Raw genomic sequence first — 57671 nt, 5'->3', positions numbered from 1 at the left:
TCGGCGAACTCGTCGTCCGCACCGGCGCCCCGTGGACCCTCAACGGCGGCTACCACGGCCGGCCGGCCGCCACCGCGCACGCGTGGCGCAACGGCTGGTTCCACACCGGAGACGCGTTCCGGCAGGACGACCAGGGCCGGTTCTACTACGTCGACCGCGTCAAGGACGCCATCCGCCGCCGCGGCGAGAACATCTCCTCCTACGAGGTCGAGTCGTTCGTGCTCGACCATCCCGCCGTCGCCGAGTGCGCGGCCTTCGCCGTGCCCGGCGCGCACGGTGGCGACGAGGTGATGATCGCCGTCGTCCCCGCCACGCGGAACGACGGCGAGGGGCCGCTCGACCCAGAGGCGCTCGACGCGTTCCTGGCCGCCGAGATGCCGCGCTACATGCTGCCCCGCTACATCGAGGTCGTCACCGAGCTGCCCAGGAACACCACATCGTTGCGCGTTCAGAAGCACCTCCTTCGCGAACGCGGGGTCACCGCCGCCACCTGGGACCGCGAGGCGAAAGGCACGTCATGGTGAGCGCATCCGGATCCGTTCCCACACCGGACCCGTCACACCCGGCCGCTCCGGCACCCCCGGCCCCGCAGACCGCACCCGTCCCCGCCGAGCGCCTGCGCAAGGTCGCCGCCGGGATCCTCCACGCCCTCGGCGCCCCCGCCCCGTACGCCGACCAGACCGCCGCCCTCCTCGTCGAGGCCGACCTGCGCGGCGTCGACTCCCACGGCACCCACCTCCTCGGCCTGTACGCCTCCCGCATCCGCGCCGGCCACCTGCACCCCGCCGCCGCGCCGCGCGTCGTCCGCGACGGCGGCGCCACACTGCTACTGGACGGCGGCCTGGGCCTCGGCCAGGTCGCCGGCCTGGAAGCCGTCCGCCTGCTCGTCGACCGCACCCGCCGCCACGGCGTCGCGGCCGTCGCGGTCCGCGAGGGCACCCACCTGGGCGCGCTCGCCGCGTACACGGAACGCGCTGCCCGCGCAGGTGTCGTCTGCCTGTGCTTCCAGAACGGCCCGACGCTCGTGCCGCCGCACGGCGGCCTCACCCCGCTGTTCTCCACCAACCCGCTCTCGTACGCCGTCCCCGCGCACGAGGAACCGCCGGTCGTCTACGACGTGGCGACCACGGCCGTCGCAGGCAACAAGCTGTTGCTCGCCCGCAAACGCGGCGACGCGACGATCCCCGACGGCTGGGCCAACGACACTCGCGGCCGCCCCACCACCGACCCCGCCGCCGCGTCCGTCGACCACCTGCGCTGGTTCGGCGGCCACAAGGGCTTCGGCCTCGCCGTCCTCGTCGAGTTGCTCGCGGGCGCGCTGACCGGCAGCTGCTTCGGCGCCACCGAGGACACCGCCTCGCCCGCGCACGGCCGCGAACGCGTCGCCAAGGGCTTCGTGTTCCTCGGCCTGGACCCGGAACGGTTCCTGCCCGGCGGCGGCTTCGCGGCCCGCGTCGACACGCTCGTGCGGGAGATCCGCGCGAGCGAGCCCGCCGACGGCGTCGACCGCGTCCTGGTGCCCGGACAGCTCGAACACGAACGGCGAGCCGTCCGCGAGGCCGAGGGCATTCCGCTGCCGGACGCGCTGCGCGAGGAGATCAACCAGTACGCCGCCGAGCTGGGCGCGCCCGGACTCGACTGACCGCAGCAGGCCGACGCCGACCCACGCCGAGGAGGCCGCACCGCCATGACCGACACCCGCCCGCAGGCTCGCGAACGGACGTCGACCGACGACCCGTTCCGCGTCGAACGCCTCGCGTCCGCCCTCGGCGCCCTCGTCACGGGCGTCGACCTGGCGGCCGGCGTCGACGACGGCGTCCTGGCCCGGCTCCAGGGCCTGTTCCTCGAGCACCAGGTGCTGTGCCTGCGCGGCCAACAGGCCATGTCACCCCGTCAGCAGCTCCAGTTCGCGGCCCGCTGGGGCGAGGTGTCGGTGCACCCGTACGTGCCGAGCATCGAGGGGCACCCCGGCGTCATGAAGATCCACGACCCCACCCCGGTCACCCAGCGCTGGCACGCCGACACCACGCACGCCCCCCGACCGCCCGCGCTCACCCTGCTGCTCGCCCGCGTCATCCCGCCGCTCGGCGGCGACACGATGTGGGCCGACGCATACGGCGCCTACGAGCAGCTCTCGCCCGGCCTGCGCGCGACCCTCGACACGCTGCGCGCCGTCCACCGCGGCACCGAACTCGCGGGCGCCGCAGGGCTCGACCGCGACGCCGTCACCACCACGCACCCCGTCGTCCGCACCCACCCCGACACCGGCCGCAAGGCGCTGTTCGTCAACGGCGACTACACCTCGCACTTCGAGGGCTGGACGACCGAGGAGAGCGCACCGCTGCTGGCCTACCTCTATGCCCAGGTCGCCCGGCCCGAACTGGTCTACCGGCACCGCTGGCAGGTCGGCGACCTGGTGATCTGGGACAACCGCTGCACCCAGCACGCGGTCGTCGGCGACACCGGGGGAGCGGAACGCGTCCTGCACCGGGTCACCATCGCGGGGGACCGGCCGTACTGACGCGCCCGGCCGCAGGCCCGGCACCTCTGGGCACAGCGGCACGCCGACGGTCGCCGTCTCACGCCTCGCCCAACCGCCGCGCCGGTCGAAGATCGTCGGTACGGTGGCGGCCTGCGGTGGAGGCACGAGGCAAGGGGGTGCGCGATGCCGCGCGTACTGCTGGCTGAGGACATGCACATGGTGCGCGGCGCGCTCGTCGCGCTGCTCTCCGACGAACCGGACATCACCGTCGTCGCGGACGTCTGCGACGGCGACGCGGCCGTGCCCGCCGCCCTCGAACACCGGCCCGACGTCGCCGTCCTCGACTTCGACCTGCCCGGCCGCGACGGCCTCGACGTCGCCGGCGAACTCCTCGAACGGCTGCCCGGCTGCCGGGTGATGATCCTCACCGGCATCGGCCGCCCCGGCATCCTGCGCCGCGCCCTCGCCGCCGGGGTCGCCGGGTTCCTGCTGAAGGACGCCCCGCCCGACCGGCTCGCCGAGTCCATACGCCGGGTGCACGCGGGTGAACGCGTGATCGACCCGGCGCTCGCCGCCGCCGCGCTCAACCTGCCGCCGTGCCCGCTCACCGCGCGCGAGACCGACGTCGTGCGGCTGCTCGCGGAAGGCCTCGAAGCCCGCCAGATCGCCAAACGGCTGCACCTGGCCACCGGGACCGTCCGCAACTACCTGACGTCCGCCCTCCTCAAGCTCGGCGCGCGCAACCAGGTGGACGCGGTCCGCATCGCGCAGGCAGCCGACTGGGTGTGAGCCGCGCCGTTCCTCCCGCCGCGGCCCCGGTTCCGGTCCAGGCCCCGGTCGCCCGGGCCCGCGCCGCCGCTCCGGCGGCCCTGACGACCGTGCGCCGCCACGCGTGGCCTGCCCTTCGGCCGGGTGAGGGCCTCGTCCTGGCGAACCTCGGGCTTCTGTTCGCCATGACGCTGTTCAACAACCTCGTGATGCCGTACCGCGTCGTCGACCTGGACTCCGCGCCCTTCGTCATCTGGCTCGGATCCTCGTGCCTCGGGCTGGTCCTCACGGTTCCGCTCTCGCTGCCGCGCTTCGCGGCGGTGCGCGAACGGTACGGAGGGCGCCTGCTCCTCCTCGGCCTCGCCGTCGCCTATGCGCCCGTCCTCACACCCTTGCGCCTGCACGGAAACATCGGCTGCGTCCTCGCCGGGACCCTGCTGGTCGTCGCCGGACGCCTCCGCTGGCTGCTCGCCGCGGCGCAGGTGGCCGCGGCCGCGGTCCTGGACTGGTACGTGTGGCCCGCCGACAGCATGGGCCTGCCCGACGCCGAGCGGTTCACCTGGGTCACCCTCGCCCTCGGCATGGCGCTCAGCGTCTACGCGGTCAGCCGCCTCGGCGACGTCCTCGACGCGCTGCACGGCACCCGCGCCGAACTGGCCGCCACCACAGCCGCCATCGAGCGCCTGCGCGCCGGCCGCGACGCCCACGACATCCTCGGGCTGAGCCTCACCGCGGTGATCCTGCGCCTGGAACTCGCGCGGAGGGGGCTGCGCGCGGGCCGCGACGTGACAGCCGACATCGACGACGTCGCCGCGCTCACCGCACAGGTCCTCGTCGACGCCCGCACCGTCGCCGTCGGCGAACACGCGCACACGCTGCCCGACGAGGCGGCCCGCACCCGCGAGATGCTCGCGTGGGCCGGCGTCGAGGCCTCGTTCCCAACGGAGTTCCCGCCGCTGCCTCCGGACGTGGACGCGACCTTGGCGCTGGTGCTCCGCGAGGCCATCACCAACGTGCTGCGCCACAGCGGCGCGACGTGGTGCACGGTGACGGCGTGTCAAGAGGCCGGGGAGATCCGCCTGACGGTCGAGAACGACGGCGCAGGAGCACCGCGCCCGGCCGACACCCACGGCCCGCGCACACCGGCGGTGCTGGGCGGAGTGACGGGCAGCCCCGACACGGACCGACCGGCGCCCTGCTCCACGACGCCCGGCACGGGAACCGTCAGCGCAGCGGCCAGGCTCGCCGCGCACGGCGGCCACCTGGACGCGGGCCCCGTCGGTGACCGTTACCGGCTCACCGCGCGCATACCCGTGCGCGGAAACCGCATCAAGAGCGGGGCGGCCTCGACAGGATCCCCGCGACAGGTCCTCGGCCTCGCCGTGGTCTTCGCCGCCCACCTCGCGCTCACCACCGTCAGTCCGACCTACTGGCAGATCTTCGGCGGCGATTGGGTGCTGGACACGTCCTCCTACATGGCGGTCGGCTACCTGCTCCTCCTCCACATCGGCCGGCCCCGCCCACCCGGCCGACGCGCCCGCGGCGGCGGCATCACGCTGGTGCTGCTGCTCGCCGTCCCCGCGGTAGCCGTCCACGACCTGCGATGGTTCCCGTACAACTACCTCATACCTTTCGGCGCCGCGGTCCTCCTCCGGTACCCGGGTACGGTCGGACGCGTCGGCTTCGGCGCTACGGCCGTCGTCGGCGGGGCGGTCGCGGGCGGGGCGCTGCCGCAGTCCGTGGTGGCGTCCATCGGCGGTTTCCAGCCCAAGACGTTCGTCTCGTACACGATGGCCGCCTTCTACTTCCAGTTCCTCCTCTACGCGGTCTGCCGGCTCACCACCCTGCGCGAGGAACTCGACCGCGCCCGCGCCGAGTTGGCGGCCTCCGTCAGCACCCGCGAGCGCCTGCGGTTCGGCCGCGACCTGCGCGACCGGCTCGGCTCGGGGCTGTTCACCGTCGGCCGTTCGACCCGCCGGGCCCGCGCGGCACTCGACGACGGCCGGCCCGACACCGCCGGGGCCGCACTGGACGCGGCCCTGGCCGCCGCGCGCCGCGCCGCCGAGGACGTCCGGACCGCCGCGCGCGGGGCACCGGCGCCCCCGCCCGCCGACCGTGAAAATCTCATACCCGGGTCGTGATCGCGGGCACTGCCGGGCCCACCCCGCGTGGATGAAGACTCATGGACGTCACCCCGAACAACCCACGGAAAGCGGGAACACCATGAGCACCGACACCGTCGTCCAGCGCTACCTCGGCGTCTGGAACGAGACCGACCCCGCGATCCGCCGCGCCGCCATCGACGACGTGTTCGCCGCCGAGGTCACCTACACCGACCCGCTCGCCGCCGTCGCCGGGCGCGACGCGCTCGACGCGCTCGTCGGGCAGGTCCACGAGCAGTTCCCCGGCTTCGTGTTCCGCCCGCACGGCCGCGTCGACGCGCACCACGACCTCGTGCGGTTCCAGTGGGGCCTCGGCCCCGCCGGCACCGAGGAGGGCGAGCCCCCGGTCATCGGCTTCGACGTCGTGGCGCTGGACGCCGACGGGCGCGTGCGCTCGGTGCACGGGTTCCTCGACAAGGTCCCGGCCTGACCCGTCCTCGACGTGACCCACCGGAGCGCGGACGTGCTCCCGGCGTCGGCCGGCGCGCGGTACGGCGCGGTCTGGGACGAGACCGAACCGGCCGCGCGGCGGGCGCTGATCGTCGAGGCGTTCACCGAAGACGCGGTGTACACCGACCAGTTCGCGTCGGTTGTCGGGCACGACGAACTCGACGCGCTCGTGGCCACCGTGCAGGCGGAGTTCCCCGACCACACCTGCGTGACCGCCGGAGTCGCGGGCCACCAAAGGCTCTTGCGGATCGCCGTCCGGCTCACCCGGCCGAACAGCCGGGCGCGGCTGGATGGTGACGGGATCGTCGAGCTGGCGGACGACGGGCGGATCCGCAGTGTGTACGTTTTCCTCAGCTGACCCGGCCCGCCGCCCCCCGGCGGGCCCACCCGGCACGGGGAAGGGACACGTATGCCCGACGAGCCCGACGAGCCCGACGAGGAGATCACCGACAGTCCTGTCGGCTGGGTCCACGACCAAATCCGCCGCTACGTCGAGACCGACGGCGAGGACGGCCACCACACCTACGGTATCCCGATGCTGCTGCTCACCACCCGCGGGCGGCGCACCGGCAGACTGCGGCGCACGGCGCTCGTCTACGGCCGCGACCCGGCCGGCGGCGGCGTCGACGACGCGCCGTACCTGGTCGTCGGTTCGAACGGCGGCAAACCGCCGATCCCGGCCTGGTGCCTCAACCTGGCCACCGAGCCGGCCGCCGAGATCCAGGTCGGCGCCGACCGGGTCCCGGTCCTGGCCCGCGTGGCCACGCCGGAGGAGAAGACCCGGCTGTGGCCGGTGATGCTGGCCGTGCACGCGCCGTACGAGGAGATGCAGAACAAGGCGGGTCGGGACCTGCCGGTGCTGATCCTGACACCGGTGCGGTAGCCCGGAAGGCCGCGGCCAGGCACCGGCATCGGCCCGGTCCAGGGCTCGGCCCGGCATCGGCCCCGGTGCGGGCTCGGCCTGGCATCGGCCCGGGCTCGGCATCGGCCTCGGTTCGGGCCCGGCCTCGGCATCGGCCCGGTCCCGGCCATGGCCCGGCCTCGGCCCTGGTGCCGCCCCGGCCCGGCACGGACGCATCGTGCCGGGCCCTCCGGCCGGCACGGGGCGGGACCGCCGTCCCGCCCCGCTGCCCGGCCTGTCGCGTCCCGCGCGGCGGCATCGCCCCGGGTGATCGAATCCGGTCCCACCGGGGTAGTCACCCGGGGCGGGCGGCGCGCCCGTCGGTCGAACGACACTGGAGGCGGGCGTGACACACGACGACTTCGACGCCGTCATCGTCGGCGGCGGGCACAACGGCCTGGTGGCCGCCGCCTACCTCGCGCGGGCCGGGCGCTCGGTGCTCGTCCTGGAGCGGCGGGGCGAGGTCGGCGGGGCGGCGGTGTCCAGCCGGCCCTTCGCGGGGGTCGATGTGCGGCTGTCGCGCTACTCGTACCTGGTCAGCCTGATGCCGCGGTCGATCGTCGCGGAGCTCGGGCTGGACATCGAGCTGCGTCGGCGGCCGATCGGCGCGTACACGCCGTCCGGCGACAACGGTTTCCTCGTCGACGCCGACCCCGCGCGCACCCGTGCCGAGCTGACGCGGTTCGCGGGCGCGCGCGAGGCCGCGGCCTGGGAGCGGTTCCAGGAGCGGCTCGGCGGCCTGGCCGAGCGGGTGTTCCCGACGCTCACCGAACCGCTGCGCTCCCCGGCCGGGTTCCGCGCGGTGGTCGGCGACCCGTGGCTGTGGGAGGCGGTGTTCACGCAGCCGCTGGCCGGCGTGCTGGAGTCCGAGTTCGCCGACGACATGGTGCGCGGCACGGTCGCCACCGACGCGCTGATCGGGACGTTCGCGTCGACCGACGACCCGACGCTGCGTCAGAACCGGTGCTTCCTCTACCACGTGATCGGCGGCGGGACCGGGCACTGGGACGTCCCCGTCGGCGGCATGGGCGCGGTCACCGGCGCCCTCGCCGCCGCGGCGCGGGCGGCCGGCGCGGAGCTGCGCACCGGGGCCGAGGTGACGGCGCTCAGCCCCGACGGCGAAGTGCGGTACGTCCAGGGCGAGCACGAGCACCGCGTGACCGGCGCACACGTCCTCGCCGGTGTGGCGCCCCGCACGCTCGACGCCCTGCTCGGCGCCGAACCGCGCGGCACCGCGCCGGAAGGCGCCCAGCTCAAGGTCAACATGGTGCTTTCCCGGCTGCCGCGCCTGCGCGAGCCCGGGCGGGACCCGCGCGACGCGTTCGCCGGGACGTTCCACATCAACGAGGGTTACGCGCAACTGGCCGCCGCCTACCGCGAGGCGGACGCGGGGACGATCCCGAGCCTGCCGCCCGGCGAGGTCTACTGCCACACGCTGACCGACCCGTCGATCCTCGGCCCGGACCTGCGCGCGGCCGGCGCGCACACGCTGACGCTCTTCGGACTCCACATGCCCGCCCGGCTGTTCGCCGACGAGGCGGCCCGGGCGAAGGCGCTGCGGCTGACCCTCGACTCCGTGAACACCGTGCTGGCCGAGCCGATCGAGGACTGCCTGCTCCGGGACGCCGACGGCGAGCCGTGCCTCGAGGTCCGTACACCGATCGACCTGGAGAGCGAACTCGGCCTGCCCGCCGGGCACATCTTCCATCGCGACCTGTCGTGGCCGTACGCCGAGGACCCGGCGGAGGAGGGCGCGTGGGGCGTCGAGACCGAGCACGAGCGCATCCTGCTGTGCGGTGCGGGCGCCCGGCGCGGCGGCGGTGTCAGCGGCGTCCCGGGCCGCAACGCGGCGATGGCGGTGCTGCGGGGGAGCCGTAAGTCCTGACCACACACGCGAAACGCCGGAACGGCCCGCGAACACGCCCTTGGCAGAGGGCGGTTCGTGGGCCGTTCCGTTCGTGCGCCTACCTCCTACGTCAGAACTGCGTCGTGACCGTCACTCCGCTGTAGGCGGCGTAGCCGTAGAGGCTGACGTAGCGCCAGCCGGCCGTGGCATTGGGGACGGTGATCTGGTCGATGTTGCCGTTGCGCTGCGCGGTCACCGTGTAGTCGGTGTTGGTCGCCCACCGGTCGGGGTTGTAGTACAGGTCGGCGTCACCGGTGCCGCCGGAGAGCGTGACGGTCAGGGTCGCCCCCGCCGGCACGTACACCGTCAGGTAGTTGAGGTTGCCCTGCGCGCCGGACAGGCCGGTGCGCTGGCAGTTCTGCCCCATGATGTACGAACTGCCCTCGCAGGTCGGCAGCGTGGGGGTGGTCGACGCCCGGCACGCGCCCGCCGCGCAGGCGTCGAGCCACGTGTTGAAGTCGGCGTCGTACCGGTTGCCGATGCCGTTGCTGTAGTACGCGTACGCGCCCTTGTAGTCGCCGGCGCGGAACTTGGCGAGGATCGCGGTGATGTCCGAAGGGTGCCGCTCGAACATGTACCGCACCGCGAGGTTGCCCCAGGGGTAGGTGCGGGTGGTGTTCGTGTTCTCGTACGTGGTCTCCCACAGCGTGCTCAGGTTGTACGTGTGCTTGCCGGCCTCGGTGATCATCGACTCGTCGGTGACCTTCCGGTAGCCGTAGGACACGTACTCGGCGACGCCCTCGACCCACCAGATGTCCGGGACGGTCATCTGGAGGTTGAAGTCGCCCTTCATGTCGTAGCGCGAGTCGAGCCAGTGCGTGTACTCGTGGTTGAGGTTGCGGACGTCGCCCGCCCACGGCCCGTCGGCCTGGTTGAGCTCCTGGAAGCTGACGAAGCGCGGCTGGTTGTTCGGGTCGGTGATCGTGCCGTCGAGGAACTCGCCGCCGTTGTCGGTGCCGTTGCCGTACAGCCACGACGAGTAGATCTTGTACTCGTTGCGGGTGCCGAAGATGTCGAGCTCGATGCGGCCCTTGTACTCGTTGGGCAGCGCGCCGTTGTCCTTGACCAGGGCGTGGAAGTAGGCGTCCTGGTTGAGCACGCTGCTGCACACCGCGGCGTTCTCGGCGGCGGTCATCTTCTGCGAGACGACCTTGTGGGTCGCGTCGCAGTCGTACGTGACCGACTGGCTCGCGGCCTTGAGCTTGGTCTGGAAGTCGCAGGTGTTGTAGTAGGAGCAGTTGGCCTTGTCGTGGGTGTCGGTCATGGCGGCCGCGCCGACCCACACCGCGGCGGTCGGGCCGGGGATCGACGAGCGGCCGACCAGGTCGCGCACCAGCGGCCGGACCTTGGCCTGCACGCCCGGGTACTGGACGAGGCGGCCCAGTTCGAGCGCGGCGTTGCCGGGCAGGAAGAACAGGTCGCCGGACGCCAGCCCGATGTGGGCGACCGCGAAGTCGTGCAGCGCGTCGGCGAGCGACGGGTCGGCGGCCAGCGCGGCGGCCCACCCGGGGTCGTTGTCCGCGTAGTACAGGGCGTTGAACACCGAGTTGGTGAAGTCGCGCATGTTCCAGGAGGCTTCCCAGGCGCTGTTGTACGCCCTGAGCACGCGGGCGAAGGCGCCGACGTAGCGGTGCGCGAGCTTGTACTCGGTGAACCACATGGTCTCGTGGCCGATCTGGCCGTTCTCGTCGTTCACGTCGAGGAAGTGCGGGCTCGCGACGACGGCGTCGAGCGCGGAGGAGACCGACGCGACCACGGTGGCGCTCCAGTCCGGCATCGGGTCGCTGCTGCGGCTCTGGACGAAGAAGCCGGCCCGCCCGAACAGCAGCAGCTGCAGCAGCCCGGTCGAGTCGTTGCCCGGGTAGGTGGCCGCGGTGCTCCGGATCGCGTCGGCGACGGTGACCATGTGCGCCTCGCTGAAGACGTTCCGGCCGTCCGCGCTGCCGAGGCTGAACAGGTTGTAGAGGCAGTTCGAGGTGTCCGAGGCCTTCACGAACGCCACCAGGGCCGCGCCGGACCGGGACGCGAAGTCGGCGGTGGTGCACGACTGCGCGGCGGGCGCCGCGGCGATTCTCGGGGCGGCCGCGGTGGCCGGCTTCGGCGGGGAGTTCTGGGGCCGGACGTCCTTGACCGGCGTTCTGCGCTCGCTCGCGCGGTCGGAGCCGGTGGCGGGTAGGCCGTCCGGCTGTTTGTCGTGCGAGGGGGCGGACACGGCGGCCGGCGCGGCCCGGTCGGTCGCCGGCGCGGCGACGCTGGGCAGCGCGGTCACCCCGGTGACGGCGGCGAAGGCGACCACCGCCACGGCGAGGGACCGGGAGAAGAGACGAGGCATTCCGCTGCACTCCTATGTGAAATGTCACATGCCAAATGTGGCGTTCCATGAAGGTGCCACTCCGGTTCGGACCGTGGCAACGGAGCGGGACATAACATCATCGGCGCGTCAGCCATCACATCCGGAAGCCGGTCGACCGCCTCTTCTCCGCGGTGCCGTCCGGAAGTTGACGGTGGCTCAGGTCTCTGCAGGGTCGTACGCGCGGCCCGCCGCGGGTCAGGGCGAGGTGTAGGTGCGCGCCATCCACGACTGGAAGTGCGGCGCACGCGCGATCAGTTCGCGGTACGTGTCGGCCGCCGCGCGGTACAGCGTCTCGGCGATGCCGTCCGCCGGCCCCTCCCGCCGCCACACCAGCAGGTACCGCGCCCACAACGGCGCCCCGGCCAGCGGCTTCACGACCACACCGGGGACCACCTGCGTCGTCGCCTGCACGACGGACACGCCCATGCCCTCGGCGATCATGTTCTGCAACTGCAGCCGGTCGCCCAGGAACTCGTGCACCACGGCGGGCGCGAAACCCGCCGCCCGGCACGCGGTGTGGAACACGCCCGGCCAGCCGGCCCCGTCGTCCGGCGTCACGAACCAGGCCTCGCCGGACAGTTCGGCGAGCGAGACGTCGGCATGGTGCCGGAGCCGGTGCTCGGCGGGCAGCGCGATGAAGGACGGCTCGGTGACGATGCCCCGGTGCTCCAGCGCGTCGGAGTGCGCGAGTTCCGAACCCGGGTAGTCCACGGCGAGCGCGGCGTCGATCTCGTCCCGCTCCAGCAGGTCGACGATGTCGGATGAGGCGTACACGCTGCTCACCGTCAGCCCGAGCGTAGGCAGCAGACTGCGCAGCCGTCTGGCCAGCCCGGGCAGGATGGGGGTGTTCGTCGCCGCCAGCCGCAACGCGCGGGCGGGCTCGGCGCCGTCGGCGCGGCCCGTCCACCGCCCGATCCGCTCGGCGGCGGACAGCGCCTCCCGGGCCTGCGCCAGCACCTGCGCGCCGTACGGCGTCGGCTTGACCCCGGACGCCGTGCGCTGATAGAGACTGCGCCCGAAGTAACGTTCCAACCGGGCCAGTTGCGTGCTCACGGCGGGCTGGCTCTGGCCGAGCATCGTCGCCGCCCGGCCCAGGCTCCCTGCCTCGGCTATCGCGCAGAGGGTGCGCAGGTGGCGGAGTTCCAGTTCCATACGCACCCCTCGACCTCGGCAAGTCGACCGCCCGTCACGAATCGTTCACACGGCCGACCGAGTCCGGAGAGTATGGGAGATCCGCCGCCCCGCCAAGAGCCGTGACCTGGCCGGTCACGCCAGGCGGTTGGCCGGATCACGAGCCTGCCCCAACAGGTCGTTTTCCTGTTATCGGCCGCTCCCGTGGCGGTCCGCGCGACGGCGGATCCACGGCGCCGACCCGCACGATGCGGAACCTGAGGTAACTCTTCCGGGCGACGCTCGTTGCGCAGCGTGCGAGCGGGCCCGCCGTGTGTCCTGCGGGCCGCCGACGGTGGCGGTGAGGGGACGAAAGCGTGCTGCGCGAGTACTCGACGGAATGGGGAGCCCGCACGGCCGCGCGGGCCCGGGCGCTCAGCGGACGGCTGCCCGGCTACCACGAGGTGCGCGCCGGCGAGGCGGTCCTCGTCCGGCGCTACCCCGAACTCGTGCGCGCGGCCTACTTCATCCTGCCCGCGGCCGACGAGCGGCACGACCGGGTGCTTGCCGCCCACTCGGTCGTCCAGGACGCGCTGCCGCGCCGGTGGCGCGGCTCGGCGCCGCCCGACGAGGACACGGTGCGCGCCCGCGTCGTCAAACTCGCCCTGCGCCGCCTCGAACGCTCTTGGCGGGTGCGGTCGTTGCCGCAGGTGTGGGGACTGCGGTTCGTCACCCTCGCGTCCGGCCCCGAGGCGGTCGCCGTCGAAAAGGCCGTCGACGCGCTCGGCCCCGAGGCCCGCGCGGCGTACGTGCTGCGGTTCCTCGCCGGGCTGCCCGTCGAGGCGGCGCACGCGGTGCTCGCCGCGGCCGGCGTCGCCGAACCCGGGCCCGCGCTCGCGGACGCCGCACGCGTCGACGCCGAACTCGTGCGGGCCGGCCACAGCGCGCGCGAGCTGCTCGACAGCGGGCCGCTGGACCCGTGCACGGTACGCGTCCGCCCGTCCGACCTGCTGCGCCGTCGGCGCCGCCGCTGGTCGGCGGGCCTCGCCGCCGGCCTACTCGTGGCAACGGCGCTGGTGGGCCTGCCCGGTGACGGGCCGTCCGCCAGCGGCACGGGCGACCGGGTCCGGCCCGCCGCGGCAGCCCGGCCCGGAGCGCCGATCCACGTCGCCGCCGACGCCTGGGCCACCACCACCCGCCTGGACTTCGCCGTGTGGAACACCCGCGGACCGCTCGCCGACGACACGGCGCTCGTCGAACGCGCTGTGCGGGCCTGGTCGTTCAGCGACCCGACCGTCCAGGTCTCCGCCGCCGCGCGCACCCAGGCCGGACCGCCGGTCGGGACGCAACACCTGCTGTACGCGGGCGAGTTCCCCGGTGGGCTGAAGGTCGTGATCCTGGCCGACGCGACACGGATCGCCCGCTACGCCGAGATCGGTTCGGCACGCGGCCTCGACCTCTCCGCGGCCGACGACTCCGACGAGCGCTCGGCATCCGCCATCGTGCTCACCCGGGGCGCGGACGGCACGCGGCTGCTGCTCGCCCCGTGGGTGACCGAGGCCAGGGTCCGCGACCTGCGGCGGCCCGCCGAGGCCCCGCGGCCGGTGGCGGTGACCGGCGGAGTGACCGCGCCGGTGGTGCTCGGCGGCGCCGAGTGCACCCGTGTGCCGGTCCTCGAACTGCGGGCCAAGCGCGCCGCCGACGGCAACCCGTACCTGCTCGCCGACCTCGGCGAACTGACCGCGACGCACCTGACCTACATGCCGCCGCCGGAGTTCCCGCACACCGGTCGCCCCGCCGAGGCACCGTCCAGCGACCGCGCGCTCGCGGCGTGGGCGCGCACCGCGTGCGTGCTGCCCGACCTGCGCGGCAAGGGCCTGCGGCTGGTGAACAACTGGGAGTACGCGCACTTCGCCCTGCCGGAGACGCAGGGCGAGGCGACCTGGTCGTGCCTGCACGGCTTCGACCGCACCGGCGGGGGCCAGGTCGTCATCGAGTTCAACCCGCCGGGCGCGGACGCGGCGGGCGCGCGGACGGTGGCGTCCCTACGGGACTCGCCGCTGTGCAGCCGCTCGGCGAACGACGTTCTGGCGTACACGTGGTGGCAGTCGGGCTCGGGCGCGTGGTACCTGGTCGCGGCGGGCAGCCGCGACGTCGCCAAGGTGACGGCGACGGGGCCGGTCACCGGGAACGCGGACGCGCGCCAGCTGGTCGTGAAGTCCACTGCGGCGGCCGCGCGGGGCCCGGCGCCGAACCTGACGGCGACGGTCAAGGGCGGCACGGTGATCAAGCCGGCGAACTAGGGCGTGTACGGGGATCTCTTCGGGCTCGCGCCGCGTGGCACGCGCGCTCGCGGCGTCGCGGGACCTCGCGAGTACGAGCGCCGGGCCGCCTGGCCCGGCGCGCACGCGCCCCACGACGCGGGCTGATCCGAGGAGATTCGTCAGACACGCCCTGGTGCAGGTTCGGCGTCTTCGGGACGGCCGGGTGGTGGTCGTGCGCCACCCGGCCCGGACCCCGGAGGTTCCGGACACGTCCTCGGGGCGGGCGCTCGGGTGCGGCCCAAGCCGCTTCTCGCATCCTCCGACAATGTGACTTTCCCGATCCGGTGAAGCTTTGCCTGTGCGGGGGGTTTCCGATCCGCCGCCGCGTCGTTGAACACAGCATGATCAAGTCAACTCGCGTCGCCGCCATCGTCGTGGCCGCCGCTGCCGGTGTGGCCATCGCCGCCCCGGCCGCGTCCGCCGCCGCCCCGCTCGCCGGCTCCGACCTCCCCCTCGGCTCCGCCGCCGGGCTCACGCCGGTCGACGCCGCGCTGCCCGCCGCGGCCGGCATCCTCCCCGCCGTCCCCGGTGCCCTGGGTGGTCTGAGCGGTCTGGGTGTCGCCGGTCTGCTGTAGCGGCCCGCCTGGAAGCACCAGCGCGCCGTCCGGGAACCGTCCCGGGCGGCGCGTCGCCGTGTCCGCTCAGTGCCCGATGTCCAGCAGGCACACCGCCGTCGCCGGTATGTGCCGGGCGTGGTCCGCCGCCGCGAGCGCCGCCACCAGGCGTTCCGTGGTGGCCGCGAACTCGCCTTGCAGCAGATCGGGGAGCCGCAGTCGCAGGTCGGAGAGCACCTCGTCGGGTGCCGTGGGTGTGCCCGCCGCGCCGGTGTGGAACAGGATCCGGTCGCCGGGGAACGCCCCCGCCGTCAGCACCGGGGGGTGAACGCTGCCGGGCGCCAGGACACCCACCGGCGGCATCGGCAACGGCGGTGTCAGCGGTCGTAGTTGCCGCCCCGAGACGAGGATCGGCGCGGGGTAGCCGCGGTTGATGATCGACAGTGTCGCGTCGTCGCCGTGCTGGACGACGAAGATCCTCGCCAGGTTGGCGCCGTGCCTGTAGGCGCCCTGCCGGTAGCCGCCGAGCAGCGCGGCCGCCGAGCGGTTCGCGACCTCGGCCAGGTCGTCCGCGACCGGCGCCGAGCGGCGGAACGCGCCGAGCATCAGCGAGGCCGACTCGCCGGCCGTCTTGGGGTCGCCGTCGATCTCGCCGAACAGCAGCCGCATGCCGTGCGGTGTACGCAGCGTCTCGTGGAAGTAGCGGCCCTCGGCCTCCGCGGGAACGTGCACGAAGGCGGTCACCCGGCCGGCTATCGCGTACGCGCTGTACGCGGCCCGCGGCGCACCGCTTTCGGGCTGGGCGAGGGTACCGGGGATTTTCATGAGGTCCTCCAGGTCTCGGGTACGCCGGTGTGCCGTCCCGAGACATGGACCCGGAGCGGTGCGCGTTTTGTCCACGCACCTTCAGCATTCCCCATCTGGGTAAACACCTAATAAGGGACTATCTGTGGCATCCCGTATGCGGAGTGTGCCCACCCGCCGGGTCCCGTCGGTACGCGGCCGTTCCCCCGATCGGCCGCGCACGTCGTCCGGGACGGATCCTGCTCAGTGGCCGTAGACCGCGCGCTCGCGCTCGGCGAACGCCTTGAGGTGCGGGGCCAGTTCCGCGGCGACCTCGGGCGGCGGGGCGGGCCGGGAGGCGCGCTCCTCGTCCGTCAGCGATGAGACGAACCACGGCACGAGCTCCAGCGCGCCGGCCCGCATGATGCGCGACTCCGCCGCCGCGTACACCTCGCCCGGCATGTGCGCGGTGATCAGCGGAAACAGCTCGGCCTCCTCGCGGTCCAGGTGCGCGGCGAGCAGGTCGCGCAGCTCGGCCAGGTCGGTCGCCAGCTGCATCGCGTACGCGCGCGGCGCCGACCCGAAGCGGGCCGCGATCGCGCCCGCCCGCTCCTGCGCGCCGTCCAGCTCGCGGTGCTCGGCGACGAGAGCGGCCAGGTCCGCCGCGTCGCCGACGTGCTCGGCGACGACCGGCCACAGGATCTCGTCCTCGTTGTGGTGGTGCTCGGACAGCGCCGCCAGGAAGCCCTCGACGTGCTCGGCGATCGCCTCCGCCTGCGGAGCGGGGATCGGGTCGAGGGACGGGCCGAGCTCGGCCAGCAGCGCGGTGAGCCGCTCGGCGTGGTCGCGGAGGGAACGGTGGACGACCGTGAACGATGACAGGTTCGGGGGAGTGGCCTCGGCTGCGGTGCGGGGCGCCGGGGTCTTGGTGGTTGCCATGTGAACACGGTCGCCCCCGTTGATCATCAACCGCTAAACACTGGATCAACGGGAGGCGGCGACAGGGCGAATGCAAGACCGGTGCTGTCCGGAATGCGCGGCCAACGCCTTTGTGGCGCACGGGTGTTCGGCGAAGCGGTCAGCTCGGCGGGGGTGGTTCGGCGGCCGCCACCATGTCGCGCAGCACGGTCACAGCGGTCGCCAACGCCTCGGCGAACTCCTCGGGCTCGACCGCGAATTGGGCCGCGAGCGCGTCGGCGCGGGCCGAAGCCGAATGCAGGCGCGCATTGCGGCGGGTGTACGCGTCGATGTCCGGCCCGGCGCGGTCGGGCAGGCACGCACGCTCGGCCTCGTAGGCCTGCCGGGTCGCCGCCGTACACGCGCGCACCGCGTCCGCGATCAGCCCGGCCCGTAGATGCGACATCGGGACCGGGCGCTCCCCGGCCTCCCGGATCAGCACGGCCAGCCGGTGCGCCCGCAGCATCACCATGCCGCGGGCCTCCATGACGTAGGACGCCCGGTCGAGGCCGCCCTGCGTCCAACGCCTCTCCCGCGACGCGGCCGCGCCGGGAGCCTGGTGTCGTCGTTCTCGGTGTGTCGAGTGCATCGCCGCAGCGTGCCGGGCAGGCGTCAGCGATCGATGAACAACGGATCAACGCACGGGGCGGCGAACGGGCCGACGCGTAGGCGGGAGCGGTGCCGTGCCGCCGACGGGAAGGCGGCCGTCAGACCGCCGCCCGGACGGCTATCGCCGTCACCGCGATCCCGTCCGCGATGCGCCAGCGCCCCTCGAAGCCGTCGAGGCCCCGGGGGCGGTCGTCGGGGAGCAGGCGCGCGCGGAAGGTGCCCCCGAGCGGGTCGAAGGCCACGTCCGCGTCCTCGAAGCCGAGCCAGCGGCGGGTCAGCGGGAACCACGCCTTGTAGACGGCCTCCTTCGCGCTGAACAGGAGCCGGTCCCACGGCACGTCGGGGTGCTCCGCCGCGTGGGCGGCGATGCGGGCGCGTTCGTCCTCGGACGAGACGGCCTCGAACACGCCGTCGGGCAGCGGCAGCGCCGGCTCGGCGTCGATGCCCACCGTGCGGACCTCGCCGACGCGGGCGACCGCCGCCGCGCGGTAGCCGGCGCAGTGCGTCATGCTGCCCACCACGCCCGTCGGCCACCCGGGCGCGCCGCGCTCGCCGGGGAGCAGCGGCACGGGCGCGATGTCCAGGCGCGCGAGCGCACGGCGCGCACACCGGCGCACGGTCGTGAACTCACGCCGGCGCTTGTCGACCGCACGCGCCAGGCGGGCCTCCTCCTCGGGGAAGAGCCAGGTGTCCGGCGGATCGTCGAAGCACTCCTCGGCGGCCACCTCGGCGGGCAGGATGGCCGCGAGCAGGCCGAGGGCGGCGTCCCCCGGGGTCTCCTCCGCGCTCATCCGGCGACAGCCTGTACAGCGGCCGCGGAGCTCTCCTCCGCCGGGAAGATCCGGCGCGGCACGGGCCGCCGCAGCCCCGACTTGCGTTCGCGCGGGTAGCCCAACGAGACCTCCTCGAACCGGACGCCGTCGTACCAGGTCGTGCGCGGGATGTGCAGGTGGCCGTACACGACGGCGGTGGTCGGGAAGCGGGTGTGCCAGTCGGCCGTCCGCACGGTGCCGCACCACTGCGCGAACTCCGGGTACCAGAGCACGTCCGTCGGCGTCCGCACCAGCGGGAAGTGGTTGACCAGCACATACGGCGCCGCCGGATCCGCCGACTCGGCCAGCCGCGCCTCGGTGTACGCGACGCGGGCCTCGCACCACGCCTGGCGGCTCGGGTACGGGGTGGGGTCGAGCACATACTCGTCCGTGCACACCACGCCCGCCTCCCGGGCGATGGCCAGGCCCTCCTCGCGCGTCGCGGCGCCGGGCGGCATGAACGTGTAGTCGTACAGCACGAACAACGGCGCCACCGTCAGCGGGCCGTCCGCGCCGTGCCACACCGGGAACGGGTCCTCGGGGGTCAGCACGCCGAGCTCCCGGCACCGCTCGACGAGCAGCCGGTAGCGGGCCTCGCCGCGGCGCTCGGGGCCGTCCTCGGCGTCGGCCCAGAGCTCGTGGTTGCCGGGCGTCCACACGACGGTGTCGAACCGTTCGGCGAACACGGCGAGGGTCTTGGCGACCTGTTCCGGCGACTCGGCGACGTCGCCGGCCACCAGCAGCCAGTCGCCCGGGTGGGTCGGGCGGATCCGCTCGACGGTCAGCGCGTAGTTGGCGGGGATCGCGGTGTGGACGTCACTGACGGCGTACAGCGCGGGCGCGTCGGCGTCACGGGGCTGCGGAGCTGCGGTCGTCACCCACCGACCATAGAGGCGCGGGGCCGCACCCCGGCAGAGCCGCGCCTTGGGGCGCCCCAAGCATCGCTGATACGGCGGCGCCGACGGGCCGCGAAGGGACAGCGTGGGCCCGTCGGTACAGTGCAGCCCACCCGCCCAGAAGCCGGGTCCCCGACGACACCGCGTCCCGACGCCCGGGACCACCCCGGCACACACCCCGCGGCCGACGACAACCCCGCCGCCCAGGCACCACCCGCACCACCGCACGACTGGCAAGGAGCACGCGATGGCCACCCCCGCCAAGGGCGGATCCCCGGCGAACCCGCTGTGGCCGCGGATCGCCTTCGACGACCTGATAGCCGCGTACGCCCTGGCATCGGACGGCCCCGACGACCAGGCGGAGCCGGGCGGCACGCAGGAGCGGGCGGGGTGGAACGTGGGAACGGGGCCGAGTCCCTGCAGTGCGTCTGCGGCGTCCGTTGACTCCGCCGCGCCCGCCACGTCCGTCGGCCTGGACGGCCCCGACGACCAGGCCGAGCCGGGCGGCGCGCAGACGCCGACCGGGTGGAACGTGGGGACGGGGCCGAGCCCCTCAAGTGGCTCCTCCGCGGGCGACGGCCCCGGCCGTCAGGTGGGGCCGGGCGGCACGCAGGAGCGGGCGAGGTGGAAGACGACGACGGGGCTGGGCTCCTCCAACGCGTCCGCGGCGTTCGCTGACTCCAACGGTCAGGCGGAGCCGGGCGGCACACCGGCGCCGGCGGGGTGGGGCGCGGCGACGCGGCTGAGCCCTTCCAACGGGTCCGCGACGTCCGTTGAGTCCGAGGAGGGCCAGGCGGCGACGCGGCTGAGCTCCTCCGGTGGCCCTGCTGCGTCCGTCGGCTCCGCCGCGCCTGATATGTATGCCGGCGCTGACCCGTCGATCGGCCGCCCTGACCCGTCGGGCGGCCGATGCGCCCCGTCCGGCCTGGTCTCGCCCGTCAGTGCGGCCACCCCCGTCGTGCGGTTTCGGGCGCGCAATGTGCTGTCGCCGAACCGCTTCACGCTCGGCTCGCAGCTGCTCGGGCAGGCTGTCGCGGCCGCCGAGCGGGCCTTTCCCGGCATGGCGGTCCAGTCGATGCATGCGGTCTTCCCTCGTGCGGGTGACGTCGAGGCGCCGATCGACATCAGCGTCGAGACCGTCCACTCCGGGCGGGCGCTGGCCACCGCGCAGGTGAGCTTCCGCCAGTCGGGCGGCGAGCATGCCCGTGCGCTCGTCATGCTCAGCCGCGACGAGCCCGACTTCCTGCGGCACGGCGCGACCCTGCCCGACGATGTGGCAGGCCCCGACGCGTGCGAGCCGTTCGACTGCCCGCTGGTCCCGTGGGAGACCCGGACCGAGGGCGGCGACGCGGCCTGGGACTCGACGGTTGCCCGGCCCGGGCCCGTCGACGTCTGGCTGCGTGCGAAGGACGCCCCCGGCGACCCGGGCGCGTCCCGCGCGCTGCTCGCACACGCGAGCGAGGCCTTCGTCATTCCGGTCGCGCTACGCGGCTACCCGGCCGCCGCGCTGGAGCGCCGCGGCGGTCGCGGAGTCTCCGTCGTGCTCGCCCAGACCGTGACCTTCCACGAGCCGTTCTCGCTGCGCGACTGGATCCTGCTGCGCGCCGAGAGCAGCTACGCCGGGCGGGGCCGCATGCACGGCCGGTTCCAGGCGTACGGTCCCGACGGCCGCCTGGTCGCGTCGATCACCGCCGAGGCGCTCATGCGCCCCGCCCACCCCCACGCCGCCGCCGCGTCCTAGCCTGAAGGAGCGTCATGTCCGCCACCCCGCCGCGCCGTTCGCCCGACCCGGCACGGCTGCGCCTCGACAGCTACCCGTTCGTCCGCGAGGTCCCGGCGCGGTTCGCGGACATGGACCTGCAGCGGCACATCAACAACGTCGCCATCGCGACGTTCTACGAGGACGGCCGCGCCAACCTCAACATGGCGATGTTCGGGTCGGACCTGTTCACCCGCGTGCGGGAGTTCCGGCTCGTCGTGCTCGAGACCACGACCCGCTACCTCAGCGAGGCGCCGTTCCCCGCCACTTACCAGGTCGGGGTCGGCATCACCCGGTTCGGCGCCTCGTCGTTCGACTACGGGATGGGGCTGTTCCATGACGGCACGTGCGTCGGGGTGTGCGACACGGTGATGGTGCACATGACCGAGTCGGGGCCGACCCCGATCCCAGCGCAGCGGCGCGCGCTGATGGACCGGTACGCGTTCCCGGCGGTCGCGGCACCGCTCGCCTGACGCCGAACGGCGTTCAGCAGACCGCGAACTGGTGGCCCGACTTGCCGGTCGGCGTGACCTCGCGGTCGCGCAGCACGATCGACAGCTTGGCCGACCAGCCCGCGCAGGCCTTGTCGAAGTCGGACTTGGTGTACTCGACGACGAACACCCGGTTCGCATAGGCGTTCGCGTACGTGCCGCACTCGTCGTACTTGCCGCACTCCTCGGCGACGGCGAAGTCGAAGCCGATCGCGCCGTGTTGGCCGGTCATCTCGGCGGCGTTCTTCTGACCGATCGCCAAGCCGACGGCGTGCGCGCGGGCGGCGAGGAGTTTCGCGAACTCGACGTCGTGCGCCATCGTCAGCTTGCCCTGCGAACGGGTGTACGAGTCGAGGTTGTCGGGCTCGACCGCCTGGAAGCCCTTGCGCGCGCAGTCGTCGATCCACGGGCCGACGACGCCCATGAGGGCCTTGCGCTTCGCGTCCGTCGAGACGTCGAGGACGGCCTCGTTCCACGCCTCGTCGATGACCAGCGAACTGCCGTTGCGAAGCAGCAGGTCCGGATGCTCCTTTTCCCACCAGCCAGTCGCATCGGGCTGCGCCTGAAACGCGTTGACGTAGCAGATGTTGTACGCGCCGGGCAGCGGCGGCGCGGCGTGGTCCCGCGACACGACCTGCACGCCCGCGGCGGGCTGGTACGGGCCGCCGATCTGGTAGTCGAACCCGGCGTTCGCGGTAGGCGGCACCACCTTGCCGCCGGAACCGGCAGGCGGCGGAGGCGCGTTCGGCGCGGGCGCGGCGGGACCGCCCGGCGGCACGGGAGCGGGCGATGCCGGCGCGGGCGGCGCGGACGACGCCGACGCGGCCGCACTCGGCGACGCGGAGCCCGAAGCGTCCGCAACCGACGGCGGCGCAGGCTCCGCGGCAGCGGGCGCGCCCGACGAAGGCACTCCCGCACCCTGGTCCTTCGTCTCCCCGCCGTCATCCGACCCACACCCCGCCAACACGGCGAGCACCAGCCCGCCGGCACACAGAGAGACGGCCAAGCGGCGGACCCGGTGCTTGATCACAATCGTCGACACAGCCGCCACGGTACAGCGTGCGGGAAAGGTCCCTCACCCCAGCCGCGTGGACGCGAAATGCGGTACCGGATAAGGATGTTCGCGGCCCTCTGGCGCGATGGACGGGCTAAGCTCGCGGGCTCGGCGCGACGCGGGCTCGGCGCGACGCGGGCTCGGCGCGACGCGGGCTCTCGGTCAATCCCCACCGCAGGGAGCCCTACTCCGGTGGAGCCAGCGGCTGTTCCGCCCAGATCGTCTTTCCGTCCGCCGTGTACCGGGTTCCCCAGCGCTGGGCGAACTGCGATACCAGGAACAGGCCGCGGCCGCCCTCGTCGGTCGTCCTCGCGTGGCGGAGGCGGGGCGACGTGGCTGTTCCGTCGGAGACCTCGCAGATCAGGTTGGTGTCGCGGATCAGGCGCAGGGTGATCGGGCCGGCCGCGTACCGGATCGCGTTCGTGACGAGTTCGCTCACCACCAGCTCCGTCGTGAACGCCGCGTCGTCCAGGTCCCATTCGCTGAGCTGGCGGTCGACCAGGGCACGGGCGTCGGAGACGACGGCGGGGTCGGCGGGGAGGTCCCAGGTCACGACGTGTGTCGCGTCCAGCGCGTGGGTCCGGGCGACCAGCAGTGCGATGTCGTCCGTCGGCGGGCGGTCGGCCAGGGTCGCGAGGATCGCGTGGCTGATCTCGTCGAGGGGTCGGTCCGCGTCGGCGAGGGCGCCGCGGAGGCGGTCGAGGCCCTGGTCGATGTCGGCGCCGCGCGAGCCGCCGACCAGGCCGTCGGTGTACAGGACGATCAGCGTCCCCTCCGGCAGCTCGAACTCCGCCGACTCAAAGGGGAGTCCGCCGAGCCCCAGAGGCGGCCCGGCGGGCAGGTCGGGGAACTCCACGCTGCCGTCCGGGTGCACGATCGCGGGCGGCGGGTGCCCGGCCCGCGCCATCGTGCAGCGCCGGGTGACGGGGTCGTACGCCGCGTAGAGGCAACTCGCGCCGAGCGCCGCCGTGCTCACCTCGCCGGCGTCGGCGTCCGGGTCGGTGCCCCGTGCCTCCTCGTCGACGAAGCGCATCACGATGTCGTCGAGGTGGGCGAGGAGTTCGTCCGGTGGCATGTCGAGGTCGGCGAGCGTGTGCACGGACGCCCGCAACCGGCCCATGGTTGCCGCCGCGTGCGCGCCGTGCCCGACGACGTCGCCGACCACGAGGGCGACCCGCGCGCCGGACAGCGGGATGACGTCGAACCAGTCGCCACCCACGCCCGCCCGGTCGTTGGCGGGCAGGTACCGGCTGGTGACCTCGACGGCGGACTGCACCGGCAGTCCGTGTGGAAGCAGGCTGCGCTGGAGGGCGAGCGCGGCGGCGTGTTCCTTGGTGAAGCGCCGCGCGTTGTCGATCGACACGGCGGCCCGGGACACGAACTCCTCGGCGAGGATGAGGTCGTCGGGCTCGAACGGGTTGGGGGTGTGGCGCCGGAAGAAGTGCGCGACGCCGAGCATGGTCCCCCGGGCGCGGATCGGCACGACCATCATCGTGTGCAGCCCGATCTCGCGGACGCGCTCGCTCGCCGTCTTGTCGGAGGCCAGCCACGGCAGGGCGTCCGGGTCGAGTACGGCCTCCAGCATCGCCTTGCCGTCGACGATGGCGTGCGCGGCCGGCGAGTTGGGGAACACCCGGGCGTGCTCGCCGATCTGGGCGATCGTCTCGCGCATGTCGTCCTGCGTGGAGCGCTGGCCCACCCGCCGCAGCAGCGGGTCCTCTTGCATCGGCCCGGGGGCGGGCTCGATGCCGTGGAGCACGTCCTCGAGGAGGTCGACGGCGACGAAGTCGGCGAGCGCGGGCACGGCGGCGTCGGCCAGCTCCTGCGCGGTGGTGGCCACGTCCAGCGTCGTGCCGATGTGCCGCGCCGCGTCGCTGAGCAGCCCCAGCCGCTGCTGGGCGCGCCACCGGTCCGTCACGTCGACGACGATGTACGACACGCCGAGCGGCGTCCCGTCCGGCCCGTCGACGCGGAAGAACGACGTCGAGTAGGCCCGCAGGGTGCCCGGGGCGGCATGCGTGCTGCCCTGATACTCGCGGTCGATCTCCGGGACGCCGGTCGCCAGGACGCGCCGCATCACCCCCTCTATTTCGGCGGTCGGCAGGTCGGGGAAGAGCTCGGTCAGGCGCTTGCCGAGCCGCTCCTCGCGCGGCACGCCGCCGCTGCGCACCAGCGCCTCGTTCACCCACACGCACCGCAGCTCGGTGTCGGTCATACAGATGCCGATGGGCGCCTGGTCGAGCAGGTGGTGAAGGAGCGAAGCGGTGGTCGGCGGCGGCCATTCGGGCAGGCCGGGAGCGGACGGGCCGCCGAAGCCCTCAGGCGCGGCGGTGTCGTCCGCGCGCGGATCAGGTGTCTCGCGCGGGTCGCGGTCGTCGTCCGGCGGGTGCATGGCGGGTCCTCCTCTCCGTGCCTCGTCTCACGGTGTGGTCGTGGTCTCCGGACCGGGTTCGGATGCCGGCGCGTCGCCTCCCTTCCACAGCGTCAGCAGAAGCGCCACGTCGTCGGCGCGTTCCACCAAACGCCCCGCGTCATGCACCATGCGGTCGGCGAGCTCGGCGATGGTGGCCGCGGGGCGGCTGCCGCGCGCCAGTGAACCGCGCAGGCGTTCGACTCCCTGGTCGATGTCGATGCCGACGTCCTCCACGAGGCCGTCCGTGTACAGCGCCAGCACCGAGCCGGGCGAGAGGGTCACCTCTGTGACGGGGTACGCCGCTTCGCGGTCCACACCCAGCAGGGTGCCCCCGGCGACCTCGAGCACACGGGCGGTCCCGTCGGGGTCGCGCAGCATCGGCTGCGGATGCCCGGCGCGCGCCGCGCGGGCGATCCCGGTGGCCGGGTCGAGCACGATGTAGCAGCAGCTCGCGAACAGGCCGGAGTCCAGGTCGGCGAGGAGCTGGTTGGTGGCGCGCAACACCTGTTCGGGGGAGTTCCCGGCGGTGGCGAAGGCCCGGACCGCGCTGCGCAGTTGCCCCATCGTCGCGGCGGCCGCGACGCTGTGGCCCTCGACGTCGCCGATCACCAGGGCCACGTCGTGGCCGGTGTCGATCACGTCGTACCAGTCGCCGCCGATCTCCATGCCCTGTGTGCCGGGCAGATAGCGGGCGGCGATCTCCAGGTGCGGCAACGTCGGCAGCCGGTGCGGCAGCAGCGCGTGCTGGAGGCCGCGCGCGAGGGTGAACTCGGCGTCGTACAGGCGCGCCCGTTCGAGCGCCTGTGCGACCAGGCCGCTCAGCGCGGTGAGCACCGACCGCTCCTCGGGGCTGAAGCGGTGCCGCGCCCGGAACCCGAGGATGCAGCTGCCGACGGGGCGGTCGGAGGCGATGAGCGGCAGGAAGGCCCACGACGCCATCTCGTCCATCGGGATACCGGGGTACGCGCGGGCCAGCTCGCCAGGCGACTCGAAGAACATCGGCGTGCCCAGCAGCAGCGTCTCCACCCCGGGCAGGTGCGAGTCGAGCGGCACGCCTTCGAACGGGTCGAGGAACCCGGACGGGTAGCCGATCTGCCTGGCCAGGTGGAAGCGCTTGTCCTGCTGCACCACGTAGATGGCCAGCTCCTGCCCGTCGAACGCGGGTACGAGCTGGTCGGCCACCACCTCGCACACATGATCGACGGTGACCGCCTCGGTGAGCGCCGCCGCCATCTGCAGCACGTGGTAGATCGCGCCCAGCCGCGGCGGCGCGGGCTTGGGCGCCCGCGGCGGCGCCCCCGCGGCCCCCACAGACTCGACGGACGCACCGCGCGAGGGCAGCCGCGCCGGACCCGCCGCAGGCCACGACACCGGCGGAGACTCCACCTGCGCCGCCGCGGCGCCCGACGGGGGAGTGGTCGGCACAACGGTGCCGGTCAGCCCGTACGGGTCCGGATACAGCGAGAACGCGAGCCACACGTCCCCGGGCGCCCGGCTCAGGAACGACGTGGGCTCCTGCGACAGCATGGCCGCCCGGTAGCGGTCTTCGTACGACGGGTCCGCCAGCCAGGGCAGGGCCGCCCACGGCGTGCGTCCCAGGACGTCCTCCAGGCGTATGTCGAGCATCGCCTGGAGGTTCACGTTGGCATACGTGATCCGGCCGTCGGGGTCGAGCGAGAAGACGCCGTCCCGCAGCCGCTCGACCGCCTCCGCCGCGGCCGCGCTCATGCCCAGGTCAAGAGCGATCCCGACCAGGTGCCGAGAGGTAAGACCGTTCTTGTCGCCGCCCCGGGCGGGATCCGGCACCCGGCCCCAGATCTCCAGCGGATGCCGGGACCCGTCGGGCCAGCGCACCTGGATCCGCCAGCCCGTCACCAGGCCGGCCTGCGTAGCCCGCCGAGCCGCGTCCCGGAACTGCCGCTCGCCGTCCGGCACCACCTGCGCCGCGAGCGTCGCGACCCGGCCGTCGAACGTGCGCCGGTCCAGGCCGAACAGCGTGTACAGCTCCTCGTCGGCGGCGATCATGCCGGTGGTCAGGTTCCAGTCGAACGTGCCGACGCGGTTGGGCGTGAACACGGGCATGTCCAGCGGTGTCGCCGTCGGCGGCCCCGCGTACTCCAAGGGCACGCCGTCCCGGGCATGGCGCTCGAGCGCCGCGCCCAGGCGCCTGGTCGCGGCGCGCAGCCCGCGTCTGCGGGTGACCGGCAGACCCCGCCCGGGCGAGGCCGGCCACATCACGCAGATCACCGCCACCGCCTCCGGACCTGCACGCACCGGAGCGGACGCCGACGCGAACGCGTACGGCATCCCTATCGCCAGCTGCGGGAAGCGGCGCATCGTCTCGCCCGCGTCCGCCAGGAACACCGTGCGGCCGGTCCGTATCGCCGCCGCGGTCGGGAACGCGCCGTTCACGGGGATCCGCCGCCAAGGGTCGAGCAGCGACACCGCGAGCCCGGCCACTTTCGCCAGCACCAACGTGCGATGGTCGGGGGACATCAGGTAGGCCACGCCGCAGTACGCGTCCGTGGCGCGGACCGCCTCGCTCAGGCAGTCCGACAGCACCGCGTCCAGCTCAGGCGCCAGCCCGGCCTCCGCACCGGACGCCGGCGCGCGCGTGCCCGCCGCCTCCGCTCCGCGACCGGGCGCGGGTGAACTGTCGCCGGACGGCGGCGGTCCCGGTGACGGGTCGGGGCGCGGCGTGGGGAGATCCTCCCTTGATCGCGCGCACATACTCTCGGGGTACGCCGCCCCCCGGCCGATGTCAAGGAGAGCGGAGCGCCCCCCGGCCCGCGGAGCGGCCGAGTCCCGTGGGGATGCGCGGAAGCACGCGGCGTGCCTACGTTGGGCCTGTCGAGTGACCCACGCCCGCCGGCCCCACCGGCAGGCCGACGGCCCGGACGCCCGGCCCCGCCGCGACGTACGGACCAGAAAGGAGGCACCCGCGATGGACGGCACGAACCACCCGCGGCCGGGCGCCGCTTTCGGGGACGCGCCGTACGAGGACCCCGCGCTGGGCGCCGACGAAACCCTGGTCACCGACGACCTGGCCGCCGACCCCCTGGACACCGGCGTCGTCCCACCCGACCGGTACAGCCCCGCCGAGGACTACGGCGACACCGCCGAAGAGGCTGCGCAGGGCGAATCCCTGGAACGGCTGCTCCACCAGGAGCAACCGGACACGGGCCCCGGCGGCTTCGCCGAGATGGACGCCGACGACGCGTACGCCGGCGACCCGGACCTCGGCGAATACGCCCGCACCGCGATCGACGACCGCTGGCAGGGCGGCCCGGGCCCGCGCACCGGCCGCCTGATCACCGCCGACGGCGAGGACCACTCGGGCGAACTCCTGGCCTCCGACGTGGGCATCGACGCAGGCGCCGCAAGCGCCGAAGAGGCCGCGATGCACGTGGTCGAGGACGAGCTGGAACTGGACGAGTTCGACTGAAACCCGCGGTGACGCAAGTGTGACGCGAACACCCCCCGATGAGGGAGTTCTGGTGATTCGCATACGTGACGGCACAGTGAGGTGGGGGTCCGAGGTCGCGCGCCCACGCTGGAACGGACCCCGGCAGCGCAAGAAAACCCCGCAAGAAAACCCGCACCGCACCCACAGAACGACCGCAGCCCGGCAGGGCAAGCGAACCCAAAGTGCGTCCACACCCCGCGCCCCTCCCGCCAGGTGCGAGGTGGTTCCGCGCGGCCGGCCCGCGGTCCAAGCCGCAACCGACCCAGGCCACCTGACCAAGCGCTGGCAGGAACGGCTTGAGGCGCGGGCCGTCCGCGCGGAAAATCCAAGAGCGGGAGGGGCGTCAGGCCACCAAAACGCACCAGTCGATGAACGGTGCGGCCAGCTACCCGTCAAGAGGCCGCCCCATCCTCGCGGTCCTTCGGGTACAGCCCGTCGACACGTGGCACGCTGGAGCAGGGGTGTGCCGATGGGTGACCGTGAAGACGGCGAGTCACGCACGCGCGGAGCGGGTGTGTACTCCGATACGGGCCGTGGGGTCGATCCCCTCAGCGCGCCCGTCGCCGGGAGACCGACAGCCGCCGCAGAGCCCGGGTCCGGTTTAGAACCTGCCCGCATGCGCCCCGTCCCCGCCCCGTCGAAACCCGCACCACCGAAGCAACCCGAAGCACCCGCGGAACGAGCACCCGCGGAACGAGCACCCGCAGAACGAGCCCGCACCACCGAGAACCCCTTAGACGCCGTCGAAACCCTCTTCCAGGCCGTGCAGGCCAACCGTCTGGACCCCGCCGAAGCCGAACACAGGGCGACCGGCCCCCTAGGCACCCCCCTGGACCCAACCCGCGTCGAAGCGTTGGCAGAGAGAGCCAGAGCCCTGGCCGCCGAGGAAGCCCCCGTCGGAACGCTGCTTGTGAGGCTGCTGGTGAGGGCCGTGGGCCTGGCCCCCGGTTCCACCCGCCCCCACACGCCACGCGCCCTGGCCACCCCCGCCGCCCGAACCGCACTCGCCGCGTGGATCGACGTCTCCGCATACGCCCTCGCCGACGTCGGAGACCCCGCCGTACTCGACGCCGCCCGCGCCGCGTCGGAGAGCCTCGTCGCGTACCACCGCGCGCACGCCGACCCCGCAGGCGAAGCCCGCGCCCGACTGATGCTCGCCCGAACGTTGATCCACGTGTACTGCGCAGGCCGCCAACCCGCGACCCTCGCCGCCGACGACGCAACCTGGCGTGAGCACAGCAGGCGCCGTCGGGAGGCCCGTGGCGCGTCGGAGGAGGAGCTCGAACGGGAGATGCCCAGCTGGCGGGACGGCCTCGCCGAGGCCTCGCGGCTGGTCGAGGCCGCGCTACCCGCCCTCCAGGGGGCCGAACACGCCTACGCCTGCTACGACTTGATCAAGCTGCTCGACCTACGCCGCGGACTGGACGGCTCGCTCGGCGCCGAGGCCCACACGATCGCGGGCCGCGTCCTCGACCTGGCGCGCGCCGCCGTCCCGTATCTGGACCCCGACGACGCGCCGGTGCAACGCCTGATGGTTCTGGACCTGACCGTCCGGCACGGCGGAGAGGTGTCCCGTCGGGACGTCGACGAACTGCTCGGCCGCTGGCCGGACGACATCGCCTACCGTACGGGCGACCAGGGGGCGTTGGACGCCGGATGGCACCTGGCCGCGCTGCTGCGCCGAGGCGACCCGCCGCGCGCGCTCGCGGTGATGACGGAGACGGCGCGCCTGGCCCGGCGTCTCGGCGAGCGCGACCGGCGCCAGGCGCTCACCCAGGAGGTCATCCTGATCGGCCTCGCGCTGGCGCCGGGCACCGGTGCGATGGTCGCGGACCTGGGCTGGGCGGGCGCGGTCACCGCGACCACCGCACGGCTGGACGGCGTCGGCCGCCTCGGACGCGCCGACGCCGACGTGTCGGTCCCCACCGGCGACCCGCGCGCCGGGATAAAGGTGCCCGCGGTCACCGCAGAGGCCGCGACCCTCGTCGAACTCGCTCGCCGGTCATCCGAGTTCGGTGAACCGTCCACCGGGCGCCGGTTACTGGAGACGGCCGAGCAGGTGTGCCCGCACCTGGTCGCCCGTCACCCTGACGCCCTGCGCATGCTGCACGCGCGGCTGCTGATGGACGGCGCCGCCGAGACCGCCGAATCCGATCCCGCCCGCGCCGCAGCCGAACTCGACCAAGCCATACGCCTCTTGCTGCGCCTAGGCCTGCCAGAAACCGCGCTGACCCCCTTCCACGCGCTAGCCGACCTGCTGCACGCGAATCCCAAAGCTCCCAAAGCTCCCACATCCCCCGCGGCGTTCTCGCCGGTCGTCGACGCCCTCGTCGAGCACGCCGGCGCGTTGGAGCGCCGCTGCGGCACCCAAGGCCGGTCCGCGGTAAGGCTGGTGGCCGGCACGGCGGTATCCGCGCTGCTAGGCACCCATGCCGACCCGGACGACGTCCTGCGCATCACGTCCGTCCTCAAAGGTGCCCAGTACGCCGCGGCCCTCGCCGACCCGGCCGCGCTCCGGGCCCGCTTCGCCGCTGCCGGGTCGGACGCCGCCCTGCTCGAACTCCAGGCGGCCCTCGGCGCCGATCCGGCCGCCGCCACCGAGGACGCCGGTGACAATGACTTCGACCGGACGCTGTTCACCTCGTACCCCGACGCCCCACCCCCGGTCGACAGCGGAGGCAAGACCAACGGCGACCCCGCGCAGCGCGTCGCGAACCTCCAGCGCGCGTACGACCAAAGGCTGATCGCGAGGGTGTTCGACGGCGCGGGCGCGTACAGGCCGCTGCTGTCCACCGACGTGAGCCTCGCGCTGCCCGGCGGCACCGTGCTGCTGGACCTGACCGCGTCCGCGCTGCCCAACGGCAACCTCGGGCTGTACTGGCAGATATTCGCGGGCGGGTCCAACCTGTGCCACTGCGGGGTGGTCCCGTTCGAACTCCCGTACCCCGGCCTGCCCGTCGCCACCGACGGCGTCGAAAGCCCGCGCTTCGCCCCGCTCGCGCCGCAGGTCATGTCCACCCGCGAACACCTGCGCGTCGACCCGGGCCGGATGCGCCCGGTCAGCACCGAGGGCGGGAAGCGGCTGCGGCAGGACGCGCTGGACCTCATCGGGGAGGACGGCCTCGGCGTGCTGGCCGCCCTGCACGAGGCGGGCTGGCGTTCGCTGTGCGTGTCGCCGCACGGCCCGCTGCACTTCTACCCGTGGCATCTGCTCGAACACCGAGACGGCGCAATGCTGTGCGACGACTGGACGGTGACCGTGCTACCCAACCGCGGTCTGCTCCGCCCCGCCGTCGGCCAGCCCCGGCTCGCCCGCCCGCCGGTGCGGATGCTGACCTGCCTGGGCATGGGCTTCGCCGCCGACTCACGCCCCGGCGCCCGCCCGCTCCCGCACGCCCCGGGCGAAGCGCGTGACGTCGCCGCTCTGTTCGACGGTCAGGCGCTCGTGCTGACCGACGAGGCGTGCACCGACCGGGCCGTGCTCGACGCCCTCCAGGAGTCCTGCTACGTCCACATCACCACGCGCGGCAGGCACCACGCGGCCGCGCCGTCGCTGCACGGCCTCTACTTCACGCCGACGGACGACACGACGGGCCGGGTCACCGCGGCCGACCTGGTCGGCCTCGACCTGCGCGGCGTCGACGTGGTCACGATGAGCGTGTGCGAGACGTCGCTCGGCCGCGTCGACGACGGCGACAACCCGCGCGGCCTGCCGGGCGCGCTGCTGCTCGCGGGCGTGCGTACGGTCGTCGGCACGCTGTGGCCGATCGGGTCCGCCACCGCGCGGATGTTCTTCGTGCGGTTCTACGGCGCCCTGCGCGACGGCGACGCCAAGCCGGACGCGTTCCGTGCGGCGCAGGAACACACGCGCAAGGCGTTCCCGCAGTACCGGGACTGGGGCGCGTTCGTGTACTACGGCGCGCCCTGACGCCCTGACGCCCTGACGCCCTGACGCCCTGACGGACCGCACAGACCAAACACACCAAACAGACCGAAAAGACCCGGCGGACGACTGTCGGTCCGACGACGCGCGACAAAAGGTCACGCGGCGATTACGCATGGGACCTATGACCCTTATGTTCCCTTTGCCTGCCCCGTGATCCTAGATGTAGGGGCCACATAAGAAGGGGATCCTCCGAGAGGTCACATGGTGTTCCAGGGACAGAGAGAGACAGTGCCGGCGGTCGTACTGCCGGCCGGTACCAAGCCGGTCTCGACGCGGGTGATAGGCCTGCTCCTGGCCGCGGTGGCTGCGTTGTACGTCGTCGCTCCGGCGATGCAGTCCGCCACCGTGCCCCTCGTGCGGTCCGAGCTGGGCCTGACCCACCAGGACGACGTCCTCGCCCGCGTCCTCGGCCTGGGGATCGCCATCGTGGCCCTGGCCGTCGCCGGCCGGGTGGGCGACCTGCGAGGCCGCCGTACCGTGCTGACCGTGTCCCTCGCCGTACTCACCGCGGGCTGTGTCATCCTCACCGGCGCGTTCAGCGTCCCGGTCTACATGCTCGGCCGGATCCTCGTCGCGGGATCCCTGGCCGCCGTGTTCGTCAGCTGCCTCGCCTTCATGTCATCGGTGTACATGCCCGGCCGCATCAACCGCGTGATGAGCGGATGGCTCGCGGCGATGTCGGCCGGCTTCGTCGCCGCGATCAACCTCGCGCCGCAGGCCTCCTCCGTGGCCGGCTGGCGGCTGGTCATGGCCTTGATGGCCCTCGCCGCCGCAGCGGCACTGGCCATGGTGCGCCGCTACCTCCCCGAGACGGCGCCGTCCACGACGTTCCGGCTGCCGCACCCGTTCCGCACCGCCTCCCGGGTCGCCGCCTGCGTGGCGGCCGCCGTCGGGCTGCAGCTCGCACCCCTGTGGGGCTGGACGGACGGACGCGTCGCCGGACTCCTCGCCGCGGCCGCGACCGCGTACCTGTTGGCCGAGCTGCGGAGCCGCGTGACGGGTCCGCGCCGCGGCTCCCCGCCGCCCATCCCCGGCTGTGTGCTGGCCGCGGCGCTGGCGTCCGGTATCGCCCTGGGCTTCACCCAGGTCGTCCTCGCCACCGCAGTGCCCGCGCTCACCGCCGACTCGGGAACCACCCCCGAGGCGAGTGCCCTGGTGGTGTCCGCGTTCGGCATGGGCGGTGCCGCGGGCTGCCTGCTGGTCCGGAGCCGCCGCATCACGCCCCTGACCGGGGGATCCCTGGGTCTGCCGCTGGCCGCCCTCGGCATGGTGATGTTCACGCCCCTCCTGGTGCGGAGCCCGCACCCGGTGCTGAGCGGCTGCGTGGTCGTCGCGCTCATCGGGTTCGGCGTCATGCTGGCGCTGGCTCCGCGGATGGCGCAGTTCCTTGCCGCCATCCCGCGTACGCACCTCGGGATCAACGCGGCCCTGCTGCCCGCCGCGATCCTCCTCGGCACCTCGGCCGCGCAGGCGTTCCCCGCCGCGTCCGGGGCGGGCCCCGGACCGCTGCCCGACGACGCCCACCAGCTGCTGTGGGTGGGCACGGCGGTCGTCGCCGCGGCCGCGCTGTTCCTCGGGCGGCCCGTGGTCGCCCTGACCGTGACCGCGGCCGCCGGGCTGCAGTACGCGCTCACCGAGACCGACCCCGACAACCTCGTCGCCGTCGTCGCCGCCCTCGCGGTCGGCGCGGGCGCCGGTGCGGTCGCGTGGTCGCGCAGAGAGCAGTCCGACCGGCTCGCCCAGACCCGGGAGACCGCCCACGCTCTCCAGCACGCCGTGCTGCACCCGATCCCGCCCGCGCTGGGCCGACTGCGCCTGGCCAGCCTCTACAAGCCCGCCACCGCGGGGACCGGCGTCGGCGGGGACTTCCTGGAGGCCCTGCACACGCCGTACGGCACGCGCGTCCTGATCGGCGACGTGCGCGGCAAGGGGCTGCCGGCCGTCAAGACCGTGACCGACCTGCTCGGCTGCTTCCGGAGTCAGGCGTACGAGACCCCGGACCTCGGCGAGCTGGCTGCGCGCCTGGACCGGCAGGTGCGGCGCGCGTCCACGGCGTACGGCGACGACGAACTGTTCGCCACGGCCGTGCTGTTGCAGCACCACGCGCCCGCGGACGAACTACAGCTCGTCAACTGCGGCCACCTGGCGCCGCTGGCGGTCGCGGACGGCCGGGCGCGCGAGCTCGACGTCCCGGCGCTGCTGCCGCTCGGGTTCGGGGGACTCGACCCGGCCGGCGACGGCGAAGACTTCGCCATCCGCCCGCACCGGGTGCGGTTCGACCACGGCACGACGCTCGTCGTCCACACCGACGGGCTCAGCGAGGCGCGGAACTCCAGCAGCGAGTTCTACCCGATCACCGAGCACCTCGCCGACGCCGTGCGCGGCACGCCCGACCACCTGGTCCGGCACCTGTCCGACGGAGTGCGCGACTGGACGCACCACCTCGCCGACGACATCGCCGTCATCGCGGTGGCGCGCAGCCCCAAGTCGGCGGTGGGCGCGGTGGGCTTGCGGGGGTGAGAAGCCGCCCGGAGCCACCCGGCGCCACCCGGCGCCATTCGGAGCCGCCCGGAGCCACTCGGAGCCGCAGGAGTCGCCGGCTGAGGCGCCGCGGGCCGGTCAGCCGTTGAACCGGCCCAGCACCTCGCCGGCCTCCCGCATCATCGACGCGACGATGTCCGCGGCCGGCTCGACACCACGGACCAGCCCCACGCCCTGGCCCATCAGCCACGGCAGTTCCTCGGCGTCGGCCCTCGTCGCCGCGACCGGAAGCGCGACGTCGAAGCGGTGCAGCGGCATTTCCATGCCCAGGAACTCGGTGGTGCCGATCTCGTCCTCGGGGCCGCGCACCGCGGGGACCTCGTCCAGGCGGTCGGTCCACGTCTCCACCAGCCGGTTGCGGTGCAGCCGCATCGGGTTGAAGTCCGGCCACTCCGGCCCGAAGACCGCCGAACGCACGGTGTCCTCGCCGGTCGCGGCGACCAGCCGGCGGTGGTGCTCGGGGTGCACGTTGGCCTCGTGCGAGGCGACCATGCGGGTGCCCACCCACACCGCGTCCGCGCCCAGGCACAGCGCGGCGGCGACCTGACGGCCGTCGGTGATGCCGCCGGCGGCCAGCACCAGCGCGCGGTCGCCCACCGCGTCGACGACGGCCGGTACGTTCACCATCGTCGGCAGCCCGCCGTAGTTGTGGCCGCCCGCCTCCCAGCCCTGCGCGACCACGGCGTCCACCCCGTCGCCCACCGCGCGCTCGGCGGCCTCGGCCGAACCGACCTGCTCCCACACCGACACCCCGGCGCCGCGCAGCAGTTCGAGCTGGTGCTTGGGCGGGTGGCCCCAGTGGAACGACACGATCGGCACACGCTCCTCGGCGCACACCGCGACGTGCTCGTCGTTGCCGAAGTACGTGATCAGGTTGATGTTGTACGGCCGCCCGCCGACGCGGGCGCCGATGTCGCGGATCAGCTCGCGCAGCCGGTCCGGCGGCAGCACGCCCACCCCGAGCGCGCCGACGCCGCCCGCGCCGGACACCGCGACGGCCAGGTCGGGGTTCTCGCCCGCGAACGCCATGCCGGCGCAGGCGAACGGGTAGCGGACGCCGTACCGTTCGGTGAATCGCGTGGATAAAGCACTCATGGTCGGTCCCTAACGGTCGAAGCCGAATGACGAGGGGGAACGCCGAACCTGTGCGGGGACCAGCATGACCGGCGCCGGCGTGGTGCGGGAACAGTGCGGGGCCGGTCGGGTTTCGGGCTGGGCCTCGATCCGGTTCACGATCCGGTTCACGATCCGGTTCACGGTTCGGCTCCCGATTCGGTTCACGATCCGGCTCCCGATCCGGGTTTCGGGCCGGCGCTCGGCTCGGCTTCGCGCCGTTGTCGGCACCGGCCTTTTCATCGGTGGATGACCCACGTACGCTCCGCACGCCGCGCATGATCGACAGCCCCCGCCGCCGACAGCCGCGCGGGGAGGGAGGGACCGGCATGACCGGCACGGCCGAGGCCGCCGCGTTCGCCGACGGGTCCATATCCATGCGGATCTATCCGCACAACGACCTCGACGCGCCCGGCATCGCCGCCGAACTGTGCGCGCAGGCGGGACTCGCCGCCGAGGCCGGCTTCGACGGCGTCATGACCAGCGAGCACCACGGCGGCTTCGCGGGCTACCTGCCCAACCCGCTCCAGGTCACGGGCTGGCTGCTCGACCGCACGTCGGGCACGCCCGGCTTCTGGGCCGCGCCGTGCCCGATGCTGCTGCCGCTGCGGCCGGTCGCCATGCTCGCGGAAGAGGTCGCGTGGCTCGCCGCCCGCTGTCCCGGACGGGTCGGCATCGGCGTCGCACCGGGCGCCCTCGCGCTCGACTTCCGCGTCATGGACCTCGACCACGCCGACGCCATGCCGCGCTTCCGTGCCGGACTGCCGCGCCTCGCCGCCCTGCTGCGCGGCGAGGACCTCGGCGAACTGGCCGGTGACCGCGCGCTGTCCGCGTGTGCGGCGGCGCCTGTGCCGGTCGTCAGCACCGCGATGAGCCCGGCGGCGGTACGGCGTGCGGCGGCGTGTGGCACCGGTGTGTTGTACGACGGTGCGTCCACGCCCGAACGTCTGAGCGAGCTGACCGGGCACTATGTGGACGCCGGGGGCACCGGGCCGCGTGTGCTCATCCGACGTGTATGGCTCGGCGATCCGCCGCGCGAGGCGTTCGAACAGCAGCGCGACGTGTACCGGTCCTATTCGCCCGCGGCGGCGCAACGGCACTGGCGTGACACCGGGTTCCTGTGCCACGACACACCTGAGGCGCTTGCCGCCGAACTGCTCGCGACCTGGCGGGACACCGGGGCCACGTGCCTCAACCTGCGGGTCCATGTCCCGGGGGTCGACCCGGAGGCGGCCCGTGAACAGATCGCGGTGCTGGGGCGTGAGGTCGTTCCGCTCCTGCGCGACGCATCGACTCGAAAGGCTCACGCGTGATCCTCGACCGGCTTCGCCTGGACGGCCGCACCGTCATCGTCTCCGGTGCGGGTGGTGGGGGCATCGGTACTGCTTGCGCGCGGGCCCTCGCGGACGCGGGGGCGGTCGTTGTCGCCGTCGACCGTGACGCGGAACGGCTCACGGACCTTGGGCTGCCGGCCACCGCTGTTCCGGTGTGTGCGGACATCTCGACGGAGTCGGGTGTCGCAGCGGTGCTCGATGCGGCTCCGGGTGCGCTGCACGGCCTGGTCAACGTGGTCGGGGGCAGCCTCGTCCCGCACTGGGGGCCTGCGCTCGACGTCCAACGGGATCAGTGGGACGCGGTCCTCGAACTCAACCTGCACCACGTGATGTTCCTGTCCCAGGCGGTTGCGCGTCGGCTCGTCGAGCAGGGTTCCGGTGGTTCGATCGCGACCATTTCCTCGACGGGCGGTGTCGTCGCGGCGCCGTACCACGTGGGCTACGGCACGGCGAAGGCCGCCGTCCTCGGGCTGACGCGGACGCTGGCCCTGGAGTGGGGCCGGCACGGGATCCGCGTGAACGCTGTGGCGGCGGGTTCGATCACCACGCCGAGGGCGACCGGTGTCGCACAGGACCCCGCCCTCGCCGGACGCGGCGTTCCTCTGGGCCGACGGGGGACACCGGAGGACGTGGCCGCCGCGGTGTTGTTCCTGATCTCCGACCTGTCCGCGTACACGACGGGAGCGGTGGTTCCGGTCGAGGGTGGTGCGTTGCAACGGTTGGGGCTGTTCGACGAGGACAACGTCCCCGTGCACGTGACCAACCCAGGGATTCTGGCTCGCATCCACGGGACCGTCGACGAGGGGTGAGGCCCGGCGCCTCGCCGCACCGTTCCCGACCCGGTCGGGGCGGCGCCCGGCCCGTGGTGGGGGCCGGGCGCCGTGGCGCTCTTGCGTTGGGGCGGGCAGGGATCGCTGCGAATCTGCGGTGGCTCGGGGGCCTCGTCAGCCGGTGACGCGCAGGAGGCGGTTCGGGCTGCCGGAGCCGGGGCTCTTCACCTTGCCGGTGGTCGCGGCCGCGACCAGGGCGGAGGAGACCGACGCGGGGGACGCGGAGGGGTGGGTGGAGAGGTACACGGCGGCCGCGCCGGCGACGTGGGGGCTCGCCATCGAGGTGCCGGAGATGGTGTTGGTCGCCGAGTTGGAGGTGTTCCACGCCGAGGTGATGTTGACACCGGGGGCGAACAGGTCCAGGACACTGCCGTAGTTGGACCAGCTCGCCTTGGTGTCGGTGTTCGACGTCGCGCCGACCGTGATGGCCTGCGTGACGCGCGCCGGCGAGGAGTTGGCCGCGTTGACGCCGTTGTTGCCGGCGGCGACGGCGTAGGTGACGCCTGCGCTGATGGAGCGCTTCACCGCGTTGTCGAGGGACGTGCTCGCGCCGCCGCCGAGGCTCATGTTGGCGGCCGCGGGGAGCTGCGCGTTTGCGGTGACCCAGTCGATGCCGCTGATGACGCCGGACGTGGTGCCCGAGCCGCCGTTGTCCAGCACGCGGACGGCGACGATCTTCGCGGCCTTGGCGACACCGTAGGAGGATCCGGCGATGGTCGCGGCCACGTGCGTGCCGTGTCCGTTGCCGTCCTGGGCCACGTTGTCGTTGTCGACCGCGTCGTACCCGTAGCTGGCGCGCCCGCCGAAGTCGTTGTGCGTGATGCGGACGCCGGTGTCGATCACGTACACGGTCACGCCGCCGCCGGCCGCGTTCGGGTACGTGTACGAGTTGTCGAGCGGCAGGTTGGCCTGGTCGATCCGGTCCAGGCCCCACGACGGCGGGCTGGGCTGCGTCGTGTCGGCGCGGACCACCTGGTCCTGCTCGACCAGCGCGACCGACGGGTCGGCGGCCATGCGCCGGGCCTGCTGCGCGGTCATGTTCGCGGAGAAGCCGTTCAGCGCCGTGGTGTAGGTGTGCTTGACCTTGGCGCCGTACTTGCCCGCGAGGTCCTTGCCCTTGGCGGACTCCGCCTGGAAGCCCGCGTTGGACTTGAGGGTGACGATGTAGCTGCCGGGGATGGCGGTCGCGGAGTGCTCCGCGGCGACCGTTCCGCCGGACGGGGCCGGCGCCGCCAGCGCGGGCGTGATGCCCGCGGCGACCAGCCCGATGGCGACGGCGGCGACCCCCGCGGAGCGGGCGGACGCGCGCTTGATGGAGCCAACAACTCGCATGGAGGGGGGTCCTTCCCTTCGAGGACCCGGGCGTCTGGGGTGGACGCTCCGGGGGGTGCGAGGTCCTGGCCGTTCCGATCGCGGCACACCGGGGGCACGAGCCTGGCGGGATCTCCGTGGTGCTTGCCGGCACGCTGAGCCGCAGGCAACACAGTGCGGCGTGGGGCGGATGCGGCGACAGTTGTCTTTGCGACAAATTGCGAGGGTGCGTCAGCCGGCGTCGAGGAAGTCCAGGACGAGCGGCGAGGCGGTCTCGCGGAACTCCTCGAAGTACCCGTGCCGGGCCTCGGGGATCATGTGGAGCAGTGCCCCGGGTATGCGCCCGGCGAGCAGCGGCGCGTTGGCCGCGGGGTTGAACTCGTCGGCGGTGCCGTGGATGACGAGCGTGGGCGCGGCGATGGTCGGCAGCGCGTCCCACGCGTCGTGGCGGGCGCTCGCGCGCAGGTGCCACCGGCGGGCGTGGGCGGGCATGCCCGGGTCACCGAGCGTGAAGTACGGGCCGGGGTTGGCGGCCACCCACGCGGGTGTGTACATCAGGTCGAGGAGCGCGGCGCGCACCGCGTGCGGGTCGGCCTGGGCGAGCGAGTGCCGGACGGCCGCGCTGCGTTCGACGGCGTTGCGTCCCCCCGGCGACGTGCAGCCGAGCACCAGGCGCCGCACCCGGTCGGGGTGCCCCGCGGCGATCCACTGCGCGATCCGGCCGCCCATCGAGGTGCCGTAGATGTGCGCGCTCGGGATGCCCTCGGCGTCCAGGACCGCGACGACGTCCTCGGCGAACCGTGGCGTGCTGTAAACATCGGCGTCGGGCTTGTCACTCTTGCCCGTGCCCCGATGGTCGAGCACGACGAGGGTGAACCGGTCGCTGAAGTCCTCACGCACGCGGTCCCACCAGTGCAGCGAGTTGGACTGCCCGCTGATGAGGACCAGCGGCTCGCCGGAGCCGTGGACCTCGTAGTGGACGGCGACGCCGTCGGACGTGTGAGCGAAGGGCACGGCTCACCATAACCGCGCGTTGATCATTAACCTGGCAGTGAGGGTCGATCACGTCGTAAGTCGCGCGGTTCGGCTAGTAGTAGTGGCGCAAACGCGGCCACAGGGCCGACCAGATCTCGTGGGGTCCCGCGCACAGCACGACCCGTGAGCCGTCCTCCTCGTTGTCGACGCCGTGGTTGTTGTGCACCTGGCCGACCTCTCGGCAGTCGGTGAAGTACCGGTCCGTGCCCGCCGCGTCCTTCTGACGGACGATCAACACCGGTCCGTCGGCGCGGTCCGGCGGGCGCCGCCAGTCGGCGTACGCCATGTGCCCCGAGTACGGCGCGGGCAGCCCACGGGCCGGCCCGTACCGGTCGAGGGCCCCCGCCTCGCCGTAGTTGTTCGCCAGGACGACCGCGCGCGGCCGGTCCGACTCGGGGATCTGCTGCCAACCGGCCGCGACCGCGTCCGCCAGCTCCGGCCAGCCGACCTGCTCGCCCTGCTCCTTGTCGACCTTGTTCGGCACGCCCAGCCCGGACTCGGGCACCAGCGGCAGCACCAGGTACGCGTTGACCGCCAGCGACAGCGCGACCGCCGTCACGAGGCCGCGTCGTGCCCGCAGGCCACGCTCGAGCAGCGGCTGGCATCCGGCGGCGAGCAGCACGATCAGCAGCGGGAACGCGTAGTACGGCTTGCCGCCGATCGCGAGCACCGCGACGAGCAGCAGCGGGTAGGCGACCACCAGCGGGCGGGCCCAGCGCACGTCGGCGTCGCGCCACAGCCGGACCGCGCCGTATATCCAGATCGGAATGAAGACTGGTGAGAGGAAAACCAGCTGACCGGGGATCAGGCCGATCCGGTTCTCGGTGCCGTCGTCCTCGGCGATGCCGCGCGCGACGTCCAGCTGCGGCCATCCGTGGCGCGCCTGCCAGACGAGTGTCGGCAGGGCGATGGCCGCGGCGACCAGGACGCCGGCGACCGGCCACCACCCGCGCAGCGCGTCGCGCGGGCCGACCGCGAGCACGCCGACGAGCAGCACCGCGACCAGCAGTGCCACGAGGTACTTGTTCTGGGCGCCGACCCCGACGGCGACCCCGAGCGGCAGCCACCAGCGCCCGTCGGCGGTGCGCAGCAGACGCAGTGCCAGCCAGGCGATCACCAGCCAGGCCAGGAGGTCGAACGTCGCGGTCGACACCATGTGGCCCACGGCGAGCACGAACCCCGACACCGCGACACACGCCGCGGCCAGCGCCTGCGGCCCTCGCCCGCCGCCGAGTTCGCGCGCGATGAACGCGACGACGACGACCACGGCCGCCGCCGCGAGAGTGGCCACGACGCGCAGCCCGTACGGCGAGTCGCCGAACAGCTCCGTCGAGCCGCGGGCCAGCAACGGGGTCAACGGCGGCTGGTCGACGTACCCCCACGCCAGATGGTGGCCGGCCGCCATGAAGTACAGCTCGTCCCGGTGGAACCCGTACCGGCCGGACAGCGCGCTGAGCAGCCCGACCTGGAGCACCGCGACGCCGAGCACCGGCCCCACCGCGAACGCCGGCAGCGCGGCCGCCGTGCGCCCCGGCGCCGACCGCGCCTCGCTCGCGACCTCCGACGCCACGCCCACCCCCTCCCGCCGCCCCCGCAAACCCCGCGCGCACCCCCGCGACGCGTCTCCCCCCACCCCCGCCGCACGACGGCGGAAGCCGGGCAAGCCACCAGCATGCGCCCCGAACTCCCGTGGCGGGAATGGGTGATTGGGGCCACACGGTGGCGTGTGAGCATCGGTTGGATAACGCCCCGGTCACGTGAGGGGGAGATGGGCGAGGAGACGCGGGACGCGGCGCCGCCCGGCGCTCCGCCGCGCCGCACTACGCCTACGCCGCGCCGCGCTATGCCCGCGCCGCGCCGCGCTATGTCCGCGCCGCGCCGCGCTATGTCCGCGCCGCGCCGCGCTATGTCCGCGCCGCGCCGCGCTATGCCCGTGCCGCGCTATGCCCGTGCCGCGCTATGCCCGTGCCGCGCTATGCCCGTGCCGCGCTACGCCCGCGCCGCGCCGCACCACGCCTACGCCGCGCGTGGCCCACGCCGCGCCGCGCGGCACGGGCTGCGCCCGCGCTGGGCCGCACCCAGGCCGCGCGGTGCCGGCCTGCTTCTGGTCGATCCGACCGCGGAACCGCCGACCCCCCGCCTGTCCGGCGGTCAGGCCCGTGTCGGCGCGGGGATCGCCTCGGCCAGGCGGTCTACCTCCTCCTCCGTGTTGTAGTAGTGCACCGAGGCCCGCACGACCGCGTCCAACCCGCGCGGCGAAAGGTCCCACTGGGCGTAGTCGCCGATCGAGACCGAGACGTTGATTCCCTGGTCGACGAGGGTCTTGGCGACCGTGCGGCTGTCGTGGCCTGCGACGGTGAAGGTCACGATGGCGCACTGTTCGGAGCCCAGGTCCCGCAGGGTGACGCCGGGGCGTTCGGCGAGTGCGGCGCGGAGGCGGGTGGCGAGGAGGTCGTTGCGGGCCTTGATGGTGTCCACGCCCACCTCGAGGGCGTAGTCGACCGCGACGCCGAGGCCGATCCTGCCGGCGTAGTTGCCCTCCCACGTCTCGAAGCGGCGTGCGTCGTCGCGGATTTCGTACGTGTCGGGGGACGTCCACGTGGCCGCGTGCAGGTCGAGGAAGGGGGGTTCGATCAAACCGAGGACGCGCCGCGACGCGTACAGGAACCCCGTGCCCCGCGGGCCGCGGAGGAACTTGCGGCCGGGGGCGCTCAGCAGGTCGCAGCCGATCTCGTCGACGTCGACCGGGAGTTGGCCGACGGACTGGCACGCGTCGAGGAGGTAGGTGACGCCGGCCTCCCGCGCGATGCGCCCGACCTCCGCGGCGGGGTTGACCAGGCCGCCCTGGGTCGGCACGTGGGTGATCGCGATGAGCTTGACCCGCTCGTCGAGCATGCCGCGCATCGCGTCGAGGGAGAGCCGCCCGGTCTCGTCGTCGGGCACGACGTCGATCTGGACGCCGTACCGCCGCGCGGTCTGGAGGAACGCGATCGCGTTGCTGGCGTATTCGGCGCGCGCGGTCAGGATCCGGTCGCCGGGCTGCCAGCGCAGGCCGTAGAAGGCCATGTCCCAGGCGCGGGTGGCGTTTTCGACGACGGCGATCTCGTCCGGCCGGGCCCCGATGAGGCGGGCGATCGCGTCGTACGTGTGCTCGATCTCGGGCGCCCGCGCGGCCGCCGCCTCGTAGCCGCCGGTCTCGGCCTCGAGCCGCAGGTGGGCGATGACGGCGTCGGTGACGGCGCGCGGTTGGAGCGACGCGCCGGCGTTGTTCAGGTGGGTGACGTTGGCGCAGCCGGGGGTATCGGCACGGAGTCGCGCGACGGCGGAATTTGTGAGCACGGCGTCTGTTCTACCCGCTGTCACGCGGCCCCGTCAGGGACGCACCGCGCACCGCAGACCTTCCGAGGAGCCTCCGTGCCGACTCTCCCATGGACCGTCCCGAACCCTCCGCAAGGAACCACCGCGCTCGTCATGGCGTCCCGCTTCGAGGTCCGGAGCCTCAAGGACGTGCCGCGCTTCTTCCTGAACTCGCTGTCGGCCTGGAAGCAGGTCAAGACGGCGCCGGGCGCGTTCGGCGCGTCGCTGGTGGCGCGGCCGTTCAAGCGGACGTTCATGACCTTGTCCGCGTGGGACGGCCGCGCGTCGCTGATGGAGTTCAACAGCACCGACCCGCACCGCGGCGTCGTCACGAAGATGCGCCCGACGATGAAGCACTCGACGTTCGTGTTCTGGAACACCGCGGTCGGCGACCTGCCGATCAGCTGGGCGGAGGCCGAGCGGCGCCTGGACGAGGAGGCGGCGCGGAAGGCCGCCTCCTCGTCCGAGGACTGAGCAGGCGCCGGATCAGCGCCGGGTCACCGGGTCGGCGCGGTACACCGCACCGGCCGGGTCACAGGCCGGCCAGCCTCGGCACCGCCTCGGCCGCGACCCGGCCGACCCACGCGGCCGGGTCCTGGTCCATCGCGGACAGCCACACCCGCTCGATGCCGAGCTTGGCGTAGCCGGCCATCTGGTCGACGAAGGCGTCCATGTCGTCGAGCGGGTCGAAGGCGCCCCACAGCATGGTCTTCTCGATCTCGTCGGGGTCGCGGCCGACGGCCTCGCAGTGCGTCTTGAGGACGTCGACCTTGTGCGCGACGGTGTCGGGCCCGGTGGCGAACAGGTTCACCGCGTCGGCGTACTGCGCGACGAGCCGCAGCGTCTTGCGCTCGCCCATGCCGCCGATGAGCACGCGCGGCCTGTGCTCGCCCCGCACGACGCGCAGCGGCCGCGGCACGCAGATGGTCTCGGCGAGTGTGTAGTGCCGGCCTTCGAACGGCCCCTCGTCGTCGCTCCACATCTGCCGGCAGACGCGCAGCGTCTCCTCCAGCCGTTCGAAGCGCTCGGCGACCGGCGGGTACGGCACCCCGAGCCCGAGGTGCTCGCGCTCGTACCAGGCGGCCCCGGCGCCGAGCATGGCGCGGCCGCCGGACAGCACGTCGAGCGTGGTGACGATCTTGGCGAGCAGCCCCGGGTGCCGGTACGTGACGCCGGTGACCAGCAGCCCGAGCTCCATGCGCTCGGTCTGCCCGGCCAGGAACCCGAGGGTGGTGTAGCCCTCGAGCATGGGGTCGTGCGCGGTCGCGAAGGACTCCATCTGGAAGTAGTGGTCCATCACGGTGAAGGTGGCGACGCCGTGGTCCTCGGCGGCGCGGGCGGTGGCGGCCAGGGTCGGGGCGATCGACTCGGGGCCGCCGGGGAGGGTGAAGTTCGGGAAGTGGATCGCGAGCTTCATGAGGTCTCCTCGTCGTGGTGCCGTCAGCCTACGCGCTGTGCCGCCGCGCTCACGCGGAGTCGGATGCGGCTTCCAGCCTGACGTCGGTGGCGGCCACGACGTCGCCGAACCGCGGCATGTCGAGTGTGACGGCGGCCTCGTGCTCGGCGGCGGTCAGCCCGGTCATGGCGTCCTCGACGAAGACCGCCTCGAGGCCGTGGTCGGAGGCGGCGCGGGCGGTGCTCTCGACGCCGAGGTTGGTGGCGATGCCGCCGTAGACGACGTGCGTGACGCCGCGCTCGGCGAGCCACTCCCGCAGCCCGGTGCCGGTGAAGCCGCCGATGGAGCGCTTGACGAAGACGGCGTCGGCCAGTTTCTCGACGTCGGGGTGCAGCTCGCTGCCGGGCGGCTGCTCGGCGACGTTCGGCCGGTCGACCCGGATGGCGGCGACCGGCGCGCCTGCGGTCCGGAAGGCGGCGGCGAGGTCGAGGCAGGTGGCGAGGGTGTCGGCGCCGCTGTGCGGGGCGAGGCCGGGGAGGTCGACGATGCGCGGCATCAGGTCGACGAGCACGAGGGCGGTGTGCCGCGGGTCGAGGGGCGCCGGGAGCTGCGCGGGGGTGGTCATACGCGCAGGTTAGCGGCGTGCGAGCGGTCCCGCCGGAGGGTGTGGTTGACGGTTCAACTAAAACGCGCTACGTTTACCGAGTCAGGTTGAACATTCAACCAAATGCACTCGCCAAGGAGCTGTCATGGGTCTCTTCTCCCGCACCCCGAAGAACGCCGCCGTCACCACCGCCGCCCCGGCCGCCACCGCCGTCGTCGACGGCCCGGACCTGTCGCACCTGAGCGGCGACTACGTCATCGACACGACGCACAGCGCGATCGGCTTCAGCGTCCGCCACGCCATGGTCACCAACGTCCGCGGCGCCTTCACCGAGTACGAGGGCCTGCTGCGCCTCGACGGCGCGAACCCGGCCAACTCCAGCGCCGAGATCGCCATCAAGGTCGCGAGCATCGACACCAACCAGGCGCAGCGCGACGAGCACCTGCGCAACAGCGACTTCTTCGCCGTCGAGGCGCACCCGGAGATCGTCTTCCGCAGCACCTCCGCCAAGCGCGTCGGCGCCGACGACTACCGGATGAGCGGCGACCTGACGATCAAGGGCGTCACCAAGTCCGTCGTGCTCGACCTGGAGTACACCGGCACCGCGACCGACGCGTACGGCATCGACCGGGTCGGCTTCGAGGGCGGCACCACGATCGACCGCACCGACTGGGGCCTGTCGTACAACGCCGCGCTCGAGACCGGCGGCGTGCTGATCGGCGAGAAGGTCAAGCTCACGTTCGACATCTCCGCGGTCCGCAAGGGCTGACCCGCGATGCCCGGGGGCGAATGTACGCACCAGCGCGCGCGAGCGTCGGTGCGGAGGTCACGCGGGGCACGCGGGCGGGGTCCCACCCGCCCGGCGGCCCATGGATTCCGTGCTCAGGCTGTGGCACGATCCGTGATCTCCGCACCGCGCTCCGGCGCGTGCGCCGGTTCGTCAACGCCCGTGGGAGTGAAGGCATGTCGATAGTCCACGTGTCCGGCCGGTTCGACGGCAAGACCGCGCTCGTCACCGGCGCCGCGTCCGGTGTGGGCCGCGCGACCGCGCTGCGGCTGGCCGCCGAGGGCGCCAACGTCTACGCGCTGGACGTCAACGCCGAAGCGCTCGCCGAGACCGCGGACCTCGCCGCCGGCCTCCCGGGCAAGCTGGTGACCCGCGTCACCGACGTCTCCTCGCGCGACGAGTGCTTCGCCGCCGTCGCCGCCGCCGTCGCCGAGTTCGGCGGCCTGGACGTCCTCGGCAACATCGCCGGCATCGCCCGCGCCGAGCACGTCCTCGAGGTCACCGAGGCCGACTACCGGCGCATGATGGGCGTCAACATCGACGGCTACTTCTTCCTGTGCCAGGCCGCGATCCCGCACCTGCTCGAGCGTTCGGGCAACATCGTCAACATCGCGTCCAACGCCGGCGTCATGGGCCTCGCGTACAGCGTCGTCTACACCATGACCAAGGGCGCCGTCGTCCAGCTGACCCGCTCGCTGGCCTGGGAGTTCATCAAGACCCCGCTGCGCGTCAACGCGATCGCGCCCGGCGGCATCGAGACCAACCTCGTCGCCAACTACCGGATCCCCGAGGACGTCGACTGGGAGCTGGTCGGCCGCGCGACCACGCCGCGCCCGATGGCGCAGGCCGAGGACATCGCCTCGATGTTCTGCTACGTCGCCTCCGACGAGGCCCGCAACGTGCACGGCGCGATCCTGAGCAACGACACCGGCCTCACCGCGGGCTGACCCGAAGCCGCCGAGTCGTAGGCGACGCAGCGCGGCGCCCGGTAGGCCGTGGCCCACCGGACGCCGCGCAGGCGTGTAGCTCAGCCGAGTTGGCCGCGGACCGCGCCGTCGGGGAACTCGCCGGTGTGCAGGTTGGTGTAGAACCCGGCCGGGTTCTGCGTGAGCGCCGCGACGACGTCCGGCTTGACGCCCTCGACGGTGCCGGCCAGGCCGGTCACCGACTGCGGCAGGCCCTTCTCCGCGGCGAACAGCGGTACGGCGACGGCCCCGTTCGCGCCCGCGGCGGCCTGGTGCACGTGCGCCAGGGTCGGCGGGGCCACGTTCGTCCACGAGAAGGCGTAGTCGACGCAGCTGCCCCACGGCCGGATCGCGGTCGTGGCCTTGCCGTCCGGGTCGTTCACCTTCTTGCCCGGCGCCGCGACCTCCTGCGCGCCGCTCGCCTGCGCGGTGCGGGTGTTCTCGGGCTTGCCGGTCTTGAGCACCGCGTTGAGGTCGAACGCCTTGTCCGTCTTGACGAGTTGGCCGCGCACCGCGCCGCCCGGGAACTCCGCGGTGTGCAGGTTGAAGTACCAGCGCTCGGCGTTGTTCTTGATGCGGTCGAGCAGCGCGGCGTCGTCGATCTTCACGCTGCCCGTGGCGGCGCGCGCCGAGTCCGGCAGCGCCGCGGCGAAGAACGGCACCACGACCGGCCCGTTCGCGCCCGCGACACCCTGGTGGATGTGCGCCGCGGTGGGCGCGCCGATCTTGTCCCACGTGATCGCGAACGCGACCTGGTTCCCCTTGATCCGCACGTACGCGGTCGCCGTGCCGTCCGGGTCGCCGACCGCCTTGCCGTCGGTGCCCGGAACCTCGTTGGCGCCGGTCAGCGTCGCGGTGAAGTACGTCGCCTCGCCCTGCGCGGGCTCCTCGGCGCCGGTGGTCATCGCGGCCTGCGCGGCGTTCCCGCCGCCGTAGCCGTCGTCGTGGCCGCCGTGCCCGGGGTCGGGCGGACTGGCCGCGGGCTGACCGGGGGACTGGGCGGCCGACTGCGCGGCGGCCGGCGCGGCCGTCTTGGCGTCGTCCCCGGAGCTCCCACATGCCGTCAAAACGGACATCATGGCGGCGGTCAGCACGGTTGCGGGCAGCACGAACCTACGAGAGCGCATGGCGATACCTCGGCTGGGTGAGTGGGGCGGCCCCGGGGACCGGCGGTGCCGGGTCCCGCGCGGAGCCGTTCGTCGTTGTCGCGCCGTGGTACGGGGCGCGCCCGCGAAACGGTTCAACGGGTTCGAAGAAATTTCCCGAGAACGCGAAAACCCCCTCCGGGGAGGGGGTTTCGGCGCTCTTTGTCCGAATGTGGGTCGGAGGCGTGCCCTAGACCGGCACGGTCACCAGCAGCCGGCCGTCCACCGTACGGACCTCGAAGTGGTCCAGGTCGGCCTTCTTCATCGAGGTGCCGCCGTGGAAGGTCAGCGGCGCCGGGTTCGCCGGCACGCCGTAGCCCTTGTCGGGCACCGCCCAGTTGCCGACGACCTCCTGGCCGCCGTTCTTGCCGACCGCGACGAGCGCGCAGCGCAGCGGGCCTTGGACGTTCGCCAGTTCGAGGCCCACGTGGGTGCCCCAGCCCTTGTCCTCCAGCGCCACCACGCCGGTCACCCCGTCCGGGCCCGCGACCGAGCCGGCCGCCGGGTGCCGCTCGCCGGTCAGCATCAGCTGCCCCGACGGCGTGGTCGGCATGACGTGCCCCGGGTCGGCGGAGCTGTGCCCGGCGTCGTCGTCGAAGCCGCCGCCGATCGCGACGCCGGTCACGACCAGGGCCGCCGCGGCGGCCGCGGTGCCCAGGACGGCGGCGCCGCGGCGCATCCGGGCGGTGCGGCGCGCGGACAGGTCGACGACGGGCGCGGCGGGCTTGTCGTCGGGTGCGGAGTCGTCGGGTGCGGAGTCGTCCGGCTCGGCGCCGGGGTCCGCTGCCTCGTCCGCCGCCGTGTCCGTCCGCTCGGCCGCCGGCGCCGCCGCCGGGCCCGGCACGGACGCGTCCGGCGTTACGGCCTCGCGCTCGGGGGCCCGCCAGTCCGGCGCGGCCGGCCCGGCCCCGTCGAAAGCGTCCGCCTCGACATCCGCGAACAACTCGCGCAGGCCGCTCATTTCGGCCAGTTCCGCGGTGCAGCGCGCACAGTCGGCGAGGTGTGCCTCGAAGGCGTCGCGGTCCGCGTCCTCCAGGAGGCCGAGCGCGTACGCGCCGACATCGGTGTGGTCCACCGTCCCGCTCACGGCGCGAGCCCCCTCTCCTCCAGTGCCACCCGCAGCGCGCGGACGGCGTAGTAGACACGCGACTTCACGGTCCCGACCGGAACGCCCAGCACCTCGGCCGCCTGGTTGACCGTGCGGTCCCGCAGCATCGTCTCCACCAGCACCTCGCGGTGCGGCTCCGACAGCGACTGCAAGGCGTCCGCCACTGCCATGCTACGGAGCAGCGGCTCGAGTTGGTCCTCCGCGGGCACGAATTCCAGCGGCCCGGGGCTGACCTCGGCCGGCCGGGCCGTCTTCGCGCGGTGGTCGTCGATGACGATGCGCCGCGCCACCGTGGCCAGCCACGGCATCAGCGACTGCTCCGGGTCGTCGGCGTCCTTGCCGTTGCGCCAGGCGCGCACCAGCGTCTCCTGGACGACGTCCTCGGCCCAGTGCCGGTCCCCGCCGGTGTGCCGCAGGCAGAACGACAGCAGCGGCACCGCGTAGCGGCGGTACAGCCGTTCCGCCGCCGCCTCGTCGAGGCGCGCGGACGAGACACCCACGCCGACCTCCTCGATTCCCCGGACGGGTGGCCTGCCGCGCAGCCCACCCGTCACGCCTTTGTCCGACTACCCCACGAACTCCCGTGCACCGTAGCGGACCTTGGCCTGGTCCCACGAACCGCCCAGGACGGTGACGAACCTGCGCACCAGGTCGGCGTCCGCGCGGTCGGCCACCAGGAGCAGGCTGCCGCCGCGCACCGTGACCGAGCCGCCGTACAGCCGCTCGCGGGCCTCCGCGTCGGAGGCCAGGCCGTCGTGCAGGGTCTTGACGTCCACGCCCGGGACCTCGATCTCGATCGCCGTCGCGCGCGGCGCCGACTCCGGCAGGTACTCGAACGTCAGGACGGACTCCTGGTGGTACCGGGCCCGCACGGTCTCGGCGACGGCCCGCAGCTCGGCGGCGTCCACGTCGTCGACGTCGAACTCGCGGGACCGCTCGTAGGTCGTCGTGCCGAGGTCACCGGACCAGAACACGCCGTCCAGCAGCGAGGACCGCTCCGGGTCGGCGCCGCTCGCGCGCACGACCGACCGCACCTCGCACGCGAAGCGGTACAGCTCGGTCGTCAGCCGGGGGTCGGCCGGGTCGGTGATGACGGCGGTGTTGTCGGTCGCGAAGATCTCCGCGTCCGGCAGGTGGCGGCGGGTGTGGCCCGGGGAGGCGTCCGCGGCGCAGGCGGGCGCGTGCTGGGCGGACGCCACGGCGGTCTGGGCGCCCCCGGCGCCGACGGTGATGCCGAACGCGAGGACGAGGGCGGCAGGCCAACGCTTCATTTCAGGGTCCTTGTGGTGCAGGTCGGGCAGGTACGACCCAGCACGCTATAGGTGACTTGTTACATGCGGCCCGGCCCGCGCCGTCGGAGCGCCGATCTACGCTTCTGGTATGAGCGTCGACGCGATACCCGGGATCCCGGAAGGCGTCGGCCGGACCGCCCTCGGCGTGGCCCGGCTGCGCGCGGAGGAGACGGAGCGTTCCGACCGGCTGTTCGCGGACCCGTACGCCGGCGCGTTCGTCGCCGCCGGCGGCCCCGCGGCGCAGCGGCTGCGCCCGGCGCGCGGCGCGGAGGGCCTGCGCGAGGCCATGTTCTGGAAGGCCCTGACGCTGTCGGTGGTCGTGCGCACCAAGTGGCTCGACGAGGCCGTCGACGCGGCGCTCGCGGAGGGCGTCCGGCAGGTGGTGCTCCTCGGCGCGGGCCTGGACTGCCGCGCCTACCGGCTCGCCTGGCCGCCGGGCTCGCGCGTGTTCGAGCTCGACCAGCCGCAGGTCCTGGAGTTCAAGCGGCACGTCCTCGCCGACGCCGAGCCGGCCTGCGACCGCACGGCGATCGCGTGCGACCTGCTCGCCGACTGGCCGACCCGGCTGCAGGCGGCCGGTTTCCGGGCGCACGAGCCGACGCTGTGGATGGCGGAAGGCCTTCTCGTCTACTTCGAGCAGGCCGACAACGAGCGCCTCGCCCGGGAGATCCACAAGCTGTCCGCCCCGGGCAGCCGCCTGGCCGTCACCATGTCCGCCGCGGGCGGACTGCACCCCTCGGCCCGCGACGGCGTCGCGACGTCCCTGTCGCACATGTGGCGGTCCGGCACCGGAGACCCGGCGGTGTGGCTCAACCGGCTGGGCTGGTCGGCGCGGTCGTGGAACGTGTGGGACAAGGCCGCCGACTACGGCCGCGGCTTCCCCGGCGGACGCACCCCGCCGCGCCCGTCCTGGCTGGTGCTCGCCACGGCGGACGCCCCCTGAACGGCGTCGGGCCGGGCCGCGAATCCGCGGCCCGGCCCGTGAACGCACCCTGGATCAGGGCCGATCGGTCGTCAGCGCTCTGGATCAGGGCTGATCGGTCGTCTGACCGGTCGACGCGTTCCAACTGATAGACCCGCCCTGAAAGTTCGAGCGGCGTCCGCCGGGGATCGAGAACTCGTCCGTGATCGGGTACTTCAAGTACGACTTCTCCCACCCGAGTTCGGCCCAACGGGTGCGGATCGCGCCGTGCACCTCATGGGCGTTGGTACTCGGCGTCCAGTAGATCGAGCCGAGTTCGAAGTGGTTGTAGCGGCCGACGCCGTCCGGGGTGCCGGTCTCGTCGGTGAGCGGGAAGCCCAGGATGCTGCTGTCCCAGCCCAGTGCCGCGTACTTCTCGAAGATGTACCCGTGGACGCTGTGCGCGCCGATGGTGGAGTTGAGCCAGTAGATCGCGCCGTTCTGGAAGTTGTTGAACCGGCCACGGCCGTTGCCGGTGGTGCCCTCGTCGGTCACCGGGTAGCCGTTCGGGCCCTGCTCCGCACCGAGGGCGAACCAGCGGGTGCGGATGTCACCGTGCACCTCATGGGCGTTCGTGCTCGGCGTCCAGTAGATCGAGCCGAACTCGAAGTGGTTGAACCGCCCGACGCCGTCCGCGGTACCCGTCTCGTCGGTGAGCGGGAAGCCCAGGATGCTGCTGTCCCAGCCCAACGCCGCGTACTTGTCGAAGATCCCACCGTAGACGCTGTGCGCGCCGATGGTGGAGTTCAGCCAGTAGATCGCGCCGTTCTGGAAGTTGTTGTACCGGCCGCGGCCGTTGACGGTCGTGCCCTCGTCGGTCACCGGGTAGCCGTTCGGCCCGGTCACGCCGCCGAGCCCCAGCCACGTGGTGCGGATGTCGCCGTTCACCATGTGGCCGCCGGTCGACGGCGACGAGTAGCAGGACGCGGCGCCCGTCGCGCTCGTGCCCGTGAAGTCGTTGAACGCGCCGATGCCGTCCGGCGCCGGGGTCTGGTCGTTGACCGGCGCGCCGAACCGCACGTGCCCGCCGGCCGCCAGGTAGGCGGTACGGCACGCCCCGTGCACCTCGTGGACGCCGGTCGACGGCGTCCAGTAGGCGCGGCCGCCCGTGAAGTCCCGGTAGCGCAGGTTCGCGTCACCGATCTCCGGCCCGGTCGGCGTGCCCATCAGCGCACGGAACGCCGCGTCCGACGCGTACCGCTGGTCGATCGGCGTGCTGTACACCGCGGTCAGCGTCAGATCGTTCTGCGGCATGGTCAGCGTGCGGGTGCGCGGCGCGCCGTCCGTCCACGACGAGAACGACGCGACGCCGTCGGAGGCCGTGACCGGCGCGGTGACCGTCACCGTGGCCCCGACCGTGAGGTCGGCCTGCTGGCGCGCGAACCCGTTGATGGTGAACGCGGCGGGCGTGTTGCTGTTGACGGTGATCCTGCGCAGCATCGGCAGCGCGGTGTAGGTGTCGGACGCGACGGCTCCGCGGCTGTCGGTCGCTGAAGCGGTGACCACCCACTTCGTGTTGTCGCCGTGGTCCTCGAACGGCGCCGAGTACGACGGCCCGTCGGTCGACGTGCCTACGTGCTCGTGGCACGTGCTGACACTGCAGTGCACGATCTTCGACGTCCAGTGCACGGTCAGCGGGCCGTCCTCGGCGTCGTTGGCCGTACCCGTCAGGCTGATCGTGTCGCCGACCCGGTACACCGTGCCCGCCGGGGGACGGTTGATCGTCACCACCGGCGTGTGGTTCGCCGGCACGACGGTGAACGAGGTGCTGTCGGACGCGCCGAGCGGGTCGCGGACCGTCAGGGTCGCCGTCACCGGGCTCGTGCCGGGCGCCGCGTACTGGTGCGTGACGTGCACGCCGTTGCCGGTCGTGCCGTCCCCGAACGCCCAGGCGTAGGTGAGCGGGTCGCCGTCCAGGTCGTAGGACGCCGACCCGTCGAACGTGACCGTGAGCGTCGACGGGTTGGTGCTCGTCGTGCCCGCCGCGACCGGTGCCCGGTTGCCCGCGGCGTAGATCAGCCGACGCACCTTCGACGAGCCGATGTCGGCGTACACGATGTCGCCGTTCGGCGCGGCCGCGAACTTCACCGGGGCGCCGATCGAGGACCCGAAGCCGTTCGCCTCGGGCTCACGGGTGAGCCGACCGGTCCCGTCGTACGTCATCGAGTACAGCCGGTTCGAGACGTAGTCGCCGAAGAAGTACGCGCCCTGGTACTGCGCCGGATACGCCGTACCGGTGTAGACGATGCCGCCGATCACCGTGCTGCCCTGCGGCCCGTGCGGGTAGTCCCACAGCGGCATCGCGGTGCCGACGCCCTGGCAGGCGTCCAGGTCCCGGTAGCCGACCGTCTGGTGCGAGCCCTCCCAGCAGGGCCAGCCGTAGCTCGACCCCGGCCGGATGATGTCCACTTCCTCGTAGTCGTTCCAGCCGACGTCGCCGAGCACGGGGCCGCCGGTTGCCGGGTCGAGGGAGAAGCGGAACGGGCTGCGGAAGCCGGTGGCGTACGCGCGGCTGCGCCACGACGTCGGGTTCGCGGAGTCGTAGAACGGGTTGGACGCCACCCCGCGGCCGTCCGGGTACATGTGCAGCAGCTTGCCGAAGCCCTCGTTCAGGTCCAGGGAGCGCAGCGCCTGCGGGTCCACGAACGACGGGCTCGCGTTGTCGCCGATCGCGATCCACAGCGTGCCGTCGGCGGGCGCGATGACCGTGCCGAGCGCGTGCTGCGCGCCGGTGCCCGGGATGTCGATGACGGTGCGGCTGTTGGTGATCGACGTGGGCTGGCCGGAGGTCAGCTGGACCGTCCACGCGTCGACCCGCAGGTGGCGTGCGGAAGTCGCCCGCGAGAGGTAGACGGTGTGGCTGGTCGCGTAGTCCGGGGCGAGCGTGACGCCGACCAGGCCGAGGTCGCCGGTGCTGTCGACGTCCAGGGTCGCGACGGTCCGGGGCGCGCCGGTCGGGGACACCCAGGCGAGTCGGCCGTTCTTGCCGGTGGTGAAGTAGCCGCCGTCGGGCGTCCACGCGAAGTCGGTCAGCAACTCGGTCTGACCTGAGGGGAGGTCGACGAGCGAGAATCCGGGCGGCAGCGTCACCGCGGCGCCGGCGGGGGCGGCACCGCCCAGCACGGTCAGCGGGACGGCGAGCAGCGAGGCGAGTAAAAGGGTCAAAAGTCGGCGGCAGGCCTTCGTCATGGGCATGGCGGTGCCACGCGTGCACTCGGGTGAAACGGGTACCCGACATGGCCCACCCGAGTGGCGCAGTGTCTCGACCTGTGCTGCTGTCCGACGAGGGTCCGGGCCGTTTTCGGTTGGACTCGGATCCGAGTCCAACCGGGATCGTGCCCATCGCCGTGACGGGGCCGGACGGTGCGCCGGTCGAGTTCCGCGTCGACGAGACCGTGCGCGCGTCGACCACCGTCGAGGGCCTGGTCGGGCACCGCTCGGTTGGACTCGGATCCGAGTCGGGTGGTCGGGGGTTGGGTTGGGTTGGTTTGTTGGTTGGCTTGGGTGGGTTTGTTGGTTGGCTTGGGTGGGTGCGTGGCTTGGTTGGTTGGTTGGTCGGCTTGGGTGGGTGCGTGGCTTGGTTGGTTGGTTGGCTTGGGTGGGTGCGTGGCTTGGTTGGTTGGTCGGCTTGGGTGGGTGGGTGGTGGGTTACCGTCCTCGGGTTCGGCCGTTAGACATCACATGCCCAAGTCCGGCGTCGACGCTCCGCACACCCCCGTTCCCCTCCCTTCGCAGCGCCGGGACACCGTGCCGCCCTCAGGGAGACCCCGGCTCCGGTGGATCGGTCCAACCCTCGTCGTCGGTGCCGTCACCGGTCTGATCACGGCGCACGCACTCCTTTACCGCTACTGGATCGTCGACGACGCCGCGGTTACGTTCGCGTACGCGCGCAGCATCGCCGAGGGCCACGGCATCGCACTCCAGCCCGGTGCGCCGTCGGTCGAGGCGTATTCGAACTCCACCTGGCTGGTACTGCTCGTCCTGGGCCGGTTTGTCGGACTGTTCGACCACGGGGCGATCGCCGGGTTCCCCGACTACGTCCTCTACCCCAAGCTGCTCGCCGTCCTGTGCTGCGCCGGAACCGTCGCGGCGATGTACCGCACGGCGTCGTACCTCGTCCGCCGCCCCGCGGTGGTCACACTCGTCGCCGGAACCGTCCTCGCGGCCGTCCCCTCGTACGTGATCTGGTGCTTCTCCGGGCTGGAGAACTCCTTGTATGCCCTCTTGGTCGCATGGATCGCCGCTGTGCTCGTCGGAGCGCTCGCCAACGGTGAGTTGGGACCGAGGGCGGCCGTGGTCTGCGGTCTGCTGGCCTGCACCGCCGCCCTCACCCGGCCGGACGGCGCCATCTACGCCGCGGCCTTCCCTGCGGTGGCGCTGCTCGCCCCGCGCCTCGGCCTCAGGTCGAGGCTGCGTTCGACGCTGATCGCCACTGCGGCGTTTGCCTTGCCTTACGGCGCGTTCCTCCTCTGGCGGCACGCCCGTTGGGGCCTCTGGGTCCCCAACACCGCCGTGGCGAAGGCCCAGGGCGTGCCCAGCCCCCGCGACCTCGGAAAGGTCGGCGAACTCGTCGGATATGCCGGATGGCCCGCCGTGTTGCTGGGCGTGGGCATGGTCGCCGTTCTGCTGTCGCGTCCGTCGGCCGTACGCGGTCTGGTGCCGGGTCTCCTGATCCCGCTGGGCCTGGCACTGGCCGGCTACGCGGTGCTGCAGCCCGACTGGATGGCCCAGTGGCGGTTCGCCACTCCGGTCTGGCCGCTCGCCGCACTTGTCGTCACCGTCGCGGCCAGTCACGTTCTCGGGCGCGGACGGCGGTTGTTCCGTGTGCTCGCCGTTGCTGCTGTCGCGGGGGCTGTCGCGTTGTCCGGCACGTTGTTCGCCTCGGCGGCCTCGGACTTTCGCAAGGATCCGACGTTCCCCATGTGCTGGGTCGCCGACCGGTACGGCCATGAGTTCAACGAACTGGCGGACCTGGCAGAGGTGGACGGGCACGCGACGCTCCTCGTACCGGACATGGGCGGTACCGCGTTGACCAGCCGGCTGCGGCTCGTCGACTATGCGGGTCTCGCCGACGCGGAGATCGCCCGGTACTACCGCGACCGGGACATGACGGGGCTGCGCGACTACGTGTTCGGCACGGTGCGTCCGACGTTCATCCGAGTGGGCGGCGCGTGGTGGGCGTACGGGACCGGCTTGGCGCGTGACCCGCGACTGGCGACTGATTACGAGGAGATCCAGCGGGACAGTTATGACGTCGGGGGTCGGACGTATATCCGCAAGGGGGTCGTCACCGACCCTCAGGTGCTGGATCGGCTGCGGGTTGAGGCCGCGCACGAGACGCACCGGCTGATGAGGGTGGAGCGACGGGACCCGTTGCGGGCTTGTGGGGCGGTGTTGCGGGCGGGGGAGGGCACGGCTTCCAGGCTGCGGCGTTCCTGACCTGGTTCGCTTTCGGTGGCCTGACGCCTGGGGATCGGGTCCTTGACCTGCACCGTTCCTGACCTGGTTCGTTTTCGGTGGCCTGACGCCTGGGGCCGGGTCCTTGACCTGCACCGTTCCTGACCGGGTTCGCTTTCGGTGGCCTGACGCCCCTCCCGCTTTTGGATTTTCGCGCGGACGGCCCGCGCGTCAAGCCGTTCCTGGCAGCGATTGGTCTGGTGGCCTGGTTCGGTTGCGGCTTGACCCGCGGGCCGTCC

45 protein-coding genes (1 of these 45 running past the window's edge) are annotated in these 57671 nt (G+C 73.2%); 23 read left to right on the top strand and 22 right to left on the bottom strand.

Annotation, left to right across the window (positions count from 1 at the left end; all coding sequences use genetic code 11):
* The 9 genes from QI554_RS27420 to QI554_RS27380 form a co-directional block, all read left to right on the top strand.
* Nucleotides 1-524 carry the final stretch of an AMP-binding protein gene (locus tag QI554_RS27420; protein ID WP_281473500.1) on the top strand. It extends 1084 nt beyond the left edge of the window, so only the last 524 of its 1608 coding nucleotides appear in the window; its start codon lies off the left edge, out of view; its stop codon occupies nt 522-524.
* A complete protein-coding gene (locus tag QI554_RS27415; RefSeq protein ID WP_281473351.1) occupies nt 518-1642 on the top strand; it encodes an Ldh family oxidoreductase in 1125 nt (374 codons plus the stop codon). Before QI554_RS27420 ends, QI554_RS27415 begins: the two co-directional genes overlap by 7 nt.
* 45 nt (nt 1643-1687) lie before the next feature.
* On the top strand, nt 1688-2521 hold the full coding sequence (locus tag QI554_RS27410) for a TauD/TfdA dioxygenase family protein (RefSeq protein WP_281473350.1): 834 nt from the start codon (nt 1688-1690) through the stop codon (nt 2519-2521).
* Nucleotides 2522-2665: 144 nt separating this feature from the next.
* The gene (locus tag QI554_RS27405) at nt 2666-3271 is read left to right on the top strand and encodes a response regulator transcription factor (RefSeq protein ID WP_281473349.1); all 606 of its coding nucleotides are present in this window, start codon (nt 2666-2668) and stop codon (nt 3269-3271) included.
* Nucleotides 3268-5391, top strand: a complete 2124-nt coding sequence (locus QI554_RS27400; RefSeq protein WP_281473348.1) for a sensor histidine kinase — start codon at nt 3268-3270, stop codon at nt 5389-5391. The genes QI554_RS27405 and QI554_RS27400 overlap by 4 nt, the downstream gene beginning before the upstream one ends.
* 82 nt (nt 5392-5473) lie before the next feature.
* Entirely contained in the window at nt 5474-5842 is a 369-nt protein-coding gene (locus tag QI554_RS27395; RefSeq protein ID WP_281473347.1) for a nuclear transport factor 2 family protein, read from the top strand.
* A gap of 12 nt (nt 5843-5854) precedes the next feature.
* The gene (locus tag QI554_RS27390; protein ID WP_281473345.1) at nt 5855-6220 is read left to right on the top strand and encodes a nuclear transport factor 2 family protein; all 366 of its coding nucleotides are present in this window, start codon (nt 5855-5857) and stop codon (nt 6218-6220) included.
* A 51-nt stretch (nt 6221-6271) separates the two neighbouring features.
* Nucleotides 6272-6745: a nitroreductase/quinone reductase family protein gene (locus QI554_RS27385; protein WP_281473343.1), complete on the top strand. Its 474-nt coding sequence runs from the start codon at nt 6272-6274 to the stop codon at nt 6743-6745.
* A gap of 364 nt (nt 6746-7109) precedes the next feature.
* On the top strand, nt 7110-8648 hold the full coding sequence (locus QI554_RS27380) for a phytoene desaturase family protein (RefSeq protein ID WP_281473341.1): 1539 nt from the start codon (nt 7110-7112) through the stop codon (nt 8646-8648).
* A 91-nt stretch (nt 8649-8739) separates the two neighbouring features.
* Here the strand turns inward: QI554_RS27380 and QI554_RS27375 are convergent, their stop codons facing one another.
* A complete protein-coding gene (locus QI554_RS27375; protein WP_281473338.1) occupies nt 8740-11001 on the bottom strand; it encodes a M9 family metallopeptidase in 2262 nt (753 codons plus the stop codon).
* Nucleotides 11002-11217: 216 nt separating this feature from the next.
* Nucleotides 11218-12174: a LysR family transcriptional regulator gene (locus tag QI554_RS27370; protein WP_281473336.1), complete on the bottom strand. Its 957-nt coding sequence runs from the start codon at nt 12172-12174 to the stop codon at nt 11218-11220.
* 335 nt (nt 12175-12509) lie between these two features.
* Between QI554_RS27370 and QI554_RS27365 the strand changes: the two genes are divergently transcribed.
* A complete protein-coding gene (locus tag QI554_RS27365) occupies nt 12510-14435 on the top strand; it encodes an RNA polymerase sigma factor (protein ID WP_281473334.1) in 1926 nt (641 codons plus the stop codon).
* Between the two features lie 362 nt (nt 14436-14797).
* Complete coding sequence (locus tag QI554_RS27360) at nt 14798-15031, top strand: hypothetical protein (protein ID WP_281473332.1); 234 nt, start codon at nt 14798-14800, stop codon at nt 15029-15031.
* Nucleotides 15032-15097: 66 nt separating this feature from the next.
* On the opposite strand, the gene QI554_RS27355 is transcribed toward QI554_RS27360, so the two are convergent.
* The 5 genes from QI554_RS27355 to QI554_RS27335 form a co-directional block, all read right to left on the bottom strand.
* On the bottom strand, nt 15098-15835 hold the full coding sequence (locus QI554_RS27355; RefSeq protein ID WP_281473331.1) for a SpoIIE family protein phosphatase: 738 nt from the start codon (nt 15833-15835) through the stop codon (nt 15098-15100).
* Nucleotides 15836-16057: 222 nt separating this feature from the next.
* Nucleotides 16058-16732, bottom strand: coding sequence for a hemerythrin domain-containing protein (locus tag QI554_RS27350; protein WP_281473329.1), 675 nt, complete (start codon nt 16730-16732; stop codon nt 16058-16060).
* Nucleotides 16733-16871: 139 nt separating this feature from the next.
* Nucleotides 16872-17339 carry a hypothetical protein gene (locus tag QI554_RS27345; RefSeq protein ID WP_281473327.1) on the bottom strand — a complete coding sequence of 156 codons (468 nt, stop codon included), beginning with the start codon at nt 17337-17339 and terminating at the stop codon, nt 16872-16874.
* A gap of 118 nt (nt 17340-17457) precedes the next feature.
* On the bottom strand, nt 17458-18111 hold the full coding sequence (locus tag QI554_RS27340) for a 4'-phosphopantetheinyl transferase family protein (protein WP_425528067.1): 654 nt from the start codon (nt 18109-18111) through the stop codon (nt 17458-17460).
* A 35-nt stretch (nt 18112-18146) separates the two neighbouring features.
* Nucleotides 18147-19049: a metallophosphoesterase family protein gene (locus QI554_RS27335; RefSeq protein WP_281473323.1), complete on the bottom strand. Its 903-nt coding sequence runs from the start codon at nt 19047-19049 to the stop codon at nt 18147-18149.
* Nucleotides 19050-19314: 265 nt separating this feature from the next.
* Between QI554_RS27335 and QI554_RS27330 the strand changes: the two genes are divergently transcribed.
* Both QI554_RS27330 and QI554_RS27325 read left to right on the top strand, forming a co-directional pair.
* Complete coding sequence (locus QI554_RS27330) at nt 19315-20808, top strand: acyl-CoA thioesterase (protein WP_281473321.1); 1494 nt, start codon at nt 19315-19317, stop codon at nt 20806-20808.
* A gap of 14 nt (nt 20809-20822) precedes the next feature.
* Complete coding sequence (locus tag QI554_RS27325; RefSeq protein ID WP_281473319.1) at nt 20823-21299, top strand: acyl-CoA thioesterase; 477 nt, start codon at nt 20823-20825, stop codon at nt 21297-21299.
* Between the two features lie 13 nt (nt 21300-21312).
* Here the strand turns inward: QI554_RS27325 and QI554_RS27320 are convergent, their stop codons facing one another.
* The 3 genes from QI554_RS27320 to QI554_RS27310 all read right to left on the bottom strand — a co-directional run bounded on the left by QI554_RS27320 (nt 21313) and on the right by QI554_RS27310 (nt 27346).
* On the bottom strand, nt 21313-22095 hold the full coding sequence (locus tag QI554_RS27320) for an endo alpha-1,4 polygalactosaminidase (protein ID WP_281473317.1): 783 nt from the start codon (nt 22093-22095) through the stop codon (nt 21313-21315).
* A gap of 460 nt (nt 22096-22555) precedes the next feature.
* On the bottom strand, nt 22556-24763 hold the full coding sequence (locus QI554_RS27315; protein WP_281473315.1) for a SpoIIE family protein phosphatase: 2208 nt from the start codon (nt 24761-24763) through the stop codon (nt 22556-22558).
* A gap of 27 nt (nt 24764-24790) precedes the next feature.
* Nucleotides 24791-27346 carry a SpoIIE family protein phosphatase gene (locus QI554_RS27310; protein ID WP_281473313.1) on the bottom strand — a complete coding sequence of 852 codons (2556 nt, stop codon included), beginning with the start codon at nt 27344-27346 and terminating at the stop codon, nt 24791-24793.
* A 382-nt stretch (nt 27347-27728) separates the two neighbouring features.
* Here QI554_RS27310 and QI554_RS27305 point away from each other — a divergent pair, with 382 nt between their 5' ends.
* The 3 genes from QI554_RS27305 to QI554_RS27295 all read left to right on the top strand — a co-directional run bounded on the left by QI554_RS27305 (nt 27729) and on the right by QI554_RS27295 (nt 34716).
* Nucleotides 27729-28229: a DUF5709 domain-containing protein gene (locus tag QI554_RS27305; protein WP_281473310.1), complete on the top strand. Its 501-nt coding sequence runs from the start codon at nt 27729-27731 to the stop codon at nt 28227-28229.
* Nucleotides 28230-29103: 874 nt separating this feature from the next.
* Complete coding sequence (locus tag QI554_RS27300) at nt 29104-32178, top strand: CHAT domain-containing protein (protein WP_281473308.1); 3075 nt, start codon at nt 29104-29106, stop codon at nt 32176-32178.
* 246 nt (nt 32179-32424) lie between these two features.
* Nucleotides 32425-34716: an MFS transporter gene (locus QI554_RS27295; RefSeq protein WP_281473306.1), complete on the top strand. Its 2292-nt coding sequence runs from the start codon at nt 32425-32427 to the stop codon at nt 34714-34716.
* Nucleotides 34717-34815: 99 nt separating this feature from the next.
* Here QI554_RS27295 and QI554_RS27290 read toward each other — a convergent pair whose 3' ends face one another.
* The gene (locus QI554_RS27290; protein WP_281473304.1) at nt 34816-35832 is read right to left on the bottom strand and encodes an NAD(P)H-dependent flavin oxidoreductase; all 1017 of its coding nucleotides are present in this window, start codon (nt 35830-35832) and stop codon (nt 34816-34818) included.
* Nucleotides 35833-36179: 347 nt separating this feature from the next.
* Between QI554_RS27290 and QI554_RS27285 the strand changes: the two genes are divergently transcribed.
* Together QI554_RS27285 and QI554_RS27280 are read left to right on the top strand one after the other, a co-directional pair.
* Nucleotides 36180-37163: an LLM class flavin-dependent oxidoreductase gene (locus QI554_RS27285; protein WP_281473303.1), complete on the top strand. Its 984-nt coding sequence runs from the start codon at nt 36180-36182 to the stop codon at nt 37161-37163.
* Nucleotides 37160-37993, top strand: a complete 834-nt coding sequence (locus QI554_RS27280; protein WP_281473301.1) for an SDR family NAD(P)-dependent oxidoreductase — start codon at nt 37160-37162, stop codon at nt 37991-37993. The genes QI554_RS27285 and QI554_RS27280 overlap by 4 nt, the downstream gene beginning before the upstream one ends.
* Nucleotides 37994-38128: 135 nt before the next feature.
* Here QI554_RS27280 and QI554_RS27275 read toward each other — a convergent pair whose 3' ends face one another.
* The 4 genes from QI554_RS27275 to QI554_RS27260 form a co-directional block, all read right to left on the bottom strand.
* Nucleotides 38129-39346, bottom strand: coding sequence for a S8 family peptidase (locus QI554_RS27275; RefSeq protein WP_281473299.1), 1218 nt, complete (start codon nt 39344-39346; stop codon nt 38129-38131).
* A gap of 210 nt (nt 39347-39556) precedes the next feature.
* A complete protein-coding gene (locus tag QI554_RS27270) occupies nt 39557-40339 on the bottom strand; it encodes an alpha/beta fold hydrolase (protein ID WP_281473296.1) in 783 nt (260 codons plus the stop codon).
* A gap of 73 nt (nt 40340-40412) precedes the next feature.
* Nucleotides 40413-41930, bottom strand: coding sequence for an ArnT family glycosyltransferase (locus QI554_RS27265; RefSeq protein WP_281473294.1), 1518 nt, complete (start codon nt 41928-41930; stop codon nt 40413-40415).
* 581 nt (nt 41931-42511) lie between these two features.
* Entirely contained in the window at nt 42512-43699 is a 1188-nt protein-coding gene (locus QI554_RS27260) for an aminotransferase class V-fold PLP-dependent enzyme (RefSeq protein ID WP_281473293.1), read from the bottom strand.
* 75 nt (nt 43700-43774) lie between these two features.
* Between QI554_RS27260 and QI554_RS27255 the strand changes: the two genes are divergently transcribed.
* Nucleotides 43775-44191 (top strand): DUF3291 domain-containing protein, encoded by a 417-nt coding sequence (locus QI554_RS27255; RefSeq protein ID WP_281473291.1) that lies wholly within the window; start codon nt 43775-43777, stop codon nt 44189-44191.
* Between the two features lie 58 nt (nt 44192-44249).
* On the opposite strand, the gene QI554_RS27250 is transcribed toward QI554_RS27255, so the two are convergent.
* Complete coding sequence (locus QI554_RS27250; RefSeq protein WP_281473289.1) at nt 44250-45134, bottom strand: LLM class F420-dependent oxidoreductase; 885 nt, start codon at nt 45132-45134, stop codon at nt 44250-44252.
* A 49-nt stretch (nt 45135-45183) separates the two neighbouring features.
* On the bottom strand, nt 45184-45738 hold the full coding sequence (locus QI554_RS27245; RefSeq protein WP_281473287.1) for a cysteine hydrolase family protein: 555 nt from the start codon (nt 45736-45738) through the stop codon (nt 45184-45186).
* Between the two features lie 124 nt (nt 45739-45862).
* Here QI554_RS27245 and QI554_RS27240 point away from each other — a divergent pair, with 124 nt between their 5' ends.
* Nucleotides 45863-46486, top strand: coding sequence for a YceI family protein (locus tag QI554_RS27240; protein WP_281473285.1), 624 nt, complete (start codon nt 45863-45865; stop codon nt 46484-46486).
* 194 nt (nt 46487-46680) lie between these two features.
* A complete protein-coding gene (locus tag QI554_RS27235; protein WP_281473283.1) occupies nt 46681-47451 on the top strand; it encodes an SDR family NAD(P)-dependent oxidoreductase in 771 nt (256 codons plus the stop codon).
* A gap of 80 nt (nt 47452-47531) precedes the next feature.
* On the opposite strand, the gene QI554_RS27230 is transcribed toward QI554_RS27235, so the two are convergent.
* From QI554_RS27230 to QI554_RS27215, 4 genes are all read right to left on the bottom strand, one after another.
* Entirely contained in the window at nt 47532-48596 is a 1065-nt protein-coding gene (locus tag QI554_RS27230) for a CHRD domain-containing protein (RefSeq protein ID WP_281473282.1), read from the bottom strand.
* 208 nt (nt 48597-48804) lie between these two features.
* Nucleotides 48805-49701 carry an anti-sigma factor family protein gene (locus tag QI554_RS27225; protein WP_281473280.1) on the bottom strand — a complete coding sequence of 299 codons (897 nt, stop codon included), beginning with the start codon at nt 49699-49701 and terminating at the stop codon, nt 48805-48807.
* On the bottom strand, nt 49698-50222 hold the full coding sequence (locus QI554_RS27220) for a sigma-70 family RNA polymerase sigma factor (RefSeq protein ID WP_281473278.1): 525 nt from the start codon (nt 50220-50222) through the stop codon (nt 49698-49700). Before QI554_RS27220 ends, QI554_RS27225 begins: the two co-directional genes overlap by 4 nt.
* Nucleotides 50223-50288: 66 nt before the next feature.
* Nucleotides 50289-50993 (bottom strand): hypothetical protein, encoded by a 705-nt coding sequence (locus QI554_RS27215; RefSeq protein WP_281473276.1) that lies wholly within the window; start codon nt 50991-50993, stop codon nt 50289-50291.
* 109 nt (nt 50994-51102) lie between these two features.
* Between QI554_RS27215 and QI554_RS27210 the strand changes: the two genes are divergently transcribed.
* Complete coding sequence (locus QI554_RS27210) at nt 51103-51957, top strand: SAM-dependent methyltransferase (protein ID WP_281473274.1); 855 nt, start codon at nt 51103-51105, stop codon at nt 51955-51957.
* A gap of 84 nt (nt 51958-52041) precedes the next feature.
* Here the strand turns inward: QI554_RS27210 and QI554_RS27205 are convergent, their stop codons facing one another.
* Nucleotides 52042-55170, bottom strand: coding sequence for a PQQ-dependent sugar dehydrogenase (locus tag QI554_RS27205; RefSeq protein WP_281473272.1), 3129 nt, complete (start codon nt 55168-55170; stop codon nt 52042-52044).
* Nucleotides 55171-55656: 486 nt separating this feature from the next.
* On the opposite strand from QI554_RS27205, the gene QI554_RS27200 reads away from it, so the two are divergent.
* Nucleotides 55657-57414: a hypothetical protein gene (locus QI554_RS27200; RefSeq protein WP_281473271.1), complete on the top strand. Its 1758-nt coding sequence runs from the start codon at nt 55657-55659 to the stop codon at nt 57412-57414.
* The last annotated feature ends 257 nt before the right edge of the window (nt 57415-57671 follow it).

It is taken from the genome of Yinghuangia seranimata, assembly GCF_029953285.1.
Classification (GTDB): Bacteria; Actinomycetota; Actinomycetes; order Streptomycetales; family Streptomycetaceae; genus Yinghuangia; species Yinghuangia seranimata.
The sequence above is the reverse complement of the archived record's forward strand: the minus strand, read 5'-3'. Positions and strand labels throughout refer to the sequence as shown.

Bases quoted from the DNA above. Each gene is read 5' to 3' on its own strand.
- QI554_RS27415 (WP_281473351.1), top strand. From the start codon at position 518: ATGGTGAGCGCATCCGGATCCGTTCCCACACCGGACCCGTCACACCCG.
- QI554_RS27410 (WP_281473350.1), top strand. From the start codon at position 1,688: ATGACCGACACCCGCCCGCAGGCTCGCGAACGGACGTCGACCGACGAC.
- QI554_RS27405 (WP_281473349.1), top strand. From the start codon at position 2,666: ATGCCGCGCGTACTGCTGGCTGAGGACATGCACATGGTGCGCGGCGCG.
- QI554_RS27395 (WP_281473347.1), top strand. From the start codon at position 5,474: ATGAGCACCGACACCGTCGTCCAGCGCTACCTCGGCGTCTGGAACGAG.
- QI554_RS27385 (WP_281473343.1), top strand. From the start codon at position 6,272: ATGCCCGACGAGCCCGACGAGCCCGACGAGGAGATCACCGACAGTCCT.
- QI554_RS27375 (WP_281473338.1), bottom strand. From the start codon at position 11,001: ATGCCTCGTCTCTTCTCCCGGTCCCTCGCCGTGGCGGTGGTCGCCTTC.
- QI554_RS27370 (WP_281473336.1), bottom strand. From the start codon at position 12,174: ATGGAACTGGAACTCCGCCACCTGCGCACCCTCTGCGCGATAGCCGAG.
- QI554_RS27360 (WP_281473332.1), top strand. From the start codon at position 14,798: ATGATCAAGTCAACTCGCGTCGCCGCCATCGTCGTGGCCGCCGCTGCC.
- QI554_RS27355 (WP_281473331.1), bottom strand. From the start codon at position 15,835: ATGAAAATCCCCGGTACCCTCGCCCAGCCCGAAAGCGGTGCGCCGCGG.
- QI554_RS27350 (WP_281473329.1), bottom strand. From the start codon at position 16,732: ATGGCAACCACCAAGACCCCGGCGCCCCGCACCGCAGCCGAGGCCACT.
- QI554_RS27345 (WP_281473327.1), bottom strand. From the start codon at position 17,339: ATGCACTCGACACACCGAGAACGACGACACCAGGCTCCCGGCGCGGCC.
- QI554_RS27330 (WP_281473321.1), top strand. From the start codon at position 19,315: ATGGCCACCCCCGCCAAGGGCGGATCCCCGGCGAACCCGCTGTGGCCG.
- QI554_RS27325 (WP_281473319.1), top strand. From the start codon at position 20,823: ATGTCCGCCACCCCGCCGCGCCGTTCGCCCGACCCGGCACGGCTGCGC.
- QI554_RS27315 (WP_281473315.1), bottom strand. From the start codon at position 24,763: ATGCACCCGCCGGACGACGACCGCGACCCGCGCGAGACACCTGATCCG.
- QI554_RS27305 (WP_281473310.1), top strand. From the start codon at position 27,729: ATGGACGGCACGAACCACCCGCGGCCGGGCGCCGCTTTCGGGGACGCG.
- QI554_RS27290 (WP_281473304.1), bottom strand. From the start codon at position 35,832: ATGAGTGCTTTATCCACGCGATTCACCGAACGGTACGGCGTCCGCTAC.
- QI554_RS27285 (WP_281473303.1), top strand. From the start codon at position 36,180: ATGACCGGCACGGCCGAGGCCGCCGCGTTCGCCGACGGGTCCATATCC.
- QI554_RS27275 (WP_281473299.1), bottom strand. From the start codon at position 39,346: ATGCGAGTTGTTGGCTCCATCAAGCGCGCGTCCGCCCGCTCCGCGGGG.
- QI554_RS27250 (WP_281473289.1), bottom strand. From the start codon at position 45,134: ATGAAGCTCGCGATCCACTTCCCGAACTTCACCCTCCCCGGCGGCCCC.
- QI554_RS27245 (WP_281473287.1), bottom strand. From the start codon at position 45,738: ATGACCACCCCCGCGCAGCTCCCGGCGCCCCTCGACCCGCGGCACACC.
- QI554_RS27240 (WP_281473285.1), top strand. From the start codon at position 45,863: ATGGGTCTCTTCTCCCGCACCCCGAAGAACGCCGCCGTCACCACCGCC.
- QI554_RS27235 (WP_281473283.1), top strand. From the start codon at position 46,681: ATGTCGATAGTCCACGTGTCCGGCCGGTTCGACGGCAAGACCGCGCTC.
- QI554_RS27230 (WP_281473282.1), bottom strand. From the start codon at position 48,596: ATGCGCTCTCGTAGGTTCGTGCTGCCCGCAACCGTGCTGACCGCCGCC.
- QI554_RS27215 (WP_281473276.1), bottom strand. From the start codon at position 50,993: ATGAAGCGTTGGCCTGCCGCCCTCGTCCTCGCGTTCGGCATCACCGTC.
- QI554_RS27210 (WP_281473274.1), top strand. From the start codon at position 51,103: ATGAGCGTCGACGCGATACCCGGGATCCCGGAAGGCGTCGGCCGGACC.
- QI554_RS27205 (WP_281473272.1), bottom strand. From the start codon at position 55,170: ATGCCCATGACGAAGGCCTGCCGCCGACTTTTGACCCTTTTACTCGCC.
- QI554_RS27200 (WP_281473271.1), top strand. From the start codon at position 55,657: ATGCCCAAGTCCGGCGTCGACGCTCCGCACACCCCCGTTCCCCTCCCT.